This window comes from Streptomyces sp. NPDC051578, from assembly GCF_044454045.1.
Classification (GTDB): domain Bacteria; phylum Actinomycetota; class Actinomycetes; order Streptomycetales; family Streptomycetaceae; genus Streptomyces.
Genome location: NZ_JBITDH010000016.1, coordinates 1 through 55,908 on the forward strand (window position 1 = coordinate 1; position 55,908 = coordinate 55,908).

The following is a 55,908-nucleotide window of genomic DNA, read 5'->3' on the forward strand; positions in this document are numbered from 1 at the left end:
CCCGCGGAGCGGGTACCTGAGCGCTGCGCGCTCAGGAGAGACCGGCCTCGCTACGCTCGGCCAAGGCGCCTTCGGCGCTTTGCCCCTCCGCTTCGCTTCGGGGCAGTGAACCGCCTCGCTGCGCTCGACGGGGCTCGGCTTCGCCGAGCCAGAGCAGGCCCTTCGGGCCGGTGTCCTGCGCTTCGCTCCGGACTAGTTCGGGGTTCCGCTTCGCTCCACCCCGAACGGCCTGCTTCGCAGGCCTGGGTGACCCCGTTTCACGGGGCACGACCACCCGGGCCTCCGGCCCGTTGGGCAGGTCCGCTCCGCTCCCCCACCCCGGGGCCCTTCCGGCTTCGCCTCCAGAACCAGCCTGCTGCCGCCAGCAAAGGGAGCCCGGTGGTCGCCCACCATAAAGCGGACCCCGCTCCAACGGAGGAGCCAGACAGACACGACCACCGGTAAGACCTGGGCATGTCACCACCACAGGTCGCAGCAGCCTGTCATCCAGTCAGGCACGCGTCCAAAGAGATAAACCACGGCCACAACGCTACGCCTCCGGTGGAGGGCTCAGGCCCTCAGGGGAGCCGATCACGGGCCGAGCAAGCCCCGCCAGACTGTGCGTGCCTGGTCAGAGACTACCCGGTTCAGCCACCGCCAAGGAGCAGAACACAGACGCTCGTCGGCCGGCCAACGGCCGCCTTCTCGTCCTTCAGTAGCATCACAACATCCTGAAGGACATCAAGCGCGGTCTGAACGTCCCCGTGAGACTGGTTCACCCAGCACTCCCCACGCAAGACGATTGCCACACGCGTCTCCTCCAATTGATGCAGGCCCTCCCAAAGGGAATCGGAGAATCCGTCCCAGCTCCGCCCTGACGCCGGCGGATCCGTTGGCACCACACCGGTGAAGGCCTGGATGATCGCGGTCTTCTCCATCGCCTCACCGGTTTCCACCTCGAAAACCCGCACCCCGGAGTCAACCCATACGCTCAGCAACGGCCCCGCATCGGCTGCCCTCATGCCATAGATCCCTGCCACAAACTCCATACAACCCTCTCCCTCTGGTCGCCCACCATAAAGCGGACCCCGCTCCAAACGGAGGAAAGGAGCTGGCTGGGCTTGATCCAGCCCCTGGCCGCGGGACCGTCCCTATCGCCGCCGAGGCCTCGGCCAACTCCCCCCACCCGGAGCGGCCTGCTTCATTCTGAAGCAGGGATGAACTCTGGAACCAAGCCCATGATGCACTGGGTAGCATCCCGAACAACTCCCCACCACTGTCGCCGATCGGTGAAACTGTGCAGTACCCAACCAACCTGCGCCACCAGGTCCCATGCTCAAAAATCCGCAGGTCAGACAGCTGGCCGTACCCTGGAACTGCGTAGATCCAGTGAGCCAACACAGCCGCCAGCCCCGCAGTCAAACTGCACAACCCCAGGTCCCCAGCATGACGACTGTTCAGATTCACTGACCGGCGACATATCGAACTGCGCCCTCATCAGGTTGAGGCGGTCGACGCGATTACGGCAGGGCTCGATATCCCGCCGGGGAAACGTATTCCGGCGGCCGGGCTGCGTGGAACGATCGTTGCTGCGTGCGGTACCTGGAAAACGTTCATCGCCGCAGCTGCGGCGCACCGGATGGTTCCGCACGGCCCTGCTGCCCACCCTCGACCTCCTGGCACAGACGATCGCCGAGTGGAAGGCGTTGGGGCATTCCGGTCCGGTTGCTGCGGTGTGCTCTTTGGAGGATGACCCGCGCATGTACAGCCTGGGTGCGCGGACAACCACCAGCGCACCTCGGCTGGCCCTGTGGCACGGCAGGGGCTCCGTCACCGTGTACGCGACGTACGCCTCCCTTCCGGTGCTGATCGAGGCTCACGAAGGCACATACGGCCTCCCGATGGACGCGTAGGACCTGATCGTGGTCGACGAGGCGCACCGTACGAGCGGGTTGCTGGGCAAGGCGTGGGCCGTGGTTCACGACCCGTCGGCCAGGCGGACCGCGCGGGCGGTGGGGCGGTCCGACACACCCAACGCCCCCGCAGCCAGTCGCGCATGCTCCGTGGACAAGCGTCTGTTCTCCCGGAGCTCCAACAGCCGGCCCACCGCCGCAGCACGATCCATTCGCCGGATCCTGACCGCTACCAGGGCCAAGCCTCACGGCCGGGGCCCGGACATGGATAGGCACCGTTTCCGTGACAGTGGAGACCGAGGTGGTGTACCCGCATGACAGCGAAAACCACCCCGAACGCCGCTTCCACGTCAGTGCCGGATGGACCCCCTAGTCATGCGACCGGCACGAACGCACCCGACTGATGGGCCGTCACTGGCTATCGCCCGCTGACACAGGCCGGCACATCGCACGTTAGGGGTCATTGGCGGGCGCGGCGGGTGGGGTGGGGGGTTTCCGCCGGGGTTTCCAGGGGGCCTTCGGCCAGGGTGGTCAGGATGCGCAGCAGGGTTTCGCGATCGGCGGGGGCGAGGGAGGACAGGGCCTCGGTGTGGACCTCGTCGACGATCCGCCGGCTGGTGGCGGCGAGGGCGGCACCTCGTTCGGTGACCGCGATGATGCGTGCCCGCCGGTCCTTGGCGGAGGGCCGCCGCTCGGCCAGGCCCGCCTTCTCCAGGGCGTCGACCGTGACGACCATCGTCGTCTTGTCCATGTCGCCGATCTCGGCCAGTTGGATCTGGGTCCGCTCTTCCTCCAGCGCGTGCACGAGGACGCAGTGCATGCGGGCGGTGAGGCCGATCTCGCCCAGGGCCGCGGCCATGCGGGTGCGCAGGGCGTGGCTGGTGTGGTCCAGGAGAAAGGAGAGGTCGGGCTGGTCGGGGGCGGGTGCCATCGCGGTCATACGACGAGTCTAGCAATTCGATCCGTTGAATATCGTCTGCAACAAAACTATCTGCTACGGTCTTTGTGTTGCTGACGATTCGTGTCGCTGGGGAGGCACCTGTGAACCGTGTTGCTGTTGCTGCGGAAGTTCCCGCACCTGTGGGGCCGCCGCCCGTGGGGCGGGGGGTACGGTCGCGGTGGACCGCGCTCGGCGTGCTCGCCACCGGAATGTTGATGACCGTCCTCGACGGCAGCATCGTCACCGTGGCAATGCCCGCCATGCAGAACGACCTCGGCTTCACGCCCGCCGGGCTGAGCTGGGTCGTCAACGCATACCTGATCACCTTCGGCAGTCTGCTGCTGCTCGCCGGACGCCTCGGCGACCTGATCGGCCGCAAGCGGATGTTCCTGGCCGGGACGGCGGTGTTCACGGCCGCGTCGGTACTGGCCGGGCTCGCCGGCTCCCCCGCTCAGCTCATAGCCGCCCGGTTCCTCCAGGGCGTCGGAAGCGCGATGGCCTCCGCGGTCGGGCTCGGGATCCTGATCACCCTGTTCACCGAGGCCCGCGAGCGGGCCAAGGCCATCGCCGTCTTCTCCTTCACCGGCGCGGCCGGCGCCTCGCTGGGCCAGGTGCTCGGAGGGATCCTCACCGACGGCCTCGACTGGCACTGGATCTTCTTCATCAACCTGCCCATCGGGCTCGCCGCCGTGCTGCTCGCCGTGCCCACACTCCCCGCCGACCGGGGGCTGGGGGTGCGTGCCGGTGCCGACGTACTCGGGGCGCTGCTGGTCACCGCAGGGCTGATGCTCGGCATCTACGCGGTGGTCGGGGTGGCCGAACACGGGTGGGCGTCCGCGCACACCCTCGGCCTCGGGGGCGTTGCCATGGCCCTGCTCGTCCTGTTCGTCCTGCGCCAAAGCCGGGGGCGCAACCCGCTGGTCCCGATGCGGATCCTGCGCTCGCGGACCGTGGTCGGGGCCAATCTGGTCCAGATGCTGATGGTGGCCGCGTTGTTCTCCTTCCAGGTCCTGGTGGCGCTCTACCTGCAGAAGGTGCTCGGGTACGGGGCCGCCGCGACCGGCCTGGCGATGCTTCCGGCGGCCGTGGTGATCGGGGTGGTCTCCCTCGGCGCGTCGGCCCGGCTCGGTGCCCGGTTCGGCGAACAGCGCATGCTCGTGGCCGGTCTGGCCCTGCTCGTCCTCGCCCTCGGCCTGCTGACTCGGCTGCCGGTCCACGCCCGGTACGCCACCGACCTGCTGCCGGTGATGCTCCTCGCCGCGGGGTTCGGGCTCGCAACGCCGGCACTCACCGCGCTCGCGATGTCAGGGGCCGGGAAGCAGGACGCGGGGCTCGCCTCGGGGGTGTTCAACACCACCCAGCAGCTCGGGATGGCGCTCGGCGTGGCCGTCCTGTCCACCCTGGCCGCCACCCGGACCCGGAGCCTGGCCGCTGCCGGCAGCGGCCAGGCCGAAGCCCTCACCGGCGGCTACCACTTGGCCTTCGCGACGGGTACGGGGCTGCTGCTCGGCGCGATCGCCCTCACCGGACTCCTGCTGCGGCAGCCGCGCGGGCCGCGTAGCGCCTGACGGCGCGGGTCGAAAGGGCGCGGGACGGTACGACACCTCGCCATGCGGGGTCCAGGGGCCGCCTGGGCTGCCCTTGCTCGTTCGTCGCCGTCCGCGTCCTGATGGTCCTCGGCCCTGTCGGGAGAGCGCCGCCCGGAGGTCGCGGATCGGCCGGGGGTGGTGGTGCGGTGCTCAGTGGGCGGTGGCCGTCCGCGCCTTCAGCGAGGCGACGTAGCGGGAGGTGAAGAGCATCGGCAGGACGAAACCGGCGGCCTGTACGGCCGTGGCCGCCGTCGAGTGGCCCTGACCGGCGTGGGCGAGGAGCGCGAGGGCTCCCGCGGTGAGGGCGAAGGCGGCCGTCCAGACGCCGGTGATGACCGTGTTGGCCCGGACGAAGGGGCGCAGCCCCCAGACCTCGCGCGGGGTGGTGCGCTTGGCGATGCCCAGGGTGAAGGGCCGGCGGATCAGCAGCGAGACCGCGGCGACCAGGGCCAGGACGCCCGAGGAGAGGGCCGCGGAGTAGCCGTGCGCGCCCGAGTCCGGATCGGCGAAGGCGAGGGCCGCCAGGAGCGCGAAGAAGACCGCCGAGCCCGTCTCGATGATCAGCGCGTCGAACCCGGCCCCCTCGCGGCGCTGCTGGACGATGACCGCCACCGCTGCCACCAGGGCGACGAGCGCGCCCCACTGCCACTGGGCGGACGGGACGACCGCGAAGACGATCCACGGCAGGAAGGTGCGTACGTACGACATCGAAGGCCCCCGGGCTGCTGCTGACATTCCTGTTTTGACATGTCGAAAGTAGAGGTTCCAGGAGTGACATGTCAAGCTTGGAAGGTAAGGTGAGGGGTATGAGCCTTCGACACGCCCTCCTCGGACTCCTCTCCGAACGCCCGGCCAGCGGCTACGACTTGCTCAAGCGCTTCGAGACCTCACTGGCCAACGTCTGGCCCGCCACGCAGAGCCAGATGTACGGCGAGCTGGCCAAGCTCGCCGCCGCCGGCCTGATCAGCGTCTCGGCGCAGGGCCCGCGCGGCCGCAAGGAGTACACCCTCACCGACGACGGCCTGGCCGAACTGCGCCACTGGCTGACGCAGACCAGGCCGCAGCGCAACACCCGAAGCGACATCCTGCTGCGGGTCTTCTTCCTCGGCGTCCTGCCCACCGAGCAGGCGAGCGCGTACCTCACCGGCCTGATGGAACTTTCCGACCAGGAGTACGAGGACCTGCGCACCCTGGAGCAGTCGATCGACTGGGGCGAGGACCAACTGTCCGTGCACGGCCGGATCGCCCTGGAGTACGGCCTCCGTTTCAACGCGATGCGCCGCGAGTGGGCCCGCTGGGCGGCCGCACAACTCGGCTAGCCGACACCCTCCCACCCCGCCTTCCCGCGCCGCTCCCTACCGAGGCTCGCCGCGTTGGCGCAGTGCCCGATCTCATCCACAACCCGGGCCCCGTCCACCTCAAGGTGCTGTGGCAGTTCGCCAACGGCATCGACGCGAACAACCGGCGCGCACACCGTGCGTTCCTCGCGTCTGTGCGGGTCCTCAAGGAGGGTGTCGACATCACTCCGCGTTCGTATGACGAACGCCTGGTCGAGCAACTCGCCTCCCGCGCCCTCACCCACGACAAGCGCAAGATCCACCTGCGCCGCGATGAAGACGGGCGGATCTTCGGCGTCGGCGGCGCGGGTGGCAGTGAGGGTCAGGAGGGCGACACCGTCGCGGCCGCGGAGTCGGCGCTGCTGCACTTCTCCAGCCCCCGCGACCCGGCCACCATCGCCGCGTTCCTGCGCACCCGCGTCTACGGACCCGAGTCCCTGGTCTGGCTGGAGGGCTACCAGGCCCTCATCCGGTGGCGGCAGGAGAACGACATCACCGGCCTCTACGCCGTCCCGTAAGACGTCGAGGCCGGTCGGCGTCACCAAAGACTTCCCCCTCGGACGGTGGGGCCACCAGCAGCGCAAGGCCCTGCGCGCCGGGGAACTCGAGGAGCGGCGCAAGACCCTGCTGGACGCGCCAGAAACCGGGATGGTGTGGGAACCCGGCGAAGAAGCATGGACCCACCGCAGGCGGTTGTCACGTGCCATACACAAGGAGGTCTCCGGGCAACGCCTCGAAAGCGTTGGGGCGGCTTGGTGGCTCGCCGGCGAGAACGAACGCCAGTCCCTCCTCGGGCTCACCGAGGAGGGACCCGCCGTCGCCGTCTACGAGCCCGCCCCGTGACCGGGACCACTGGCTCCGTCTGCGGCTGTCGCCGCGGCTCGCAGACGGACCGGGCTCGCTCCGTCATGGGACGGCCGATCGGGTGACTTGAACCGCGGGCATCAGCTGTGCGGCGCCTGTGCAGCCCCAGCCTGTTGGCATGCACGATGCCATGATGCCTGCGGGCCTCATTGCGCAATCAAGGCCACCATCACCGAAGCCGTGAATTGCCTGGCGGAAGTGATGCGCTACACGGACTGGAGGTGCCGCGCCGGCACGTGGCGGGCAAGGCTGTCATCGACTGCACGAACCCGGTCGGCCACACGATCGGACGCACGGAGGAATGTGGCAAAGAGTCGCGGCCGCTTGTGCGGCAGCGGCTCACATGCTGGTGGCCAGGAGAGCCCAGGGCGCTGAGAACGCTGAGGTGGGCCGGCGCAAGAACGCGAACGCGTACCGCCTTCGTTGACCAGGAGAGAAACATGACCATCAAGGACATCGGGCCGGAACCTCAAAGCTTCGACCTCGAAAAGGCGACGCTCAAGAACACGAACTATCGCGCGGTCGCCTGGTCCGGGAAGTACCTCCAGTTGACCCTCATGTCGATCCCGGTGGGTGAGGACATCGGCTTGGAGGCCCACCCGGAAACTGACCAATTCCTACGACTGGACGCGGGCCGGGGCCGCGTCCAGATGGGCCGTACGAAGGATCGACTCGACTTCGACCAGGAGGTCGAGGACGGCTGGGCGATCTTCGTACCCGCCGGCACGTGGCACAACGTGACCAACATCGGTGACGAGACCCTGCAGCTCTACGCCGTATACGCACCGGTCCACCACGCCTCGGGCAAGATCCATGCGACATCCGCCGACGCTGAGCGCGACGAGGACTCGGACAACGACGAGCCGCCAAGCTGGTCGGTCCAGCCTGCCCGGCAGCCATCGGACAAACACGCCTGACCAGCGAAGGCGTATCGCGACAGTAGTTCCTGGCCCCGAGACGAGCCGGGACTACACGTCCACCGTGCAGCTCCCACACGTCCTCCGTCATGATCGCCCCCGGTACCCAACTCCGGTGTCCGCCCGCGACCGGCACGGCCGGGTGGTCGAGGCCGGGCGCCGCCGGGCGCCGCCGGAGCCCTGGCCCCCAGTCCTGACGGGGGTCAGGGGGCCGGTGACCAGGGCAGGGACCAGGACAGCCAGAAGGATTGATGGGTGCGATCGAGGTGGCACGTCCTGGTGGCCACCGAGGCTGGCGACGTCACCTGGGACATGGTCATACCGAACTGAACCGGCGCAGTGTGCCGATGGTCAGGTTCAATCCCGCCGACCTCCACGGCTCGATCCACGGCGGAAGTGGCCCGGGGCGGCGGGCGTGGCGTCGGGATTTGTGCGGGTTGTCGGGTGATGCTGGCGCAGTGCGACTTGATCACGTGTCCTATGCGGTGGCCCGCGACAGCTTCGTCTCGACTGTCCAGTGGATCGGATCAGCCCTCGGCGCCGGATTCGTCGACGGGGGCGTGCACCCGCGGTTCGGCACCCGCAATTTCATTCTCCCGCTGAGCGGCGGCACCTACGTCGAGGTCGTCACCACACTCGAGCACCCCGCCGCCGACCGCGCACCCTTCGGCCAGGCGGTCGCGCGCCGCGCCGCCGAGGGCGGCGGCTGGCTCGGTTGGGTGGTCTCCGTGGACGACATCGCTCCAGTCGAGGCACGCCTTGGCCGCACCTCGGCCGAGGGCCACCGAGTCCGCCCTGACGGGTTCGACCTGAGGTGGAAGCAGATCGGCCTGCTCGAACTGCTGGAGGACCCGCAACTCCCCTATTTCCTTCAGTGGCTGGTTCCCAGCGAGGAACGCCCGAGCGCCGACCCCCGCACCTCGACCACCATCCACGGGCTCTCCATCGCCGGCGACGCCGCCTCCATCGCCGAATTCCTCGGCGAACCGGCCGACCACCCCCTCGACCAGATCGACGTCACCTGGGTCGAGGACGAGGAGCCGGGTTTGGTCTCGGTTGAGTTCGCCACCGCCCACGGCCCGGTCACCATCTGACCAGTGCCCGACTGCCCCCGGGAGCGGCGGGCTGGGGTCTCCCGGCTTACGCGTGCCTCTTCGATGCGCTGGTCCGTTGATCGGATATCTCTGTCAGCGAAGTGACCGCCGATGCGGTGTGGGACCGGAACGAGCCGCTGATGCCGGCGGATCCGGTCCGCGGGCGGCGATGGGCCGACCACCACCGCTCTCTTGAAGCGATCGCTTGGAGATACCGCACACCAGCTCGCCCTGGCGAGACTGAGACGCTCCTGGCTGCGTCGGGGCCGTCCGTCCGCGACGCGCACGGCCAGGCGGAGCCCTACGTAGCCCTGACCAGACAAGGATCTGCGTGGCAGCTCCTACCAGGTTGCGCTGCTTGAATGGGGGGTCGTTCCTGGTCTGGGCAAGGAGAAGTGCTGTGCCTCTGGTGTCTGTCGTGATGCCCGTGTACAACTCGGCGGCGACCCTCAGTGCGGCCGTCCGATCGGTCCTCACCCAGACCCACAGCGACCTGGAGCTGCTGGTCACCGACGACCAGTCCTGCGACGGTTCGATGGACCTGCTCCTCGATTTCGCCCGGCAGGACGAGCGCGTCCTGCCGGAGCGGGCACCTGAACAGGGCGGTGCCGGCCGGGCCCGCAATCTCGCGATCGAGCGGGCTCGCGGGGACTACATTGCCTTTCTCGACAGTGATGACATGTGGCTGCCGGAGAAGACCGGGAAGCAGCTCGCCTTCGCCGCGGAAGGCGATGTGCCTTTGACGTTCACTTCGTATTTCAAGATGGACGCCGACTACCAGGGCGAAAGCACCGGCTGGGTCCCGAACGGGCGCGTGGTTGGTGCGCGGGAGCACGTGGACTACCGCGCAATGCTGGTCCAGGACCACATCGGTGCTCTCACGGCGATGTACGACCGCAAGGTCCTGGGCACGCGGCTGATGCCGGAGATGCGCAAGCGCCAGGACTACGCCCTCTGGCTGTCGATCATGCGGGAGGGCGCTGACGCCCGGGGCCTGGCTGAGCCTCTTGCGGTGTACAGGGCTCATCAGGCGGGATCGCTGTCCTCCAACAAGCTCTCGCTCGTGCAGTACAACTGGGCTCTGTACCGCGAGCACGAGCATCTGTCGGTCCCGCGGGCGACGCGGGCACTGGCCGGCGCGGTGTGGCAGTCGGTGCGCAACTCGCGCATCTAGGCCTACCTTCCCGACGCGTCCCGCCCCGCCCCGCTGCGCCGCGTGAGCGGTGATGGTGGCGGCTTCGAACGGTTGGGCGCCGGTCGTCGGGGAGCAGCAGGCCGTCTCTCCTTCTACGAGGCCCTCGCCGCGCTTGGGGTGCAGGGCCCGGCCGGCGAAGCAGGTGACGATGGCCGAGCGGCTCCGCGCAGCCGCCGGGGGGCTGGATCATGTCTCCGAAGGCCCGGGGAGTCGCCAGGGCAGTGGGCGCGGCGCTCGCGGCGTATGGCTGTGCCTTCGTGGTCGGGCTGAACGCGGTAGCGAGCGGGTTTGCGTAGGGGTCCGCGGAGAATTGTGCGGCGTGTTCGTCACCCGGTCGAGGGGTCCGGGATCCGTCGGGCTGGCGAGATCCCGGGCGACCCCCCGGTCTGTCCCCCGTACGAATGTTCCGCGACGCCCGGCAGGGATCGCGGGAAGATATCCCCGGCCGGATGCGCTGAGGAGCGTATGACACGTGGACACGACATCACCATCGAAGAGGGCACCGAGCACGTTCGCGTCGTGAAGGACGGACAAGTCCTGGCCGAAAGCCGGCGCCCCCTGGTGCTGCGTGAGACGGGTTGCCCCCCGCGGTACTACCTGCCGCCCGAGGACGTACGCACCGACCTGCTGACCCCCTCCGACACCACTACCCACTGCCCGTTCAAGGGGGAGGCCGGCTACTGGTCCGTACCCGGGGCCACCGACCTCGTCTGGGCGTACGCGGACCCCAAGCCGGACGTCGCCGCGATCAAGGACCACCTCTGTTTCTACGACAGCGAGATCCTCTGATCCCGCCTACGGCGGCCTGCGGCTCCTCCCCCCGTGCCGGTACCGCGCCCGCCAGACGAGCCGGCGAGTAGGCCTGACTCCGGCACGGCGCGGACCCGACATGCACGCAGGTGCCGGCGCCCCAACTCGGTGACTTGCCGACCCGCTCACCACTCATCGGCCCCCACCCACCGGTAACCCACCGCTTCATCCACCAACCCCACCCCTCGCCCACCGGTAACTCACCACCCACCTGCATCATCAGATGCCGACAAGGCACCCCCGTGGTCGACGGACGCGTCGCCGCTGATCTCGGCGACCAGCTCGGGGCGGACCAGGGTCACGTCCAGGACGTCGCGGCTGCCGCACGTCGTAGCGAACTGCATGCCTGCCCAGGGGTGGTCCTCGTCGGTCTCGGTGATGCTTGTGGCGACGAGGCGGCCCGCTTCCGGGCGCAGGGGGGTCATGCGTCCGATAGGGCGTAGCCGGTCGTGGGTGTCGTGGCGGCCCAGGAGGAGGATGTGGGGGCGGGTGAGGGTACCAGTGATCGCCTCGGTGGTGTCCCGCCGCCTCAATTTGTACCAGCCTCTGTAGCCTGGCCGGTAGGGCTGGTTCATGGCTTTGACGACGATGCCTTCGAGGCCGGGGGCGTCGGTCCAGGATTCCAGCCACTTCTGCGCTGTGATCAGATCCGTGGTCATCGAGCACAACGTCCACGGAGCCTTGAGCCGGTGGGACGCGAAGAGAGCTTCCAGCCGCAGGCGGCGCTGGCGGCGCTGGCGATACAGATGGGGCAGCAGCTCGACACCGTCGTTGTCCTGGAGGACGTCGAAAGCGATGAAGAACGCCGGCAGGGACGCGGCAAGCTCGCACGCGGCGCGGCCGCGGGCGGCGGTGCGGCGTTGCAACCTCTCGAACGAGAGCCGGCCCGCGGCCGTCTCCCAGACAATCAGTTCACCGTCGAGGACCAGGCCGTCCGGCAGCTGCTTGACGGCGGCGACGAGGTCAGGGAAGCGGTCCTGAATCAGCGTCCCGCGCCGGGTCGGCACCAGCAGCCGGCCGGCGGCGCAGGTCGGAGTAAAAAGCAGCGCCCCGTAGCCGTCGAACTTCTACTCAAACGCCAGCTCGCCCAGCACGCCCAGGCCCGGCACCGACTCCACAGCCTGCGCCAGCATCGGCTCCACCGGCGGCCGCAACGTCACCCCGACGGCCCTCCTTCACACAGATCCCACAGCCGGCGCCAGGCCGCGACACCGCGAAACGGCCCGGCGGACCGGGGATGCCTCACGCGGGGCGGAGCTGCCCCTCCCGCAACTGCTCTCTGCACGCCTTACACAACGGATTCCCACCCACTCCGTACTATGGGTGGTGGTCTGGCATCGTCGGCACCGACCCGCCTGAGCACGCGACCAGCTCACGGGCACAGGGCGCGGGGCGGGGGTGCTCATGGAGCAGGGCCCCTCTCGGCGACGGCACTGTAGTGAACCGTTTCGCCGCACCTGTGACTGAGCGTCGTAGTTGGCTATTGAGCGTTTCAGTTGGCTTCTTGTGTGCTCGGCGCCGTGTAAGGCTGTGGCATGCCCTATCACCTGCGGTTCTTCTTCGAGAACGGTGTCGACACCCCTTTGTGGCCGGGCCCGTCGGGCACTCCCGACCTGGACAGCCCCTACGGGTATCCCTGTGCTCCGGAGAAGCTGCCCATCACTGCGGTCATCAGCGACGAGCTCACCAGGCTCGCCGACCTGTACCAGTCTTCACTCGACTGGGACCATCCGGCGGGCCCCTCCCCTTGGACCCGTGACCAGCAGGAATCGTTCCAGCATGAGGCCGATACTGCACTGGAGGCGTTGCGTCGCGAGCTGGGGGACGGCTGGACGGTTGAGGACCGAAGGGACTGACGGCCAACGACTTTGCCCGGCTGGCCAACTGTGACGCTCAGTCACACCACGCCCACAGACGGGTCACGCGGCCGCGTCGCGCAAGTATTCGAACACATATTTTACTGAGTGGATGGCGCCACTCCCGTTTCCCGACGACCTGATCCACCTCCAGCAGCGATGGACCCGCACCTACAACGTGCTCGCCCTCCGGCCGGAGCGGGGCGGGGCGCAGTTGGCCGCCGGACACCTGATGGCTTTTACGCTCTGCGAGGCGGGTGAGGTCGACGCGGCGCAGCGCGTCCTCGGATGCTTTCCACGCCAAGTCTTTCGGCATGCCCTTGAGCCATCCTGCGTAGGCGACCTGCTCGCGTACGGTCAGCCCGGGCATGGGGGTGATCTGCTGGGGGATCCACGCCACGCTTTTGCGGTAGGCGGCCAGGCGGCGGCCCTTTGCGGTGCCTCCGTTGCAGGTGACCGACCCGGAGGAGGGGGTGGGAGGCGGCGATGGCCATCAGGGTGGACTTGCCGGCTCCGTTCGGGCCGAGGAGGACCGTTGCCCGCGCATCCATCCGGACTGACCAGCCGACCTTGACGTGGTCGATGTTGAGGTGGTTCCACGGACTCAGCGACGCGTAGGTGCAGCCGTACCGGTCGGCATCGGAGCGGCATCCCGAGAAGTAGATGCCGGTGTGGTCCGAGCTGCTGTTGTTGTCCGTCCAGCAGCGAGACTCCGTCGGAGCCGTCCACCTGGGGATGTGGGACTCGAACTCGTCTTCAGCGCTCGCCGGCGTGATGCCGCCGATCCCGAGGAGCGCAGCACCTGCCATCACGCCAGCCGCGTTCCTGCGCCGAGTACTCAACGGTTTCCCCTTCCCTTGCTCGTTGCCCTAGGTGGGGGCATGACGGAGGGAGGAGACGCTGTGCGAGGCCCCCCGAGGCGAACCGAACGCTAACCACGGAACCCCCCATTCTGTGAAAAACTGTTCGAGAATGGCTAAAACGCACACCCTCCCCTGACCGCATAGGGCAGGCCGCATAGACAGACCACATCGCATTCCGCCCCGGCCGGCCGCAGCTTCGGCCGAGACCTAGCGCCTCCTGAAGCGCGTCGAGATCGCGCCCGGAGGTGCGCCGCTACATTGCCGCGATGGACGTGAACGAATACCCGGCTGGAGCGGGTCATCGCCGAAGATCCGCGCATGGCACTGGTCGTGGATACCTGCGAGCCGGCCACGGGGGAGGTGTTCTCTGTGACGTGCCGGGGGAGCGCCGAAACAGTGGCGCTTGAGCGGGCGCGGGCGGAGCGGAAGTTGGGTAAGTACCTCGGGCCGGTGGAGCTTTGGCCGGCACGTTTTTCGGAGCCGTTGGAAGATCCGGCTACGAAGATGGTGCGGTTCGTGCCCGACCATCCTCCTAGGCTGCAGGATCGGTCTTGCTAGGTTCAGATGCCGTTTTCAAGGCTCACGAGTGCGCGGCCGCCTCAGCGGATGCCCTTGTCGCTGCGGATGCGGGCGCGTTCGCGGCGTTGGGCTGCGAGGACGTCGGGGTGGCGGGCGTTGTTGAAGCGTACGTGGCGTAGACGGTGACTTTGTCATCGGGCCCCGGCGGCCGCCCACGTCTTCCCGGGATCCGGAGCCGCCCGAGCTGTGGCTGCAGTGCGCCGGGCGGCCGCGGAGGCAGGGGCCGGCCGGGGCGACGCGCGCCCCGGTCACCAAGGCGACGTCGGGGCGCGGCCGGTGGTCTGGCTTCCGCGGCGAATCACTGCTGGCAGCGTCCGAAGTCCACGACGTAGGTGCCGGTGTTGGCCGACGATGCGCCGGCCGGGTCTGCCGCTCCGGGCAGGGCCGCCGCGCCGATGTCGCGCAGGGACGGCTTGAGGATGATGGCGCGGTGGCCGGGGCTGTTCATCCACCAGTTGACGGCGGCCTGCGGGGTTCCCGATCCGGCCCAGCCGGTGTAGGTGATCTCACTGAACTCCCACGACCGGGGGTTCGGGCAGTATGCGGCCGCCTGGATGCGGCTCTGCGGTGTCGAGCCGGTCTGGGGGTTGCTGTGGGAGTCCTTGCCCGGCCCCCACCACTTCAGCTGTACGGATGCGGCGGCATGCTGCTGGGCCGCGTTGGTCAGCGGCTGGTTGACGGTGAGGGCGGGCAGCCCGCGCTGGGTGCGTTGCGCGTTGATCAGGCAGATCACGGCAGCCCTCGCCTGGGCTTCTGTGCCGGCGGTCGGCGCCCGGTTGACAGCGGCCGGGTCACAGCCCGGGGCCGGTGCCGCAGCCGGGGCGACGGCCCGCTGCCCGTTTATATTGCCTGCCGCGACGTACCGGCACACCAGAATCCAGCCCGTACTGCCCGCCACGGGCACGCCTTCTTTCACGCCGCAACCGACTGCCGTGGTCGCTGACGCGGGGGACATCCATATCATCTGGGAGTAATGGCCCCACGCATGGTAATTGGCGCCCGCGGATGCGCTGCTGTTGATCGGGGCATTGTTGTCGGCGTCGAATTTTGGTTTCTCCGCCGTCCAGCTGAAACTCACTGAGGGGTCCAGTGCCATCAGCGGCCGCGCCGGGCCGGGGAAGGCATTGAAGAGGTTCTCACCCTCGTTGCCGTTGGTGTCACGGCTGCTGTGGTGCAGTCCGCCGCCCTGGCTGGATGCAGGGTCATCGGCCCAGGCCTGCGCGTCACAGGCGAGCTTGGGGTTCCATGCGACGGAAACCACGGAGGAGCCGGGGCTGTACTTCTGGACGGCTGCCCGGCGCGCGTCGTTGTGCATACGGACGATCTCGGCAGCGTCGGCGGCGGATATCCGTGAGCCCGTTCCGGGCGGGGCGTTGGGCGAGGGACAGGTGGGAGATTTCTCCACGGAGGAAGGGGCCGAAGCGGCGCGTGCTTGGTGGGAGGCTGCCGATACCGGGCCCATCATGGCAAGGCCGCACACGAGCGCGGCTGCGGTTGCGAAAGGCATTGGTTTCATGGAACGCCCCTTATACGGGTAAGGGTTTCCCATGCGGGCGAAAATGCCGGGGTACCGTATTCCGCACGCCCGGATCGACCGCACGTGGATGAAGTCGGCGGGGAGATCTCCGTACGCCGAACGATGAGATCATCCTCACCCATTCGGCGCAGATCCACCCGCCAGGCGATCGGCCGATTACGCCACTCGGGTGAATGTGACGACTCGGGTTGCGATTCAGCGTTCGCGCCCGACCCCCTGATACTCTGATGGGTCAGATCCAGGCCGCCCAGACCGGCACGACGCAGCCCACGGCACGGAACAGAAGCCGACGACGGCGAGGGATGCCGTGTGGGCGGAGCCAGCGGCGGAGGCGGTCGCAGTCGTAGCCCGTGTCTGCGTGGAGCTTGCCCGGCCGCCGTCTGCGAGGCGCTCTTCAGGACCGGATCGGCGGGATGCGCCGCGCGTCGTGAGCGGTGGGCTCTTCGGTACTGAACCCGCCCGCACCCGGGTCGGCCGGGCGCCACTCGTAGCAGGGTCGAGGATTCCGGCCCTCTTGAGCGCGTCGCCCTCGCCACCGATCCGAAGCCTTTGCCGGGTCCGTTGGCATGTTCTCCGCCCTGGCTGCGGCTGACAGCGAGGGGGGGGCTCGGCGACCGGCCTGGGTTCACGGCTCGCCGGCGCGGTGGCCCTGGACGCGTTCGACGTCGTCCTGCGTCTGTGGAGTGACAGCGCCGGGGCGGAGGACCTGGCTGCGCTGACCGAGCGGCCGGGCGGGGACCGGGCAAGCGGCGTCGGTGACGGGGCAGGGTCCTCGGTGGTGCTCCGCCCGCGGCGGCTCGCGTCAGGCGAAGGTGCGGCGCAGGTGGTCCGTCAGGCGTTCGGGTACGGCCGGGTGGAAGCGTCCGGAGACGTAGCCGTCGGGGCGGATCAGGAGGGCTTCGCCGTCGCGCGGCGCGTACGCGTCGCGGAACTCGCCCTCCGTGTCGCGCACGCGCGGCAGGTGCAGGGTGACCGGGCCGATGTCCTGCGGTACCTCGGCTGCGGTGATCAGGTAGGTGTCGAGCAGGCCGTGGGCGGCGCGGTGCGCCTCGGCGGCGCAGGCTTCGAGCCGTGCGGCGCTTTCGCCCGTGGAGTGCTCCGGTCCCGCGAACAGCAGCAGCACGTGCCGCGGGGTGCGCAGCAGGTCGAACAGCCGCCGCGGGTAGGTGGCGGCTTCACTCACCAGGCCGCGGCAGTCCGGTGCCCGGTCGCCGCCGGCGGGACCGGCCGCGGGCGTGCCGTCCGCCTCCTTCGGCTGGATCAACGGGCTGTCCGGGTAGGCGACCAGCAGTTGGGCCTGGCGTCGCAGCGTCGTCTCGGCGTCGTCCCCCTTGTTGCCGAGACCGGAGCGGGCATGACCTTCGGAGCGGGCATGACGGACGGTGCGGTCGACCACCTCCTTCGCGATCGGGTGGCGTTCGGCGTGATAGCTCTCCAGCACGTCGTCGGTGGCCAGGCCGCGGACGGCCAGGGCCAGCTTCCAGGCAAGGTTGTAGGCGTCCTGCACGCCGGTGTTCAGACCCTGACCGCCGATCGGCGGGTTGATGTGCGCGGCGTCCCCGGCGACGAAGAGGCGGCCGTTGCGGTAGCGGTTCACCAGGCGGTGGCTGACGCGGAAGGCGGACGACCAGCGCAGCGTGGAGGCGGTTGTCGGCTCCGGTGCCAGGCGGTCGAGCACGGCCTGGATCTGGCGGAGGTCCGGTCCGTGGCCGTCCCCCATCCCGTCCGGCGCGCCGGGGCCGTCTTCGGCTCCGGCGTGGTCGCCCGGGCGCAGCATCGACAGCCAGTACCGCCGTACGCCCGGCATCGGAATGCAGATGAGCATGTCGGACATCGAGCCGTTCGCGTCCATGTTCACGGACCGCATGCTGTAGCCGACCGGCAGTTCCCAGTCGAGCTCGACGTCGCCGATCATGTACTGCTCGGGGAAGGCGTCGCCTTCGAAGGTCAGCCCGGCCGCCTTGCGGACCACGCTGTGCGCGCCGTCGCAGCCCACGACGTAGCGGGCCGTCAGGCGCTCGGTCCGGCCGTCGGCGTGTGCGAGGACGGCTTCGACCTCGTCGGCGTGCGCCTCCACCGAGCGGAGCTCGGTCGGCCGCTCCACCTGCGTGCCGAAGCGCGCGAGATGTTCCACGAGCAGCCGCTCGGTCGCGTACTGGGGCAGTGTGGCGAAGGGGTAGGGGACCTCGGGCGGCAGAGTCAGCTCGACCTGGGGGCTCGGCTTGCCGTCGATGAAGACCAGTTGGCCCCGGTGCGGCACCGCGGCCTCCAGCGCCCCGCGGGCCAGGCCCATGTCGTCCCACACCTCCAGCGTGCGGGGCTGGATGCCGATGGCCTTGGCATAGGGTTGCGGGCCGGCCAGCCGATCGACGATGCGGCAGTCCACTCCGTGGCGCCGCAGTTCGGCTGCGGCCGTCAGGCCCACCGGGCCCGCGCCCACCACGAGTACGTCGATATCGGCCATGGTCAGCATCCCTCGTCATCCGGCTTGTTCCGCGAGCACGTGTGCTTCCACAGGTTGCACCGGTTTGTGGGGTTATGGCTCACCCGCCGCGCGGTAGCCGCTGAACAGCTGGTCAGGAGGGCTTGACGGGGCTCTGGTTCACTGATTCGGCCGTTGCCGGGTTGGCGTAGTGCCGGGGCCCGCGGACGGGTGCGGCTTGTCTTGCCGCTCCTGATCAGGGCCGCGATCGTTTAGCGCACGGGTGTGGGGTAGGCGGGGCGCATGTTCAGGCATCGGCGTGTGCGTACGGCAGTGGTACTTGTGGTCAGTTGGATGGCCCTGACGGGAGTCGAGCGTTGGGGTGAGCACGCTTCGTGGCGGATGGCTCTGCTCAGCGGGTTGGTGTGGGGGGCCGTGATCACCGGCGCCTGGTGGTTCGCCGAATGGACGCAGATGGGCCACTTGAGGGCGACGCGGTCCGCAGGCGGCGCGGGTGCCGGGAATCGCACGACGGGTGGGGCGGGCAGGGCCGGTAGCGACCGGGCATCCGCGGGACGGCACCTGGAGACCTGACGCGGGAATCCGTGAGACGACGTCGAAACCACGGCGCTTTCGGCGCCGGCTGACCGGCCGGCGCGCCAGGAAACAGCCATGCGGTAGTGCGGGCCGCGACCTGACGGGGTCGCGGCCCGCACGCGTGCCGGCCCGATCCTGTTCCTCCTGGCGGGGAACGCCGCTTGGCGTGCGCACGCCGATGCGGCCGGGGCCGCGGCTCTGGCGGGCGGCGTCGTGGTCTGGGAAAGTGCCCGGTCAGGATCGGTACGTGGCAGAGCGCGGACCGCGCTTATGGTCTTGGTCTCGCCGAACAGTCCCCAAGGCCTCGTCCGGACGTCGCTCGTGTCGGACGGCTCACCGCCGTCCGCCCGTGCCGGTAGTCCGCCCAGTCCGCCGTTGTAGAAAGCAGCACTCGATGACAGCGCTCCCTTCGTGCTCCGCCCGCGTGGTCGTCCTCGGTGGCGGTCTGGCCGGCACGCTCGCGGCCGCGGCCCTCGCGCCCCACGTGGGCGAAGTGCTCGTCCTGGAACACGACACGGTGCTTCCCGAGGCACCCGCGCCGCGGCCGAGGCTGCCTCAGGCCGCCCACGCCCACATACTGTGGGCCGGCGGGGCCGACGCCATGGAGGAACTGCTTCCGGGGGTCACGGACGAGTGGCTCGCCGCCGGCGCCCACCGGATTCCGATCCCCAACGGCATGGTGTCCTTCTCGCCGGCGGGCTGGTACCGCCGCTCGTGGCCCGACACCCACTACCTGATCGGGGCCAGCCGGAACCTCATCGACTGGGCCGTGCGCAGGCGCGTCCTGGAACTTGCGAACGTGCGGGTGCGGACCGGCGCGAAGGTCTGCGGTCTGGAAGGGGACGCGGCCCGGGTGCGGGGCGTGGTCGTCCGGGACCCGCAGGGGGAGCATGAGGTGCTCGCGGCGGACCTCGTCGTGGATGCGACGGGGCGCGGTTCCAGGAGCATCCAGTGGCTGCGGGAGATCGGCGGGCCCGAGGTGCGGGAGACCGTCGTCGACGCGGGGGTCCGCTACGCGAGCCGCAGGTACCGGGCGCCGGAGGGGGCCGAGACCGACTGGCCGGTGATCCACATCCCCGCCGATCCGCGCCAGGACCGGCCCGGGCTCTTCGCCACGATCATCTCCATCGAGAACGGCCAGTGGCACGTCAGTCTCTCGGGTACCCGCGGGGGCGAGCCCTCGGCCGGTGAGGACCTGTTCGAGGAGTTCGCCCGTCGCGTCCGCCATCCGCTGGTGGCCGAGCTGCTTTCGCGGGCCGAGCCGGTGAGCGAGGTTTCCGCGTTCACCCGTACCGCGAACAGGAGGCGCCATTTCGAGCAGGCGGCCCTGCCCGAGGGTTTCATCGTCCTGGGGGACGCGGCCACCAGCCTCAACCCCGTCTACGGGCACGGCATGTCCGCGGCGGCTCGCGGCGCGGTCGCCCTGCGGGAGCTGACGCGGCGTACGCCGGTGCTCGCGCCGCACTTCGCGTCGAAGGCCCAGCGCGCGATCGCCCGGCCGGCCGCGGCGGCCTGGATGCTGGCGGTCGGGCAGGACCGGTTCTTTCCCGGCGCCGTGGGCAGGAAGCCGTCGCTGGCGGACCGTCTGGGAGCCCGGTACATCCACCGCCTCAACCAGACGGCCATCGGCAACGCCCTGGTCGTCAGGAGACTCACCGACGTCATGACGATGCGCAGACCGGCCCACGTCCTGGGGCTCCCCGATGTCCTCCTGGCCGCCGCGCTGGGGGCTCGTATGCCGCTGCTCGACGGGCCCCAGCTGAGGCCGAGGGAACAGGAGGTACTGGACCGGCCGCCGCTGCGGGCGGCCGGGGCGGCCGCTGCCGAACCGGGTACGTAGGCGGGCCCGGGGCTCCGCGGCTTGGGGCCGTCGCTGCCCGACGCCCGATGCCCGGGAAACGATCGTTTCGTTGCCTCGGCTACCGTTTCCGTGGTCTAGTGATCGGCAGGTCAGAGGCCCGCTCCGGCCCATGTCCTTGTCCTCCCTTCGTGTCCTGATTGGAGGGTCAATGAGCGACGGTTACCAGGACCTCGCCACGACCATCGACACCCTTCTGCGCAGAACGGGACTCGACCGGGAGAGCCTGTTCGACCTGAGGAGACTGTCCTTCCACACCTCGCTGCCGGAGGCCGACATCCGCAGGCTCCTGGACGGCGAGGAGCTGGAGGCCGCGGAGGTCGACCACCGGGAAGTGGCGCGGCGCATCCAGTTCCTGATGGACACGCGGTTGTGCCGGGAAGAAGGACCCGGGGGCGTCGTCCGGGAGCGCCCGTACACGGCGCCGGAGATCGCCGCCGGGATCGGCATGACCCCGCAGTGGCTCAACACCCTGCTCAGCCAGCGCAAGCAGAGCTCGCCGAACCTCAAGCACGCCGGGCGGATCGCGCGGTTCTTCGACGTGCCGGTCAACTTCTTCACCGACGAGCCGGCGGAGGCGCTGAACCGGGTCCTGCAGAGCGAGGTCCTCCCGCAGCTGGGCGCCCTCGTCGGCAACCCCCGCCTGGCCGTCAGGAACCGCTACGCCCTGGAGATCCAGCACCGGCTGGGCGACGTGGTACTGGAACCACCCGTGGAGCGGGCGTTGATGCTCTTCGTCGACGGGATCGCGCGGGAGGAGAGCCCCGGCGGCCGAGCTTCCCACAGCGGAGGGACCCGCTCCTGCGCAGAGGACGCGGCGCGGGTTTCCGCGGGCGCGAACCACTCCTAGGCCACAACCGCAAAAATGGGGACGTACCACATGGGCAAGAGAAAGATGATCAGGCTGCGGAACGAGATTCTCGCGAACCTCGGCCGCCCGATCCCGTCGGATCCCGACGAACTCTTCGAGTCACTCAGGCAATTCCTGGAGCGACGCTACAACGAGGACCGCGGGAACGGGACGTACCGTCCGGTGCAGCTTCTCTTCCGTGAATTCCCCGAGGACACCGCCAGCGGCCTGACGCTCACCTTCGACGACCGGATGGTCATCGTCGTCGAGCGCCACACGACCACGCTCCACCAGCTGGTGATCCTCGCGCACGAGATGTGGCACGCCCTGATGGGGGAGTGTCTGACGCACGGCGCACAGCCCGACGCGGTCTCCGCGGCCGCCCGGTCCCTCGGAGGCGAGCTGGGACACGCCGACATCCTCGCCCTCGCCGCGCGCACCCACTTCAACACCCGGGAGGAGAACGACGCCGAGGCATTCGGTCTGCTCCTGGGGAGCAGCTGCCGGGAGATCCTCGAACCGGGCGCCGCCGCCCTCCCCAACACCGGACTGGCCGGGCGCATCCAGTCCAGCATGGGCCGGGGCTTCTGAACATGCAGGGGTCGGACTACTACATACCCGCGCTCGCGCTGGCCGTCGCGCTCGTGGTGAAGCTTCCCTCGCTGTGGCACAGCAGACGTTCGCCGATGTCCCAGGCGATCTTCGTCATCATCGCCGCGTCGGCCGGGGGCTTCGCCTTCGCCGCGCCGCCGAGCGTCGAACGCGTCAACCGGCTGACGGGCGTCTCGAACGTCTCGGCCCTGATCGTCTACTGCTTCCTGTCGTGCCTGTCGTGCGCTTCGATGGTCCTGCTCCTGCACTGGCGGGGCGGACCGGAAGCGAGCGTCCGCCGGCAGACCAGGATGTGGATCGCGGCCACCGCGGGCGTCATCTCGACTTTCTGCGTGCTGTTCGCGCTCAGCGACGTACCTGCGGAACGGCCCCGGGACCTCGACACCTTCTACGCGACCACGCCGTTCATCGGCGAGATGATCGTGCTGTACCTGTCCGCCCACGCGGCCACCGCCACGGTCGTGATGACGAAGTGCTGGCGCTGGTCGGCCGAACTCCGGGCGGCGAAGGCGGGCTGGACCCGGTGGGGCCTGCTCACCCTGGTGACCGCCTTCGGCCTGGGCCTGGCCTTCGCCCTCCTCAAGTTCGCCGCCGTGGGGGCGCGCTGGGCCGGAACCGACGCCTTGGACGTGCTCAGCACCGAAGTCGCCCCTCCGCTGGCCGGTCTGGGCGCCCTCATGACCACCGTCGGATTCCTCATTCCGGTCGTCGGGCCGCGACTGGAATCGATGTGGGACGCGTGGCGCGCCTACCGCCTCATGGAGCCGCTGTGGAGCGCTCTGGAACCCTGGGTCGGCGATGGCGCTCCCATGAGGATCGCCAGGACCTCGTCGCTGGAGATGAGGGCCACCCTCAGGGCCACGGAGATCGCGGATCGCCTGCTGAACCTGGCGCCCCACCTCGATGCCAGGCATCGTGCGGTTGCCGAGCGCTATGCGACGGGGCGGGGGCTGGAACTGGAGGCTGCCCTGATCGTGGCGGAGGCTGCCACGATCAGGGCAGCGCTGGCGTGCCCGCCGGTCGCCGGTGCGCCTGCACGTACGCCGGTCGCTGCCACTCCTGGCCGTACGCCGGTCGCCGGTACGGCTGCCCGCACGGCACCCGTGGCCGATGCTGCTGCCCGTTCGGCGCCGGTGGCCGGTACGGCTGCCCGTACGGCGCCCGTGGCCGGTACGGCGGAGCCTGGGCGTCTCGCGGCCGACGAGAGCGCGACCGGCGCTGGTGCCGGGCCGCTGCCCATACGGATCTCCGGAACGAGCGGGCTCGCGGAACTCAGCCGTCATTTCTCGCGGATCCACCCGACGGACCTCATGGCCGACGCCGCCCACTCGGAGAGCAACTGATCATGCACACTCCTCCCCACGGTGCTCAGGTCAGGCAGATCGCCCCGGCGCCGCCCGTCCCGGCGCCCGGCGTCCCCGCTGTCCGTCCCCGCGTGCGCGGTGGCCGCCGGTGAGCGCGGGCACCGCGTTCCTCGGCTCGGCCGGCGTGCTCGTGATCGCCACGATCATCAAGCTCTGGGCCTTGCGGAAGAACCCCAAGGACCCGATACTCCGCGCGGTCTGCGGAACGCTCTTCATCGGGGCGCTGCTCTTCGTGACCGCGGCTCCGCCGCATCTGGCGAAGATCAACAGCTGGTTCGCCACACCCAACATCGCGGCGCCGATCGTGTACTGCATCCTCACGGCGTTCGACGCCATCAACATCGTCCTGCTGATCCACTGGCGGGGGAACGAGGACGAGGCGCGCACCCGGCGGCAGACCCGTCTGTGCCTCTCCGCGTACCTGGCGGTGATGGTGGCGATCGTGCTCCTCTTCGCGCTGGGCGAGGCACCCGTGGAGCGGCTGCGCGATCTGGACACGTACTACGCCAACACGCCGTTCATCCGCGAGATGATCGTGCTCTACCTGGCCGCTCACACGGTCGCGGCGGTCACCATGACGGTGCTGTGCTGGCGGTGGTCGCGCCAGGTGCCGGGCAGCCTGCGTCTGGGGCTGCTCACCATCGCCGCCGGTTCGTCCTCCGCGTTCCTCTACGACCTGCTGAAGTACACGGCCATCATGGCCCGCTGGGCGGGCGGGAACCTCGACTGGCTGAGCACCCACGCCGCGTTCTCCCTGGCCGGTGTCTCCGCCCTCCTGGTCGCCGCCGGTTTCCTCATTCCTCCGATCGGACAGGGCGCCAGTTCGCGCTGGGGGATGTTCCAGCAGTTCCAGCGGCTCAAGCCGCTCTGGCTGGAGATCCAGTCGGAGATCCCCCGTACGTGTCCGAAGCCGATGAGCTGGTGGCGGTCGCTGGACCTGCGCCTGATGCAGCGGGAGCGGGACATCCACGACGCCGTCCTGCGGCTCGGCCCGTACTTCGACGCGTCGACCGGCAAGAGGGTCTATGAGGAGGCGCTGGCCGAACACGCCGAACGCCGCCGGGCGCGCGGCGAGGCGGATGCCTCGGTGATCGCCGGGGCCGTCATCGCCAAGGCCACCGCGCGGCCGGCGGTCAGTCCGGAGGACCGGTGGATGCTGACCTCCACCGAGGATCCCGAAGACCTCGTCCGGATGTCCGACGCACTGGCCCGCTCCCCCCGGGTCCAGGCGATCCGGCGCTGGGCCGCGCTCGTGGAGAGCCGCATGTGACGGCCGCGGGGAGGGCCTGCGGGTAGGGCCCGTGGGTACAGCTCGTGGGTGGGGCGCGCGGTTAGGGCCCGTGTAACCGTGGGTTGGGCCCGTGGGTGCGGCCGGCCGGAGCACCACCTGGCAGAAACCTTTCCCCTCGGCCGGCTCCCGGGAGGCGCCGGACCCGGTCAGGACGTTCGGCCTCTGACGAACCGTTTCCACCCCCTCGCGTTCCCCCGCTCACCTCACCACCGCTCACTCTCCTCTGCACACCTCACCACCGATGACATCGCCCCCGCACAGGCGACAGGACCACCGAAACCGACCGCGAGTCGTCAGGGAAGAGATCCAGGAGGAACTCCCATGCACCTTTTCGCGCCTCTTGAACTGCCCAACGGATCCTGGCTGCCGAACCGGGTGGCGAAGGCCGCCATGGAGGAGAGCCTGGCCCGCCAGCCCGGACAGCTGCCGGGGCCGGAGATCGAGGAGCTCTACCGCCGCTGGGCCCGGGGCGGGAGCGGTCTGGTCATCACCGGCAACGTCATGGTGGACAGACGTGCCCTGACCTCACCGAGAACCATCGTGCTCGACGCCGGGACACCTCTTGAGCCGTTCCGCCGCTGGGCGTCGGCCGCCGGATCGGCCGGCGGGCACGTCTGGATGCAGATCAACCACCCCGGCCGGCAGGTCCGCTCCGACCTTCCGGGCGTCGCCTGGGCGCCCTCCGAGATAGGCATCAGCCTGGGCAAGCACACATCGGCTTTCGCCCGCCCCACGGCGATGGACGAGACCGACATCGCGGCCACGATCGCCCGCTTCGCCACGACCGCCGCTCTCGCCGAGGAGGCCGGCTTCCACGGCGTCCAGATACACGCCGCCCACGGCTACCTGCTGAGCCAGTTCCTGTCCCCGCTGGTCAACCGCCGGAGCGACCGTTGGGGCGGCAGTCTGGAAAACCGGTCCAGACTCCTCATGGAGATCGTGAAGGCCGTCCGCGCTCAGGTCTCCGAGAGCTTCGCCGTGGGCGTCAAGATCAATACGGCGGACTTCCAGCGGGGCGGCTTCGACACGGACGAGGTGGCGCGGGTCCTGGGGTTCCTGGACGGGCTCGGCGTGGACCTCGTGGAACTCTCCGGCGGCAGCGTCGAGAGCGCGGCGACCATGGGCCGTACCGCCGACGAGACCCTGCTCGACCGCGAGGCGTACTTCCTCTCCCTGGCCGAACGGCTCGTCGAAGCGGCCTCCGTGCCGCTCATGCTGACGGGAGGGATCTGCCGCCGTACGACTGCCGAGCGGGTCCTGGAGCGGGGGTTCGCCATGGCCGGTGTGGCCACGGCCCTGGCCCTCTGCCCCGACCTGCCGGCCCGGTGGCGGGCGGGCGAGGACGCACACGTACCGCCGCCGCGGCTCGGCTGGAAGGACCAGGACCTCGCCAGCGCCGCCGTCCTGGCCATCGTCCGGGCCCACATGAGCCGCGCCGTCAGGGGCGGTGGCCTTCGGCCGAGGCTCCCCTCGTCGTTCGTCCTGGCCCTGGACACGCTGCGCAACCGGGGCAGTGTGCGGGCCTACGGAGCGTGGCTGGCCGAGAATCCGGCGCCGGACGCGGCGTCGGCGGTGCAGGGCTGAGGAGTCGGAGCCGACGGCAGCCGGGAGTCGGCAACCGGCGCCCGGCAGCCGGGAGTCGGCGACCTGCACCCGGCAGCCGGGAGTCGGCGGCGGCTTCCCGGCTGGGCATCCGGGGTGCCGGGCAGCCGGCTGCCATCAGGTGAGGGGCCGGGCTACTCAGGCGGAGGTGAGTACCTGCGCTCTGCTCCGATGCCGGGGCGGCCCGGCACGCTTGCGGCATGCGCCGGAAACCACTGAGTCCCGCTCCCTTCCTGATGCTGTTCCTCGTCGCGGCCGCGGCATGGGCCGCCTGGCTGGGGTGGGACCAGCACCGTGACGTGCATCCCGACGGTTCGGTCACGGGCCCGTACGAGGCGTGGCAGGTGATCGGACTGGTGCTGACCCTCCCGGCACCGGTGTACTGGGCTGCTTCCCGGCAACACGCCCTGAGCGCCGTGTTGGGCACGACGGCCGGCGTGACGGCAGCCGCCTGGTACGACTGGTCGGACGACTCCAGCGGACTCTTCGTGATCGGCGTGGGCCTGGTCATGACCGTGTGCCTCCTGGCCACCTCCGCACTCTCCGCCGTGGTCGTCCAGAGGGGTTCGGGAGGCTTCCGCGGCGACCGGCCTGAGCCTCCTCGCCCATGACGTTCTCGGCCTGCGGCTGTTCACCGGCCCACCACCGGGTGCGCCCGAATCCCGTGATGACGACAAGATCGATTGTCAGTGGTGGGTGAGAAGGTAGGAGCATCCAGTCGGGAAAAGGGGGAGCGGTCATGTCCGGAAGCCAGAATTACATCAACCACGTTGCTCTTGTGTTGGATGCGAGTTCGTCGATGTCGCACCTGAGCCGCAAGGTCATCGATGTCGCGGATCAGCAGATCGCTTACCTGGCCCGCCGGTCGAAGGAACTGGACCAGGAAACCCGTGTCACGGTGTACGTCTTCGCGGACAAGGTGGAGTGCGTCATCTACGACAAGGACGTGCTGCGCATGCCGTCCCTGAAGCAGTTGTACCGGGTCGGGGGAATGACCGCTCTGCTCGCGGCCACGCTGAAGTCGCAGCGGGAGCTGGCGCAGACGGCTCAGATATACGGCGACCACAGCTTCCTCACGTTCGTGCTGACGGACGGCCAGGAGAACGCCAGTCATCACGGGCCGGACGCCCCTTCCCGCGATCCGCGTGAGCTCACGCGGTCGGTGGCGGAGTTGGTCGAGACGCAGCAGGACAACTGGACCCTGGCCGTCCTCGTGCCGGACCAGATGGGCAAGCGCGAGGCCATGCAGTGCGGTTTCCCCAAGAACAACATCGCCATTTGGGACGCCACCAGCACACAGGGCCTGGAAGAAGCCGGACAGGTGATCCAGCAGGCGACCGAGAAGTTCATGGTCGGCCGCACGAGGGGAATCCGCGGATCTCGGGCGGTTTTCTCCACGGGCGCGGAAACCGTCAACAAGGACACCATCAAGGCAGCCGGTCTCACCCCGGTGGACCCGGCCGGATACCAGCTCGTTCCGGTGGCCCGCGAAGCGGTGATACGGGAGTGGATCGTGGAAAGCGGCCACACTTACCGGACCGGTTGTGCTTTCTATCAGCTCAGCAAGTCGGAGAAAGTGCAGGCACGAAAGCAGATCGCGGTGCTGGAGAAGAAGACGGACCGGGTGTACACGGGCCCCCAGGCCCGTGCCCTGCTCGGCCTGCCGGACGCGGAAGTGCGGGTCAAGCCCGACCAGAACGACGACTTCACCATCTTCGTGCAGAGCACCAGCGTGAACCGCAAGCTCGTCCCGAACACGCGGCTGCTGCTGATGAAGTGACGCGTGCGAAACGCGCCCCTTGAGCTTCTTGCCGACGATCCGCTCCGACTCGCCGGCCGACGCCTGCGACCACCCGGCACCTTTCCCGCCCGTCGCGCGGGAGTGTGACCAGGGCCCCGGTCTCCTTGCGGAGGCCGGGGCCCCGTCGTGTGCGGGCTCGCCGGTCAGCGGATGAGGGTGAAGACCGGCGCGGCGGTCGCCGCGCCGAGGGCGGTGCCGACCAGCACCTGTGCCGGGGTGTGGTCGCGCAGGGCGACGCGGGACCACCCGACGAGGGCGACCAGGGGGTAGGCGGCGAGGGCCCAGGGGCCGTAGGCGAGGGCGAGCATCGCGATGGCGCCGGAGGAGACCGCGGTGTGGACGGAGACCTTCCAGACGGTGGTGACGGCCAGGATGGCGATCAGGGTGACCAGCATCGCGGCGATGAGGGCGATCATCTCGCCGGGTGCGCCGAGGGTGGCCATGAGGGTGATGCAGACGGCGACGGAGGCCATGATGCCGGGGATGACCAGGAGGCGGTCCTGGCGGCGGCGGACGTGGCGGTCGCCCCAGTGGCCGCGGCGTTCGCCCCACTTGATGAAGAGGATCGGGATGACGCCGCAGAACAGGGCGGCGAGCAGGCCCCAGCCGACCCCGGCGAACCGGTCGGCGTGCCAGCCCGTCAGCAGGGTGACGGCGATGATCCAGTTCTTGGGTTCGAGGCCGTCGGTGATCAGGCGGGCGGCGCGGGACTCGGCGGCCGTCTCCTCGGGCGGGGCGGGTGCGGTGTGGGTCATCGGGACTCCGGGGCGGGCGCGGTGAGGAAGGCCGTCGCGACGGGTGAGTGGTAGGCGGCACTGATCAGCAGGAGGCGGTGGACCTCGGCGGGGAAGTCGACGTCCTCCAGTGCGGAGCCGTGGCCCCGGGCGGGGTCGGCGACCGGGGCGGTGCCGCGCAGCTTCGCGGCGTGGGCGGCGCGCAGCCACAGTGCCTCGGCCATGGCATCGCGTTCCTCGCCGTGCAGTCCGGCCTCCTCGGCGGCGCGCTCGGCGCGGTCCCGGACGGTGGCGGAGACGTACGGCATCAGGCTGAGGCTGGCGTCGCGTATCTCGATGACGGTGCGGTGCAAGTGGACGCGGATGCCGTGGCGGTGGGGCGTGGGGAGGGTGATGTCGGGGACGGCCTCGGTCAGGGAGGTCCACAGGGGGCGCAGGCGCCGGCCGGCCCGCCAGTCCGCGGCCGTGCGCGCGAGGACGCCCGCGGCGGGAAGGGAGTTCCCGATGATGATCAGCCCGATGGCGAGGTATTCGACGAGGTCGGCGGTGTGCTGGATCGTTTCCTCGTCGGCGGGGGGCCCGTCGCCGAACTGCTGGGCCAGCAGGGCGGCGATGCGGATGGCGGCGTAGACGACGCCGACGGCGGTGCCGATGCCGAGGAGCCGCAGGCCGTTGCGCAGGGAGCGGGCGCCGGCGTGGCGGGCGTAGGAGAGGAAGAGCCAGGTGGACAGGCCCATCGCCAGGCCCAGGTAGGCGGTGAAGGTGAGGAGGTAGGCGGTGGCCGCGGGGATGCCGGCGTAGGCCTCGTAGAAGTTCTCGACGCGGGTGGGCTGGTCGACGTGGGCGAAGAGGACGCCCATGAGGAGCATGACGGCCAGCGCGAGGACCAGGTGCGGCAGACGGGTGCGCGGGACGAGCTGGGGGCGGCCCATGGAGAAGACGAAGTCGAGGATGGCGCCGCAGGCGACGATGCCGACCGCGTGTTTGGCGGGTACGGAGATGTTGTTGACGCCGGTCCAGGTGTCGAGGGAGCTGCTGACGGGCGGCATCGCGAGGGTGGTGGCCAGGGCCAGGCCGGTGAAGGCGAGCCACAGTGAGCGCTGGCGCGGGACGCGGACGGCGGAGGGCAGGCGCCACAGCGCCACCGCCCACAGCATGACCATGATGGTGATCTTGAGGATGCTCATCGGTTCCGGTGGGTACGGCGGGCGGGGTGGGCGAAGGCGTCGTGGAGGCGGTGGATGACGTCGGCGGCGCCGTCGGAGGTGGAGCGGTCCTCGTCGCGGCTGATGCGTTCCAGGAGGAGGGTGGCCAGGGTCTCGGCGTCCTTCTCCTGGTCGGAGTCGAACTTGGTGCGGCCGAGGAGGCTCAGGATGCGGCTGCCGGACAGTTCGAGTTCGTCGTCGCCGGGCCGGGGGGCGGCCGCGGTGGTCCTGAGCCGTTCGGCCTCGGCCCGCATGAGGCGGGCCACCACGGTGTGGTCGTCCAGGCCTTCGACGGCTGGCGCGGTCATGTCCAGGAGGCGTTCGAAATGGGCCGCCGCGGCGGCGAGTTCGTCGGCGGTGGCGTCCTGGGGGACGTCGAACTGCGGGGCGACGTGGCCGAGGAGCATGTGGGAGATCTCGTGCAGGATGATCTGAACGCGCAGCAGGTCCGAGGCGCTCTGGTCGTAGAAGACCAGGTCGGCGGAGTCGAGACCGATCCATATGCCGCAGGGGAGGTCCGGCTGGGGCGGCCCTTCGAGGGGCAGCAGGAGCAGGGGGCGGCCGCGCTGCGAGGCGATGTGGGCGCAGAAGGCCGAGAGGTCGAAGGGCTGCGGTATGTGCAGTCGGTCCGCTATCGCGACACAGGGATCGGCCGGTCGCCTGCGCCATCTCATATCGCGTTCCATTCCGGCCCGGGTGCCCTTGGCGTCCGGGCTGACTTCGTGCGGGGTGCGCCACGCGAGTGGCATCCGGTCACAGCGGTCGTATGCATGGTCGAACTCCGCGTTGCCCACGGTACGGCCGGCGGCTACGGGTGGGAGGGGTGGTCGGGGAGTGCGGCCGGGCCGGTCGCCGGACCGGCCGCGGGGGCCGGGGCGGGGGCCCGGTCGACGCGGGGCAGGCCTTCGGCCTGGCGGGCACCGTCGACGATGGACGTGATGCCGCGCAGGGCGGCGGCCGACAGCCCTCTCAGCCGGAACGCGACGGCCTTGACCTGCTTGTCCTCCAGGGCGTCGGCGAGTTCGCGACCGGCCTCGGCGCGGTCGGCGCCTTCGCGGAGCTCCCGGATGCGGGCGTCGGTGCGGGCGGCGACCTCGTCGTCGAGGAAGTACTTGGCGCCCACGCCGAAGAACTTGCCGAGCGCGCGCAGGGTGTCGACGCTCGGGTTGGTGACCTTGCCCTTGTGGAGGCTGTGGATGGTGCCGTGGGAGACGGTCGGGTCGTCGGGGCCGGCCTGCTCGCGGATGGAGTCGGCGATCTCCTGGTAGGTGTAGGGGCCGCGGTCCCTGGGGTGCAGGGTGCGGATCAGGTGATCGAGCCGGTGGGCGATGGGGCCCTGGCCCTGCTCGCCCGCGCTGTTGTACTCACCCATCGCGGCACTCCTCGGTCCTCACCGATTCAGCGGTCACTGTTGCGGTGTCGTGTGGCATCTCTACTCGACTGGATGTCGGCTGGGGCCGGCCCGCCCGCCAACAATCTAACCGACTTGACAGGGGCGGTCGGCCGACGCGTATGTTTCAAGGCGGCCGTCATCTAGTCAACTGGAGAAGGGCCGTCCAGAACGGTCATCTACTTGACTGGAGAGCGCCGTCGGGCGGACGGTCGCAATGGGGCACGGGGGTGTCCGTTGCGACCGGCTCCCGTTCCGGGCGCCTCGGCCCGTCCGGGGCCCCTGCGGGCCGGCGTTCAGCTCGGGCGGTCTCGCATTCGCCTCGGGTGGTCTCCCGTTCGGCTCCGGTGGTCTCCCGTTCGGTTCGGGCGCGCTGCCCCCGCCGGACGGCGCGGGGCGAGGTGGTGGGTGAGGGCCGCTGATGCCAGGAGCGCGATCAGGGCGCAGACCGCGGGCCAGCCGAAGGCGGTGTAGGCGCGGACGCCGAGCCAGGATCCGGCGGTGCCGCCCAGGTAGGCGCAGGTCATGTAGGCGGTGTTGAGCCTGCTGCGGGCGTCGGGGCGCAGGGCGTACACCCGCGAGAGGTTGGCCAGCGTGCCGGACTGCATGGCGATGTCCAGCAGCAGGGTGCCCGCGGTGAGGGCGGTCAGGCCGGCCGGGCCGCCGAGGGGGCCCGCCGCGAGGACGCCGGCCGCGACGAGGACCCCGAGCAGGGAGAACAGGTTGACGCGGCCGGGCCCGTGACGGTCCACCAGGCGCCCCGCGTACGGCGTGCACAGCATGGTGGCGGCGCCGACCAGCGCGAGCAGACCGACGGCCTCGGCCCCGTAGCCGTAGACCGGGCCGGTCAGCAGCAGCGCCAGGCAGGTCCAGGCGGCGGAGAACCCGCCGAACACGGTGGCCTGGTAGAAGCAGGAGCGGCGCAGTTCCGGCTCGGCCCGCAGCAGGCGCGGCGCTTCGGCCAGGAGCGCGAGGTAGGAGCCCCGGGTGGCGGACGCGGCGGGGGTGGTGGAGGGGACGGCGTACGCCATGACGGCCGCGAGGACCAGCGCCGCGGCGGCGGCCGCCAGGTAGGGGGCCCGCCAGCCCAGCCACTCGCCGAGGGTGCCGCTGAACGTACGGGCCAGCAGCATGCCGCCGGTCGAGCCGCTGAGCAGGGTTCCGAGCACCGCCCCCCGGTGGTCGGGCGCGACCAGGCCCGCCGCCAGCGGGCTGATGATCTGCGCGGCGACGGTGGTGAGCCCGACCAGGGCGCTCGCGGCGGCCAGCGGCGGCAGGCCGGGCGCGCTGCCGGCGGCCAGCAGGGCGAGCCCGCTGAGGGACAGCATGACGACCAGGAGCGTTCGGTGGCGGATCCGGTCGCCGAGCGGTACCAGGAACACCATTCCTGCGGTGTAGCCGAGTTGGGTGGCGGTGACGACCAGAGCGGCCCGGTCGGCCGGGACGTGCAGGGAGGTGGCGATGAGCGGGCCGATGGCCTGCGGGAAGTAGAGGTTGCCCACCGCCACGGCGCAGGTGAGGGCCAGGAGGAGGACCAGTCGTCGGCTCAGGCCGGCGGCGCCGGCCGGCCCCGTGCGCGGAGCGAGGGCGGGGGAGGTCATGGGAGAAGTCCACGGCATGGCGGGCGGGCCGCCAATCGATGTAGCGTACGGCTTAATGATCAGCTTCGAGCTCGGCGTCGAGGACCTCGCCGACACCCGGTTCGCCGTGTCGCCGCTCAGCGAGACGGTGCTCAGCCTGCGGGTGCTGCACGATCCGGGGCTGTCCGCCGTCCACCTGCCGTGGCGCAGGTCCGTACTGGGCGCGCTCGGCGGCCTGGACATGGGGCTGTTGATGTCCCTGGTCGCGGTGCGGCTCACGCTGCCCGACTTCGTGACCCCGCGGCCGACGGTCTTCGACCCGTCCTTCGAGGACGAACTCGCCGTCGCGCGCCGGACGCCGCCGGCGCTGGTCCGCCGCGATCTGCTGGCCGCGCACGCGCCGGGCCGGGTGCCGCGGCCGCTGGACGCCGCGCAGGACGGCGACGACGCGGCCGTGGCCGCCCTGCGCGACCGGATCTGCGCTCTCCTGCGGCGGTACTGGGAGCTGGCCGTCGAGCCGTTGTGGCCGCGGATGCAGCTCGTGGTGGAGGCGGACATGACCTACCGCGCCCGGCGGCTGGCGGTGGGTGGGGCGCGGCAGTTGTTCGCCGACATGCATCCGAGCCTGCGCTGGCACGAGGGCGTCCTGCACATCGACGAGATGAACGACCGGCACCGGGTCAAGGCGTCCGGGCGGGGGCTGCTCCTGGTGCCCTCGGTCTTCGCGCACAAGCCGGCGCCTCCGGTCAGTGCGCTGGAGGCGCCGTCGCTGATCTACCCGAGCCGCGGGGTGGCGACGCTGTGGGGGCCGGGGCCGGGGCCGGACACGGGCGGCGCCGGGGCGGCCCTGGTACCGCTGCTCGGCGCCCCGAGGGCGCGGCTGCTCGGCCTGCTGGCGGAGCCGCTGGCCACGGTGGAACTGGCCCGCCGGCTACGGGTCACCCCGAGCGCCGTGTCCCAGCACCTGCGGGTGCTGCACGCGGCCGGGCTGGTCACCCGGGCGCGGCAGGGCCGGCAGGTGCTGTACCGGCGCAGCCCGCTGGGGGACGGGCTCGCGGCGGCGGGCTGAGCGCGGGACCGGGCGGCAGGCTGAGCCCGGGACCGGGCGGCGGGCTGAGCCCGGGACCGGGCGGCGGCCGGATCAGACGGCGGGGTCCCGGGCGGGCGGCGGGGTTGAGCCGGGATCAGCCGGCGGGGTGCCCGGCGGGCGGCGGGGTGAGCCGGGTCTGCCGGCGCGGTCAGCCCGGACCGGGCGGCGGGGTGAGCCGGGTCTGCCGGCGCGGTCAGCCCGGACCGGGCGGCGGGGTGAGGCGGGATCAGGTCGTGGCCGACGTACGGCTGAAGAGCCGGCCCGCGAGGTCGACGCCCGTGACCCGGCCGTCCGCGTCCCGGGTGAAGTAGCCGCGCTGCCCCTTCAAGCCGCCCTCGGTGACGATGTACTCGTCGCCGTCGCCGGGCAGGAACCCCATCTCGGCCGGGGCGTAGCCCGGGGGCATCTCGGCGTCCGAGGCCTCGCGGATCTCCGGCTTGATCTCCGCCGCGAGGGTGAGCCGGGCGCCGTCGACGGCGATGTCGAGGTTCATGGCGTCGATCTCGTACCGGCCGGCGACCTGCCGTGCCCGCGCCTGGTCGAAGGGGACCGGCTCCGGGTCCTTGTCGACCACGCCGAGGTAGTGCTCCAACGCCCACCGGACGAAGGACTGGTTGAAGGGGTAGCCCTCGGGGCCGGCGTTGGCCAGGGAGACGACGGCGAAGTTCCGTTCGGGGACCAGGAGCAGGTCGGCGAACTGGCCGTTGCCCGACCCGCCGTGGCCGACGGTGCCCACGCCGTCCACCTCGCGCAGGAACCAGCAGATCCCGAAGGCGTCCCCGAGGGTGCTGGCGCGCAGCGCGACCGTCGGCTCCCGCATGCTGCGCAGGGCCTGGGCGGGCAGGACGCCGTCCCCCGTGCCGAGGTGGACGCGGGCCCAGCGCAGTAGGTCGCTCACCGAGGAGGCGATGCCGCCGCCGGGGTTGTTGGCGAGGGCGCCGCTCGGGTTGGCCCGCCACGGCCGCGCGGGGCGCAGGGTGCCGTCCTCGTCGCGGTTGTGCCCGACGGCGAACCGCCGGATCATGATCTCGTCGATGTCGAAGAAGGTGTTGGTCAGCCCTGCCGGTTCGAGGACCAGTGACGCCACGGCCTTTTCGAAGGGCAGGCCGGTGACCTTCTCGATGACCCGTCCCGCCAGGTTGTAGCCGGCCTGGCTGTAGGAGGCGCGGGCGCCGGGCGGTGCGATCAGCGGCAGTTCGGACATCTTCGCCACGAACTCGGGCAGCGAGCCGGTCCCCTCGCCCGTGTCGATCAGGTTCCAGTCGAGGCCCCCGGTGTGGTTGAGCAGGTTCAGTACGGTGACGGCCGCCGCGCTGCGCTCGTCGGCGAGCCGGAGCTCGGGGACGTAGCGGCGCACCGGCGCGTCCAGCTCCACCTTCCCCTCGGCGACCAGGCGCATCAGTGCGGTCGAGGTGAAGGTCTTGGTCACCGAGCCGAGGTGGAAGAGCGTCTTCTCGTCGACCGGCAGCGGGTTGCCGACGTGCGTCACGCCGTGGGAGGCGTGGAACTCCTGACCGTCCATCAGCACGCCCACCGCGACGCCGGGGACGCCGAACCGCTCGGCCTGCGCGGTGACGAACTCGGCGAGGTTTTCCTGCGACATGTTTCCCCCGTGTCTCGAACGCTTGACTTGAACTAAGTACAGGAAAAGCCTATGGCGGCCCGCGGGGCGGCGCAAGGGTCTGAATGAACTTAGTTCAAGTCAGCCGGGTCACCGGTGCCCGGCAGGGGGGATCCGGTCCTCCAGCCCGTCCAGCAGGGCCTGGAGGCCGAAGTCGAAGGTGTCGTGCGGAGCGGCATTGTGCGAGGCGCTCGGCGTCCCGAGGCGGGCGCGCAGGCGCGGGTAACCCATCACGGACTCGGCCGCCTTGGCCATCGTCTCGCCGAACACCTCTTCCGGATCTCCCCCGTCGCGGCTGATCTTGCGGGTGAGGGTGGCGGTGGCGGAGGCGCCGAGGACGCTGCCGAGGACGTAGGTGAAGACGCCGGCCGCCGCCCGGTCGGCGGCGGCGCCGATGAATCCGGCCGCCTCGTACACGGCGAGGTTGTGGTCGTCGTGGCGCGCTTTTCCGGGGCCGTAGAAGAGGTACGAGCCGAAGGCCTGGACCAGCCAGAGGTGCCGGGTGAGCATGGCGTGCAGGCTGGTGGCCATCCGGGTGGCGGCGGTGCGCCAGTCGACCGCGTCGAGGTCGGGCAGTTCGATCTCGCCCCACACGTGGTCGCCGACCAGCAGGACGAGGTCGTCCTTGTTCTTGACGTGCCAGTAGACGGCGGTGGCGACGGTGCCGAGCCGCTTGCCGAGGCTTCGCATGTTCAGGCCTTCGAGGCCTTCCTCGTCGAGCAGCTCGATCGCCGTGCGGACGATCTGTTCCTTGGTCAGTGACTCGCGCGCCATGGCGTTCACCCTAGGCCTTCCCGGTGAGCCCGCTGCACAAAGTGCAGGGGCCCTGCCGGACCCGCTCGCCGCGCACGTGCGGCCCCGCTGCCCGGCAGCGGGGCCGCCGGGGCCCGGGCGTTACGCTGCGGGCGGGGCCTCGGCGGTGTCCGGGCAGTACTGACGAACGATCAGCTCCGCCGTCGCGAGCGCCATCCTGGTCGGACCGTCCGCCCCGAGGACCTCGCCGTTTGCGAGCAGGCCGCCCACGACGAGCATGAGCGCGTCCGCCATGCCGTCCGGGTCCGCCGCACCGGCCAGCGCCCCCTTGTCGCGCAACCAGTCGCGCAACGCCTGGAGGTGCGACTTCGCCTCGCGGCGGCCCGGGTGCTCCGGGTCGCGGAACTCGCTGGAGGTGGTGTAGAAGATGCAGCCGTGGAAGTCCGGCTCCCGGACGCTGGTGTGGAGGAACTCCATCAGCGCGAGGACCTGGCGGACCGGGTCGCCCGAGTGCGGCGCCGTGACCCGCTCGGCCTGCTCCCACCACCGGGCGTCGCTCTCGCGCAGCCAGGCCGCGACCAGTTCGTCCTTGCCGGCGAACTCGCGGTAGAGCAGGCTCTTGCCGACTCCGGTCGCGTCGATCACCTGCTGCATGCCGACGGCCCTGACCCCCTGCTCACCGAAGAGTCTGGCCGAGGTCTCCAGGATGCGTCGCCTCGTTCCTGGTGCCGGCGTGCGCGCCATGTCCGGGCTCCTTTCCCCTCTCGCTGGCGGTCACCAGCATACGGTTGACAAGGGGTTTCGCGCCGGACGAAAATGGACCGATCAGTCCAGGACCGATCGGTCCATTTTTGGATGTGAACAGCATCGAGGGGGAACAGCCTTGACGGGAGCACCGATGCCGGACGAGCGGACGCGCGAGGTCATCGAGCGGTTCAACCGGGCGTTCCGGCAGCACGACCCCGGCCTCCTCAGGAACATCCTCGCGCCGGACTGCCTCCTGGAGAACTCGGGGCCGGCCCCGGGGGGGACGAGGCACGTCGGGTACGACGAGTGCCTGCGGTTCTGGAGTTCGATCGCCGCCGACGAGGGGACCACCTTCGTCGTGGAGGAGCTCTGGACGGCCGGCGAGCGGGCCGTGTGCCGGTGGCTGCTCCAGTGGGGCCCCGGCGCGGACGACTTCGTCCGGGGCGTCAACGTGACCCGGCTGGAGAACGGTCTCATCGCCGAGAGCTTCGGCTACGTCAAGGGCTGACCGGGCCCCCGGGGCGCGGCAGGCCCCGGGGTCAGTGCGGCGGCCAGGGGCGGACCCGGAACGGCGGGCGGTCGTGGGAGACGAATGCGGTCATGGCCGAGGGGGCGGTGGGGTGGGTGGGGTGGAGGGAGGTGTGGCCGTGCCAGGGGTGGGTGCCGTGGCCGGTGATGCCGCGCAGGGTGACCGCGCCGTCGGGGGCGAAGTCGAGGTCGACCTCCTTCGCACCCCGGGCCAGGCCCCGGCCCGTGGCCTTGACCGCCGCTTCGAGCAGGGTCCAGGCGTGGAAGAAGGTGCGGGGCGTGGCCGTGGCGGGGGCCGCGGGGTAGACGAAGGACAGGACCTCCATGCTGGTGCCGGCCGGGCGGACGAGTTCCACGTCCACCCCGACCGGCCCGGTCTCGGTGGCGCCCAGCAGCAGCATGCCGTCGGAGCGGGACCAGCTGATGTGGGTGCCGGGCTGGTCGGGCAGGTACGGCTTGCCCGCCGGGTCGTAGTGGATGCGCAGGTCGCGCGGGTCGAGTCCCAGGCGCTCGGCCAGCAGCCTGCGGACGGTGAGCCGGGCGCGGAAGAAGCGGTGGGCGGCCCGGGCGTGGACGAACTCGGCTCCGCGCCGCAGCTCCTCCTCGGTGAGGGCGGCCTGTTCGTGGAAAGTGGGGACGACCTGGTCGAGGTCGACCAGCCATGCGTCCATCCTCCACATCCTTTCCGTCAGAGGGTTCTGCGCGTCAGAGGGAGCTGTGCGCCGGAGGGTTCTGCGCGTCAGAGCGAGAAGGCCCGGGTCGCGCTCTGCGAGGGGTCGCCCGGGCGCAGGTGCAGTTCACCCGCGTCCGGGAAGAGCACCACCGCCGCGACGGTGCGTTCGGCGCGGATGTCCCCGCGGTCGGGGACGCAGACCGGCGGGCGGGCGAGCAGGGCGAAGTGGTCTTCCGCCGGGGCGCCCGGGGCGATGAGTGCCAGGCCGTCGGCGGCCGCGCGCAGGCGGCGCAGCGAGGAGTTGCGGGCGAAGACGTTGAGTTCGTCCGCCGGGGCGAAGTCGGGGTGCAGGAAGTGGTTGGTGTGCACCGGGTCGGGCCCCTGCCCCACCCGTAGCTCCCCGTCCAGGTGTTCCACGTACACCGCGCGCTCGCGGTCGCACAGCATCAGCGAGCGGGAGCTGGCCAGCGGCAGGTCCGCGAGGAGCTTGAGGGCTTCCCCGACGCTTCCCGCGTGGTCCAGGAGGTGACGGATCGCCAGGTACGGCGGCACTCCCGGGCCCCACGCGCCGCCGAGCACCAGGTTCAGCCCGACGGCGAGGCCGGCGCGGTTGAGCCCGAGGTAGCCGAGCAGTCCCGCGAAGCTGAGGACCAGCGAGCGCGGGGTGCGCAGGACGGTGAGGTGGGTGTCGAGGTTGCCGCTGAGGTCCACCGTCTGGGCAAGGACCGGGGCGGGCCCGGTCCGGGCGTACGTGGTGCAGTCCCCGCCCGTCCGGATCTTGGAGTAGCCCATGATCTCGCGGCGGAGCTGGAGCAGCCAGGCTTCGTCCTCGGTGATGCGGGCGCCTTCCGCGAGCCCGGCGACCTCCTCGGCGAGGTCCGGCAGGGCGGCCGTGACCGCCGCCCGGTGGGCGGCGATCGCCGGCCGGAGCCCGTCGAGTGACAGGGGGGCGTCCGTGAGGTGGTCCAGGCGGGCGAGGCCGTCGTCGAGGAAGGCCCGCAGCGGCGCGGCGAGGGCCGCGCCGTGCGTACGGCCGACTTCGCGGGCGGTGCCCTCGGCGGCGACGAAGGTGACGCTCATGCGGTGACGGCCGTCTTCGGGCCCCAGGCGAGGGCGGCCCCCACCTCGGGCCATTCGGCGCGCAGGACGCTGTAGAAGACGGCGTCGCGGCGCCGGCCTCCGGGCATGTAGTTGAAGCTGCGCAGGGTTCCTTCCTCGGTGGCGCCGATGTTGCGCAGTCCGCGCCGGGCCTGGACGTTGAGGACGTCGGTCTTGAACTCGACGCGCTCGGCCTCCAGGACGTCGAAGGCGTGCGCGAGGAGCAGCGCCTTCGCCCAGTGGTTGATGCCCTTGCCGCGGAAGTCGCGGCCGAGCCAGGACCAGCCGATCTCCAGGCGGCGGTCGGCTTCGGCCATGTTGCCGAAGCTCATGCTGCCGGCGATCCGGCCGGTCGCCTTGTCGGTGAGGACGTAGACGGCGCGGCGGCCTGCGGCCTGGTCGGCGAGCATGGCGTCGAAGAAGGTCTCGAAGTCGGTGTCGTTCTCGACGGCGGAGACGAAGTAGCGCCAGATGTCGGGGTCCATGGCGACGGCGCGGACGCCCTCGCGGTCCGCTTCGGTGACCGGGGTCAGCCGTACGCGGTCGTTCTCCAGGATGGCGGCGGCGTCCGCGGCCCAGTCGGTCGTCATGGTTCAGGCTCCGGGGGTCGCGTCGTGGTGGCGGGTGAGGGCGGTGGTGACGTCGCGCAGGGTACGCATGACGGCGAGGTCGTGTTCGGTGAAGTGGGCGAGGTCGACGCCCGTGTCCTCGCACAGCTCGGTGAGGAAGAGGACCTTGTTGAGGGAGGTCAGGCCGTAGGCGGCGGCCAGGTCGGCGTCGGGGTCGAGCGACTCGGCGGCGACCTCGGGGATCAGGACGAGGGAGAGCTGTTCGCGGGCCGCGGACTCGATCGCGGTGAGGGTGTCAGGCATGGATTCCGGCCTCCTGGCTGTGCAGCTGGTGCGCGTAGGCGCTTCGGATTGCGGGGCGTTTGGGTTTGTACTGGGAGGTCAGCAGGCCGTTGGCGATGCTGAACGGCTCGTCGGCGACGATGACCCGGCTGATCCGCTCGTCGGGGGTGCCGGCGGCGTTCGCGGCGGCGAGGGCGGCGGTGACGGCGTCGGTGTCGGCGGGCAGGGCCGCCGGGGAGACGACGGCGACCAGGTCGGTCTGGGTGGGGCTGAACAGCACGCATTCGGCGATCGCCGGATCGGCCTTCATCAGCTCTTCGACGGGCCGCACCACGATCTTCTTGCCGTTGTCGAGGACGATGACGTCGTCGGCGCGGCCGTGGACGAAGAGGAAACCGTCCTCGTCGAGGTGGCCGATGTCGCCGGTGCGGACGGTGCCGTCCGGCATGAAGACCTTCTCCGAGTCGCCGGGGGCGGCGTACTCGTAGTGGTCGCCGACGGGGTGGGCGCTGCGGACGCTGATCACCCCGTCCTCGCCGATCAGCACCTGCTTGCCGCGCACCACCCGGCCGACGCTGCCCTCGCGGTGGGCCCCGGGGTGGTTCTTGGTGACGATGCAGGTCTCGTTGAGGCCGTAGCCCTCGAAGAGCGGCAGCCCGGCCTCTTCGGTGAAGAAGCGGACCGTCGCGGGCGCGGCGGGGGCGGAGCCGGTCCACAGGTAGCGGATGCGGTCGCCGAACAGGGCCTCGGCGACCTGCCGGGTACCGCCCGCGCCGGGTCGTCTGCACCGGGCCTCGATCTGGCGGCGGGCCGTCTCGTAGAAGGCGGGGACGCCCATGACCACGGTGGGGCGGACCCGGCGCAGGGTGGCGAAGGCCGCCTCGTAGGTGGTGAGGGTGACGTCGTGGCCGTGCAGCAGGGCCGAGTAGACCCAGTAGCGCTGCTGGAGCAGGGAGAGGGGGAGGAAGACGAAGAGGTGGTCGTCGGGGCCGTGTCCGAAGATTTCCTGGACGGCTTCCAGGGAGCTTTCGATGCTGCCGGCGGTGGCGCCGAGGCCCTTGGGGACGCCGGTGCTGCCGGAGGTGAACTTGACGGTGGTGACGTCCCGCTCCGTCCAGGTGACCGGGGGCAGGGGTTCCTCGGGTGCGTCGCCCGGTTCGGTCAGGGCCCAGACGTCGGCCGTGCGGAGGGTGCCGGGGAGGCCGGTGGGCTGGTCGGTGCACAGGAGCGTGAGCCCGTAGCGGTCCATGAGCTCCCGGGACGGGGTGAACTTGCCGGGTTCCAGCCCGGCGGTCTGCGCCCCCAGGCGCAGCGCCGCCAGGTCGAGCAGTACCCACTCCAGGCTGTTGGCGGCGAGGACGCCGATCCGCGTGCCCGCTCCGATGCCGAGGGCGCGCAGGTGGTGGGCGAGGCGGCCGGAGCGCTCGTACAGCTCGCTCAGCGCGAGGGAGCGGGTGCCGTCCAGGCGGGCCGCGTGGATGCGGCCGCCGGCCGTGGGGGCGGTAGTGACGAGGCGGTTGAGCGGTGACAGGGCCGCGGGGGCGACGGGGACCGCCGTCGGGGCGCTCACCGGGTCTCACCCCGCTCGGCGAGTACGGCGGCCATGGCGCGGACGGTGTCGATCTCGGCGAACTGGTCGAGGGTGAGGGTGACCCCGAAGCGTTTGCGGGCCGCGGTGAGGATGCGGGCGGCGGCGATGGAGTCACCGCCGAGGGAGGCGAGGGTGTCCAGGGCGCCGATGTCGCCGCGGCGCAGGACGGTGGACCAGATGTCGGCCACCAGCTTCTCCGTGGCGCCGGCGGGGGCCGTGTCGCCGGGGGCGGCGGCCGGTGCGCGGGAGGCGGCCGGCTCCTCGGCGCCGAGCGCCGCCAGCTTCGTACGGTCGACCTTGGCGTTCTTGGTCAGGGGCAGGCTCTCGTGCCAGACCAGCGCCGCGGGCAGCATGTAGTCGGGCAGGTCGGCGCGCAGCGCCCGGCGTACCTCGGCGAGTTCGGGGCGGTGGTCGCCCTCGGCGACGAGGTGGGCGACGAGGGAGCCGCCGCGGGCGGCGACGACGGCCTGGGCGACGGCGCCCAGGGCGGCGAGGCGGGTCTCGACCTCGCCGGCTTCGATCCGGTAGCCGTTGACCTTGATCTGGAAGTCGCAGCGGCCGAGGATCTGGATGTCGCCGTCGGGCAGGTACCGGCCGAGGTCGCCGGTGCGGTAAAGGCGTTCGCCGCGTACCGGGTCCGTGTAGAACCGCTCGGCGGTGCGTTCCTCGTCGCCCCAGTAGCCGCGGGCCAGACCGGTGCCGGCGGCGACGATCTCGCCGGTGACCCAGTCGGGTGCGTCGAGGCCGTCGCGGTCCAGGACGTAGGCGCGGTTGTTGGCGTTGGGGCGGCCGTACGGGATGGACTCGGTGCCGTCCTCGTCCTCGCGGACGGGGTGCAGGATGTTCCAGATGGTGGTCTCGGTGGGGCCGCCGAGGGAGAGCACCTCCAGGCCGGGCATCAGGGTGCGCAGGGCTGCGGGCAGGGCGGGCGGGAGCCGGTCGCCGCTCATCATGACCAGGCGCAGGGCGGGCGGTACGTCGCCGTCGGCGGCGGCCTGGTCGTGCATCAGGCCGACGATGGCGGGGACGGAGTTCCACACGCTGATCCGGTGCGTGCGGCACAGGTCGAGCCAGTGGGCGGGGTCGACGGCCTTGTCCCGGTCGGGCATGACCAGGGCCGCGCCGGCGGAGAGGGCGCCGAAGACGTCCCAGACGGAGAGGTCGAAGTTGAAGGCGCTGATGGCGAAGAAGCGGTCCCGGGGCCCGATCCGGAAACGGGTGTGGCAGTCGGCGACGACGTTGGCGACGTTGCGGTGGGTCACCATGACGCCCTTGGGGGCGCCGGTGGTGCCGGAGGTGTAGAGGACGTACGCGAGGTCATCGGGGTGTGAGCCGGGCAGCCGGGCGGGGACCTCGGCGGGCCCGTCGGGCAGGGCGCCGGGGTCGGTGAGGTCGAGGACGGCGAACTCCCCGGGCGTACACGCCTCCACGGGGCCGCCGTCGCTCAGCACGCACCGCACCCGGCCGTCCCGCAGCATGTACCGCTGGCGGGCGGTGGGCAGGGCGGCGTCGACGGGCAGGTAGGCGGCGCCGGCCAGCACGGCGGCGAGGATGCCGATGATCTGCTCGGGGCCGCGCCGCATGACGAGGGCGACGAGTTCGCCCCGGCCCACGCCGTGGCCGCGCAGCCAGGTCGCGGCGGCGGCGGCCCGGCGCAGCAGTTCGCCGTAGCCGATCTCCCGGTCGGCGGTGAGGATCGCGGGGGCGTCGGGGGTGCGGGCGGCCTGGGCGGCGATGGCGTCGCCGAGCATCTCCTCGGGCAGCGGGGCGGCGGTGTCGTTGGCGGCGCGGCGGCGTTCGCGCTGGGCCGGCGGCAGCAGGTCGAAGCTGTGGCGCTGCCAGGCCGCCTCGTCGGCGAGTTCGCCCAGCAGCGTCCCGTATCCGTGCGCGAGGTCGTCCAGCAGCCCTTCGGGGAAGAGTTCGTCCAGTCCGTCGAGCTGGATGACGGCGGCCCCGTGCTGCTCCATCGCGAACGCGTTCAGCCACACCTGGGGGGTCTGGCTGACCGAGTACACCTCGGGTCCGAACAGTTCCAGCGCGGAGCCGTCGACCTCGCTGCTGACGTGTCCGATGGCGCTGTTGAAGGTGAACGGCATCCGCGCGCCGGCCACTCCGCCGCGGCGGCGGGCCAGTTCCTGCATGACCTCGATGCCGGAGAAGTGGCGGTGGTCGATGTCGGCGTGCAGCCGGCTCTGCAGGGCCCGCGCCCGCTCGGCGAAGGGCAGGGAGCGGTCGACCTCCGCCTCGACCAGGAGGGTGTCGGAGAACTGGCCGACGGCTTCGAAGACCCGGGGGTGGACGGGCGGCCGGTTGGCGACGGTGGTGGTGAGGGTGAACCGCTCCCCCGCGCCCCAGGTGGCCAGGGCCTCCGCGTACGCGGCGAGCAGCAGCGCGGAGGGGGTCAGTCCGGCGGCGGCGGCCCGCTCCTTGACGGCCGTCCACCGCTCGCGTTCGACGCGGACCCGGCGCTGGGTGAAGCGGGAGCGGGCCAGCGCGGCCGGGCTGGTGCGCAGCGGCAGGTCGGGGTGGGGGGCGAGGTCGTCCACCCGCCGCATCCAGTACTCGCGGGAGCGGCGGGCGGGGGCCTTGCCTCGGGCGGCTTCGAGGGCGGCGAGGTAGTCGTCGTAGGCGAACTCGACGGGGGCGCCGCTGCTGTCGGCGGAGTTGCTCTGGTAGGCGCGCCACCAGGCGCGGAAGAACAGGAACATGCTGATCCCGTCCATGACGAGCCCGTCGTGGCCGACGTGGAGGACCATCTTGTCGTCGGCGAGGAGGGTGACGTCGACGCTGAGCAGCGGAGCCCGGTCGGCGGGCAGCACCTGGTGGGAGCGCTGCTCGCGCAGTTCGGCGCGGAGCGCCTCCTGCTGCTGCGGGGTGCGGTCGCGCAGGTCGAGGCGGCCGATGGGCAGGTGGCCGTGGTGTCCGTACTCGGTGACCTGGCGGTCGTCGGCGAGGAAGCGGGAGCGCAGGGCGCTGTGCGCGCCGATGACGGTGTCGAGGGCGGTTTGCAACCGGTCGATGTCCCAGACGCCCTCGATCTCGTGGAAGACGTGGCTGGCCACGTCGCCGATCTCGAAGACGCCGCTCCGGCCGATGTAGTAGCTGCGCTGGAGGGGGGTGAGGGGGAAGCCGGGGCCGTGCTCGGCTTCCCGGGCGAGGTGGGCGACGAGTTCGGGTTTGGCGGCCTTGACGCGGGTGATGAAGTCGGCGTCCATCCGGTCGCGGTTGCCTTGCAGGCGCAGATCGCCGTCGGCGAGGGCGACGGACAGGCCGCGTTCGGCTATCTCGCGCAGGATCAGTCGGTGGTTCATCGGGGCTCTCCCTCGGTGAGGGCGGCGACGGCGCTGTCGTCGGCGCGCTCGGCGATGACGGCGGCGAGTTCGTCGAGGGTGCCGCCGTGCAGCAGTTCGTCCATGGACAGGTCCACGTCGAGGGCGTCGAGGATCTGGTACTGGACGGTGACGGCCTGGAGGGAGCCGGCGGCCAGCTGGGTCAGGGTGCGGCCGGCGATCTGTTCGTCCTCCTCCAGGCGCAGGGCGGTGCGGACGATGCCGGTCAGCCACGGGGTGAGGGCGCTTTGGCCGGAGTGGGCGCCGGCGGGCCGGAAGAACACGGCGTCGGCGAGGGCGACGGCGGTGCCGGGCGCAAGGAGTTCGACGGTACGGGGCCACGTGCGCGGGGCTTCGAGGCCGAGAGCGGCGGCCAGCTTGTCGGCGAACCGGGGCATGACGGGGGCGGCGGCGTGCGCGAGGAGGCGGGCGGCGGCCAGTTCGAGGGCGATGGCGGTGCGGTTCTCGTCCGCCCAGGCTTCGGTGTCGGCGAGGAGGCCTTCGCCGCGGGTGAAGCGGACGGTGTCGCGGACGATGCCGTCGAGTTCGGCGGCGGCCTGGTTGAGGGAGAACGCGTCGTTGCCCAGCGCGCCGGTGACGGCGGCGAGGCGGGTGCCGAGCCGGGCGAGGAACGCGGAGTGTTCGGGTGTCCAGTTACCGGCGTCGGGGGCGCGGCCGCCGTGGTGCTTGGCGACGCGGGCGCCGAGGTCGTTCAGCCACTGCTGCCAGGTGCCGATGAGGGTCTCGTCGAGGGTGGCCTCGTAGGCGGCGCGCCGGAAGTCGGTGCGCAGGCCTTCGGGGCGGGTGGAGGCGAGGAAGTAGCGGACCGAGTCGACCGTGTCGGGGCTCAGGATCTCCTTGCCCCAGATGGCGTGCCGCCGGCTGGTGGAGAACTTGCTGCCCTCCAGAAGGTAGAACTCGTTGACGTGGTAGTCGATGTCCGGGGTCCAGCCGGGGAAGGCCAGCCGGTACAGCACGGGGTAGAGGACCGCGTGGTAGAAGCTGTTGTCGTAGCCGAAGAAGTGGACGATCTTCCAGTCCTGGGCGGGGTCGGCGGCCCGCCAGTCGCGGCCGAGGCGGGCGCCGAGCGACTGGATGCCGTGCAGGAAGCCGTAGCTCATCTCCGGCCACACCCAGATGACCTGGCCTTCGGTGGCGTTCTCCTGCGGTTCGACGCCCCAGCCGGAGGGGTGGGTGACGGGGATGTCGAGGGCGGGGCGCCGGAAGAGCCGGTCGGCGAGTTCGCGCAGCCGGGCGGGGACCCGGCCGAGCCGGTGGTGTGCGCGCACCTCGTCGGCGAAGGCGTGCAGCGGGAGGGTCCAGCGGGCGGCGGAGGCGCGGCGGGGGGCCTCGGTGGAGGCGGCGGAGACGGGGTCGGTGAGGTCGGCGACGGTGTTGGGTTCGCCGCACTCCTCGCAGATGTTGCCGGAGGTGGTGGTGCCGCAGCCGGGGCAGCCGCCCTTGACGTCGACTTCGTAGAGGTACTGGCCGCTTTCGGCGTCGTAGAGGGCGTCGTGGGAGGTGACGGCGATCTGGCCGGAGTCCACGACGCGGCTGAAGAAGTCCTGGAGGCCTTCGCGGTAGGCGGGGTCCTGGTCGGTGACCGTGTACTGGTCGAGCGGGATGTCCATCAGCCGCAGCGTCTCGGCGATCTCGGCGCTGTAGTGCGCGGCGGTCTCAGCGGGGGTGCGGCCGTCCTTGCGGGCGGCCCCGACGACGTAGCTCTGGTAGTCGTCGCTGCCGGTGAGGTGGTAGGCCTCGGCGCCGGTCATGCGCTGGAAGCGGGTGAAGGCGTCGGCGCCCAGGTAGGGGCCGGAGAGGTGGCCCAGGTGCAGGTCCCCGTTGGGGGTGGGCGGGGTGGAGAAGACGAAGACCGGGCGGTCGCCGAAGCTCTTGCGGGCCGGGTTCGCGGCGGAGGCCAGGGCCCGCTCGCCGTCGCGCCAGTACTGGGTGAAGAAGACCAGGTCGCCTTCCCCGGTGTTGGCCAGGACGTGCGTTTCGAAGGGTTCGAAGAGGACGACGGTACCCGGTTCGGCGGGGTGGCGCTCGCCGCTGTCGAGGACGAACTCGCCGCTGCCGCGGACGATGACGAACAGCTCGGTCTCGTCGTGCTGGTGGCGGTCGGCGGCGCGGCCCGGCGCCACCCGGCCCCAGCCCGCGCCGGTGCCGAGGCCGTCGACGCCGCTCATGTCGATGCCGAAGGCCCGTTCCAGGGCGTCGGCGTCATAGCTGGCGATGATCATGTCGTGGCCTTCCGGGGTGAGACGGGCAGGGAGAGCAGGTCGGCGGTGCGGGCGGCGAGCGCGGGGGCGAGGCGGTAGCCGGAGCCGCCGGCGGCACCCGCGAAGACGGTCCGGCCGTCTTCGGTGAGCGGGGTGACCAGCGGGTGGCCGTCCGGGCCGTACGCGTCGCAGAAGACGCGGCCCGAGTGGCAGCGGTCGGCGAGCCGCGGGGCGTAGCGGGTGAGCAGGGCGCGGGCTTCGTCGAGGTGGCCGGCGGTGGGGGCCGGGTCGATGTGGGCGGGGTCGACGTCCCATTCGCGGCAGGTGTAGCTGAACAGCCAGTGGCCGCGGTGGTGGAAGGGCAGCAGGAACGCGTCCTCGTCCTGGAAGACGATCGCCCCGTCGCCGGGCTCCGGGGGGACGTCGACGTGCAGGGCGACGATCTTCTTGACGCGGGCGCCGAGCGGGGCGACGAGCTCGCGCCAGGCGGGTTCGGCGAGCCAGGGTCCGGGGGCGAGGACGACGCGGCCGGCGGTGAGGCTCGCGCCGCCGGTCAGGGTGAGGCGGACGCCGTCCGGGCCGGCGTCGAGGGCGGTGACGGCGACGCCTTCGCGGAAGAGGAGGCGGGGGCGCAGTTCGGCGGCGAGCTGCTCGGTGAGGGCGTGGACGTCCGCGTACTGGCAGCCGTCCCCCTGCCAGGCACCGGATCCGGCGGGCAGCTCCGGGACGGAGGGCGGCAGTTCGGTGGTCCGGCGGAGCTTCGCCCCGGGGAGGTAGACCTCGCGCAGCCGCTCCTCGGCGGACTCGGGGGCGAGGACGGTCATGGGCAGCGGGTGGACGGGCAGGTCGGGGCGCTGGGTGTGGAGGTCGGCGTAGAAGCTTTCGCTCTCCGCGGCCAGGCTGCGTACGGTCTCGGTGGCGCCGCGGGGGAAGTGCAGTCCGGCGGAGCGGCGGGTGGCGCCGGAGCCGATCATGTCGCGGTCGAGGGCGGTGACGGTGGCGGCCGGGTCGCGGGCGAGGACCTCGCGGGCGACGAGGACGCCGAGTATCCCCGCGCCGACGACCGCGACGTCGCTGCGGGCCCCGGCGGGGGCGGCGGTGCCCATCAGGCGCTCCACCGTTCCTGCGGCGCGGGCTTGGTGGACCACTCGATGAAGGAGGCGAGCTGTTCGTCGCCGCGCACGCCGCTGATCCGGTCGGCGATGCGCCGGCTGCGCCAGGCGTTGAGGCTGAGGTTGGGGTCGGCGAGGCCGCGCTGGCCGCGCACGCCGTTCTGGACGAAGATCCGGCGGTCCTCGGGGCCGTCCCAGCGCACGGCGTAGTCCTCGTCGACGCGCAGTTCGTTGCCCTCGCGCTCCAGGCGGTCGGCCACGGGGGCGAGGAAGTCCATGGCGGCGGGCCGGTAGCCGGTGGCCCACACGACGACGTCGGCGTCGAACTTCTCCACCGGTTCGGGTTCTCCGGTGTGGCGGGCGCTGACCTCCCAGCCCGTGACGGGGGCGGGGCTGACGTCGAACACCTCCCGGCCGGGGTGGAGGGCGACGAGGTCCTCGTTCCCCTCCACGAAGCGGTGGACGTAGATGCCCTGGTAGATCTCGCGCAGGGTGGATTCCGAAATGCCGTCGCTGGTCAGGATGTTGCGGGCGTTCAGCGACTGGCGGCGCTCGCGGGGCAGTGCGTAGAAGTAGTCGGCGTGGCTCGGCATGTAGTAGTCGTTGGTGAACGGCGAGTCGTCGATCGGGAAGTAGTTCTGCCGGCGGGAGATCCAGGAGACCCGGCGGGGCAGTTGCCGGCCGGAGCGGGAGATCAGGTCGAGGAACGCCTCGGCGCCGGACTGGCCGCCGCCGATGACGACGACGCGCTTGCCTCCGAGGTCGTGGGCGGCGTTCAGGTAGTCGGCGACGTGGAACTGGGTGGGGCCGAGCCGGCCGGCGCCCTGCGGCGGGACCCAGGGGCGGCTGCCGACGCCGACCACGACGTTGTCGGCGGTGACGGTGCGGCGGTCGGTGTGGACGGTGTAAGTGCCGCGCCGGTCGTCGAAGCCGACTTCCCGGACGTCCTCGCCGAAGGTGATGTTCTCGTTGCGGCGGCTGGCCCAGGCCAGGTAGTTGCGGAACTCCAGCCGGGGCACGTCGTCGAACTGGGCGTTGAGGAAGTGGTAGACCCGGCCCTTCTCGTGCAGGTAGGAGAGGAAGGAGAAGGGACTGGAGGGGTCGGCGAGGCTCACCAGGTCCTTGAACTGGGACACCTGGAGGGTGGTGCCGGGTATCTGCTGGCCGTCGTGCCAGCTGAAGGATTCCTTGCGGTCGAGGAAGAGATTGGGTATGTCCGGCCTGCAGTGCAGCAGTGACGCCAGACTGAGGTTGGCCGGGCCCACGCCCACTCCCACGCAGCGGAAGTGCGTGGTACCGGGCGGGAAGCTCTCGTGCGCCATGGTCGAAACCTCTCGTTCGAAAGCGTTCGGAAGCGTTCGGAAGCGTCGGGAAGCGGTAAGGGCCCGGGAAGCCGGGGGAGGCCTTGGGGCTCCTCCGGACGCCTTGGGACATCGGAGACGGTCAGGCGGTCCGGCTCCGGCGGTCGCGTACGGCGACGAGGCCGCAGGCGGTGGCGAGCAGGGAGCAGGCGCCGACCAGCGGCCACACGAGGGAGCCGAACCGGAGGAACAGCCAGGTGCCGGCCATCGGCCCGAGGGCGGAGCCCAGGCCGAACATGAACTGGAAGCTGCCGATGTAGCGCGAGCGCAGGGGCTCGGGGCCCGCGCTCGCCGGGTAGGCGAAGACGGCGGGGCCGCCGAGGATCTCGCCCAGCGACCAGACGAGCGTGCCGATGACGACGGCGGCCGGGCCGATGGGCAGTCCGTAGCAGGCGACTCCGGCGCCGACGAGGGCGAAGCCGAGACCGATCGTGATCTTGAGCGGCCAGCGCTGGGAGACCTTGGTGACGAGCAGCTCGAAGGCGATGACGATGAGGCCGTTGAGCGCGACGGCGAAGGTGTACCAGAAGAGCGCCATCCGGGCGTCCTTCATGTACAGCGGCAGGGTGGACAGGTACTGCGTGTAGACGGCGGCGTGGCAGAAGGCGGCGGTCAGGTAGAGCAGGTAGCGGCGGTCGCGCAGGACGGCCGCGTAGCCGCCGCGGGCGCCGGTGGTGGCGGGGGGAGCGGCCGCCGGGTGCTGGGCGGCCCTGGCGGGGAGGGTGGCGCGGGCGACGAGGGCGTAGGCGAGCGCGATGACGGCCTCGCCCCAGAAGAGGAGGGTGTACGAGTGTCCGCCCGCGTTGTAGAGCGCGTAGCCGAGCAGCGGGGCGGCGGTCGCGCCGACGTTGAGGCCGAAGCGGTACATCGCGAAGATCATGATCTGGCGGTCGCCGTCGGTCTGGTCGGCCAGCAGGGTGGCCGAGGCCGGCCGGAACAGCTGGGCGCCCAGGCTGACCAGGGCGATCGCGCACAGCAGCAGGGTGAAGTCGGGCAGGTAGAGCAGGGCGGCGGTCAGCACGGCCGTACTGCTCATGGACACGACGGTGGCGTGGCGGATGCCGAGCCGGTCGGCGAGGGTGCCGCCGACGAGGGAGCCGGCGACGGCGCCCGCCCCGTAGACGCCGAGGGCGATGACGGTGCGGGCCTCGGAGTGGCCGGTGTCGGTGAGGAAGAGGACGAGGAAGAGCTGTAGGAAGCCGCTGAGCCGGTTGACGAGCACCCCGGCCAGTACGGTTTTCACGGCGGGGGTGGACTCCTTGAAGGTGGCCCACACGGCGGCCCGTTCGGCGGGCTCCGCGGCGGCCGGTCGTGCCTGCGGTTCCGCCGCCGCGGCCGTCTCGGCGGCCGCCTCGTCGGCCGTCTCGTCGGCCGTCTCGGCGGCTCTGATGTCAGTGCTCACCGTCGGCCTCCGGGTCGGTGGTGACCGTGACGGCGCCGCGGACGCGCCGCTCCAGCTCGTCCAGGTCCTGCGGGGTGGGTGCGTCGATCAGGAAGGTCACCGCCCGGTCGTCGGAGCTGGCGAGCGGCCCCAGCCGCGCCCCGGCCTCCTTGAGGACGAACAGGGCGCGCAGGGTGGCCGGGTCGTCCTCCGCGCCGGGTGCCAGTTCGGGCCACATGCCGGACTCGCCCACCCACAGGGGCCGCACCTGCGGCCAGTCGAGGGTGACGTCGGCGAGCGGGCCCGTGCCGTGCTCCAGGTACACCTGGCGGGCGAAACGGGCCGGGGCCGGGTAGGAAGCGGGTTCACCGAGCGCGATCCGGATGATCTGCGGCTCCATCGGCTGCCCGGTGGCGAGGTGGTAGAGGGCGAGCAGGCCGTCGCCGGGGGTGCGGGCGGCGACCTCCATCAGGTAGGGGCGGCCGTCGTCGCCGGTGCGCCACTCGGCGTGGGCGATGCCGTCGCGGAAGCCCAGCGTTTCGAGCATCCGGCGGTTGGCGTCGAGCAGGGCCGCGTCCGCCTCGGCACGGGCGTTGGGCACGGAATGGGCGAGTTCCACGAAGGTCTGCGCCCCGGACTCGGTGGTCTCCTTGCGGGTCACCGAGGTGAAGACGGGCAGGCCGTGCTGGACCAGGGACTCCACGGAGTACTCCTGGCCGGCGACCTTCTGCTCGATCAGCACCGTCTCGTGGGCCGGGTAGGACGTCAGCAGCTCGCGCAGCGCCGCCTCGTCCCCGACGGCCACCACCCCGGAACTGGAGTGGCGGGTGGCCGGTTTGACGACGACCGGGTACCCGAGGGCCGCCAGGTCGGCGTCCTCCCGGCCGCCGGGCGGGACCACCAGGGAGGCCGGGCTGTACTCCTCCAGGTACCAGCGCTGGAGGTACTTGCTGCGGCAGACCCGGGTGGCGCGCAGCCCGGGGCCCGGCAGGCCGAGCGCGTCGCACAGCAGCCCGGTCTGCTCGACCAGGGTCTCGCCGACCGCGTAGGCGCCGCGCACGGTGTAGCGGCCGCGCCAGCGGCGGGCCTGGGCGACGAACCCGGGGGTGTACGAGCCCTCCTGGTCGAGGGAGCCGTCGACGTACGCGATGTCGTCGATGAGGTGCGCCGGGTGCTCGGGGTCCTTGCGTGCCTTCTCGGCGGCGTCCCGGTTGCGCTCGTCGGTGATGAGCAGGATCCGCAGGTTCCGGGCGGCGAGTTCCTCCAGGTAGCGGGGGTTGCGGCAGACGACGCGGAAGGCGCCGGTGAGGACGAAGGCTTCGGGCGGGCAGGCGTGGGTCATGCCGTGGCTCCTGACGGGGTGGTGGAGGGCGAGGCGGCCGGGGCGGGGCTCTCCTCGTAGGTGCCGGCCAGGCCCCGGGCGGCGAGGAAGGAGAGCCAGCGGCCGGTCTCCCCGGGCGTTTCGGCGGCCCGGCCCAGGCCGGCGGGCAGGGCGCCGGCCAGGATGCGGGTCACTCCGTAGGCGACGGGCAGGGAGACGCAGCGGGCCATCGCGGACTCGGCCGCGTCCCCGGTGACGTCGAGGAGGTGGGAGCCGCGCCAGTGGGCGCCGTCGGCGGTGCGCAGTTCCAGGGCGACGGAGAGGACGACGCGGTCGCGGTCGTCGGCCGTGGTGGGGTGGCGGGCGGCGAGTTCGGCGGCCAGGGCGCGCACGGCGGCGGGGTCCCCGCCGGCGACGGTGTCGAAGACCTCCTTCCAGGCGGTGCGCCAGCCCGCGTTGCGCAGGGTGCCGCGGACGAAGGTGTCGAGCGTCCAGTGGGCGGGGATGCCGTACTGGGCGACGAAGGGGAGGCTGTCGCGGTTGGGGTAGACCTCGAAGTCCTCCCCGGCGAGCGTCCGGGTGCGGGTGGCCTCCCAGGGGCGGGGGACGGTCACCTCGGCGCCGGCCTCGATGTGCCGGGCCGGGGAGCCGAGGGCGGCGAGCACCCCGTACGGGGCCCAGCTGAAGCGGTAGCGGAAGGCGTTGGGGACCGCCGGGACACCGCCGCAGTAGGAGGTGAACCGGGCGGTCGCGGGTATCTCCCCGAGGGCCCGGCGGGCCCGGGCGACCAGGTCGTGGGCCATCAGGTGGTCGATGCCGGGGTCGAGTCCGGCCTCGGTGAGGACGACCGTACGGGCCTCCTCGCCGGCTTCGGCGGCCAGTTCGGCGAGCTCCGGCGAGACGTAGCTGGTGCAGGCGAAGTGGGCGCCGCGTTCGGTGGCCAGGCGCAGCAGCGGGGCGTGTTCGGCGGCCGGGAGCATGGAGACGATGACGTCGCCCGGGCCCGCCTCGGCCGCGAGGGCGGCCGGGGCGGAGGGGGTGAGGGCGCGCACTTCGGCGCGGCCGGTGAGACCGAGCGCGGCCAGCCGGGCGGCGGCGCGCTCGGCGGTGCGGTCCCACAGGACGACGCGGGGGGCGCTCTCGCAGACGAGGGAGAGTCCGGAGCGTCCGGTGGACAGGCCGGTGCCTATCCAGTGGACGGTGCCGGAGGCGGGTATGGCGGGCCGGTCAGCGGACATGGCGGGTCTCCTGGGCCTGGACGGCCGTCTCGAAGGTGTGCAGGGCGCGGGGCCAGACGCCGTCCCACTGGGCCAGGCGCAGCAGGTGCGGGGCGAGTTCGGCGGAGAAGGCGGTGCTGGCCTCGACGGGCAGGAGGGAGGGCAGGTTGTCGATCGCGATGAGGTCGAGGCGGGGGGTGTCGGGGCACAGGGTGCGGACGGGCTCGTCCCAGGTGGTGGTCTCGTCGTAGACGGGCAGCACGTTGCACTCGGAGGTGACGTCGCAGGTGACGTCGCAGACGAGGGTCAGGCGCCGGGCGGTGTCGTCGAGGTCGGCCTTGGTGAGGAACGGCGGAACGGGGTCGGTGGTGAGGACGGTGTTGACGAGGAGGTCGTGGCCGAGGAGCGCGGCGCGGTCGAGGTCGCGGGTCTCGGCCACGTCCCAGCGGGTGGGGGTGAGGCCGGCCGTGGTCAGGGCGTCGCAGGCGCCGCGGCCGCTGCGGCCGAGGGCGCCGATGACCAGGGCGGTGCTCGCGTCCTCGGCCTCGGTGGCTTCGAGGAGGGCGTCCAGGGCGGGCCGGTCCGTGGGGCGCAGCGGGGTGGTCAGCTGGCCCCGGCGGTGCAGGACGGCGAGGGCCGCGCCGACGTAGCCGGCCCAGTAGCCGAAGGCGGCGACGCGGCGGCCGCGGTCGTCGGTGAGGTACTCCATGTCGAGGAGGGCGCCGCCGCCGGCGGTGAAGCGGGAGAGCAGGGCGGCCGCGCCGGCCTGGCCCTTGTAGGCGTGGCCGAAGTAGACGTGCCGGTGGCGCAGGGGGGTGCGGTCGTCGGGGAGTTCCTTGAGGCCGAGGACGTAGGCGTCGTCGGGGGCCAGTTCGTGCCAGGAGTCGGTGGGGGCGCTCTCGCAGCCGGCGGCGATGTAGTCGGCGAGGGAGAAGACGCGCTGGTCGCAGGCTTCGACGGTGATGTGCAGGCCTTGGGCGACGAGGTGCGCGGCGTCGTCGGGGGTGAGGGGCGCGCGGCGTTCGGTGGGGCGGGACTCGTGCCGCATCCAGAGGTGAATGCTGTCCGACATCTTACGATTTGTCCTATCGGGAGGCATGGGGGTGGGCGGCCCCCGGCCATCGCTCTGTGCCGGGGGTGCGCCGTGAGGGGGGTGCGACGGGCTCACACCTGGTGGTGGCCCGGGTTCAGATCAGCGGGATGCGGGCGTTCGCCAGGGGGCGGTAGGCCGGGTTCGAAGGGAAGGTGGACGGGGAAAAGCCTGCCGCGAGGAGTTCGGTGACGACGGCGGTGGCGATAGCCACGGCGAGCGTTTCGCCCGGGCAGCGGTGGGCCGATGCGCCGAAGGTGAAGACCGCCGGATTCACCCGGCCGGGGTGCAGCACGTGGGGGTCCGGGTTGACGGCGGGGTCCCGGTTGGCGGCGGCGAGGACGACCAGCACCTGCTGGCCGGGCTCGAGCTCGGACTCGGCGTGGACGAAGGGACCGGCCGCGAAGCGACGGGTGTTCTGGATCGGGGCGTCGTGGCGGACCACTTCGCGGACCAGCGCCTCGACGCCGGCGGGGGCCGCGGGGGCGACCGGGGCCGCTCCCCGGGCGAGGGCGACCAGCGTGTTGCCGATCAGGCCGGCGGTGGCGTCGTAGGTCTGCGACAGGAACCCGACGGCGTTGGACAGCAGCGGCGCCACGTGCGGCCAGGACGCCCGGTCGGCGGCGCGGACCAGCTCGGCGAGGAGGCCCTCGCCCCGGGCCGTCAGGCCGGGTCCCAGCAGCTCGCGCAGCCGGACCGCCGCGGTGGCCGCCGCCTGCTGCTGCGCGGGGGTCGCGGTGGCGGGGATGCACTGGACGAAGTCGCCGATGGCCCGGGCCGCCTCCCGCCCGGCGCCGTCCGTCAGGCCGCTGAGCGAGGCCACGACGCGGGCGGGGACGGCGAACATCAGCTCCTCGTAGGGGACGGCGCCGCCCGCCGCGAGGGCCTCCCGGCTGAACTCCCCGGCCAGGCGGGCCGCGCGGGTGGTGTCCGCGCGGGCCAGGGCGTCGGCCACCACCGTCTTGAGCCGGGCCTGCGTGCCGCCGTCGGTCATGCGCACCAGGTCGCCGAAGACCTCGCCCGCCGCCGTCCCGCCGATCCCGGCCGGGACCGGCTCGGCCGGCGGCCGCACCCGCAGCGCGTCGCTGCCCAGCACCGCGCGTACGGCGGCCGCGTCGGCGGCGACCCAGGCCCCGAGCGCCTC

General features: G+C 71.5%; 47 protein-coding genes and 5 pseudogenes (1 of these 52 only partly in view). 21 read left to right on the forward strand and 31 right to left on the reverse strand.

Annotated features, from left to right (window positions below; genetic code table 11):
- Positions 1-626 precede the first annotated feature (626 nt).
- Positions 627-1,028 carry a hypothetical protein gene (locus ACIA6C_RS32275; RefSeq protein ID WP_399281246.1) on the reverse strand — a complete coding sequence of 134 codons (402 nt, stop codon included), beginning with the start codon at positions 1,026-1,028 and terminating at the stop codon, positions 627-629.
- A 488-nt stretch (positions 1,029-1,516) separates the two neighbouring features.
- Between ACIA6C_RS32275 and ACIA6C_RS32280 the strand changes: the two are divergent.
- Together ACIA6C_RS32280 and ACIA6C_RS32285 are read left to right on the forward strand one after the other, a co-directional pair.
- Positions 1,517-1,567 (forward strand): annotated as a pseudogene (locus ACIA6C_RS32280) (hypothetical protein); the annotation flags it as partial.
- Positions 1,566-1,892 carry a hypothetical protein gene (locus ACIA6C_RS32285; protein ID WP_399281247.1) on the forward strand — a complete coding sequence of 109 codons (327 nt, stop codon included), beginning with the start codon at positions 1,566-1,568 and terminating at the stop codon, positions 1,890-1,892. The pseudogene ACIA6C_RS32280 and the gene ACIA6C_RS32285, both read left to right, overlap by 2 nt.
- A 460-nt stretch (positions 1,893-2,352) precedes the next feature.
- On the opposite strand, the gene ACIA6C_RS32290 is transcribed toward ACIA6C_RS32285, so the two are convergent.
- Positions 2,353-2,832 carry a MarR family winged helix-turn-helix transcriptional regulator gene (locus ACIA6C_RS32290; protein WP_399281248.1) on the reverse strand — a complete coding sequence of 160 codons (480 nt, stop codon included), beginning with the start codon at positions 2,830-2,832 and terminating at the stop codon, positions 2,353-2,355.
- Between the two features lie 155 nt (positions 2,833-2,987).
- Here ACIA6C_RS32290 and ACIA6C_RS32295 point away from each other — a divergent pair, with 155 nt between their 5' ends.
- Positions 2,988-4,400 (forward strand): MFS transporter, encoded by a 1,413-nt coding sequence (locus ACIA6C_RS32295; RefSeq protein WP_399281250.1) that lies wholly within the window; start codon positions 2,988-2,990, stop codon positions 4,398-4,400.
- Between the two features lie 171 nt (positions 4,401-4,571).
- Here the strand turns inward: ACIA6C_RS32295 and ACIA6C_RS32300 are convergent, their stop codons facing one another.
- Complete coding sequence (locus ACIA6C_RS32300; RefSeq protein ID WP_399281251.1) at positions 4,572-5,129, reverse strand: hypothetical protein; 558 nt, start codon at positions 5,127-5,129, stop codon at positions 4,572-4,574.
- A gap of 98 nt (positions 5,130-5,227) precedes the next feature.
- Here ACIA6C_RS32300 and ACIA6C_RS32305 point away from each other — a divergent pair, with 98 nt between their 5' ends.
- From ACIA6C_RS32305 to ACIA6C_RS32335, 7 genes and pseudogenes are all read left to right on the forward strand, one after another.
- The gene (locus ACIA6C_RS32305; protein WP_399281252.1) at positions 5,228-5,740 is read left to right on the forward strand and encodes a PadR family transcriptional regulator; all 513 of its coding nucleotides are present in this window, start codon (positions 5,228-5,230) and stop codon (positions 5,738-5,740) included.
- A gap of 101 nt (positions 5,741-5,841) precedes the next feature.
- Positions 5,842-6,553, forward strand: a pseudogene (locus tag ACIA6C_RS32310) (helicase associated domain-containing protein); the annotation flags it as partial.
- A 509-nt stretch (positions 6,554-7,062) separates the two neighbouring features.
- Positions 7,063-7,539 carry a cupin domain-containing protein gene (locus tag ACIA6C_RS32315; RefSeq protein WP_399281253.1) on the forward strand — a complete coding sequence of 159 codons (477 nt, stop codon included), beginning with the start codon at positions 7,063-7,065 and terminating at the stop codon, positions 7,537-7,539.
- 458 nt (positions 7,540-7,997) lie between these two features.
- Positions 7,998-8,633 (forward strand): VOC family protein, encoded by a 636-nt coding sequence (locus ACIA6C_RS32320; RefSeq protein WP_399281254.1) that lies wholly within the window; start codon positions 7,998-8,000, stop codon positions 8,631-8,633.
- Positions 8,634-8,719: 86 nt separating this feature from the next.
- A pseudogene (locus ACIA6C_RS32325) lies at positions 8,720-8,874 on the forward strand (transposase); the annotation flags it as partial.
- 159 nt (positions 8,875-9,033) lie between these two features.
- The gene (locus ACIA6C_RS32330; protein ID WP_399281255.1) at positions 9,034-9,807 is read left to right on the forward strand and encodes a glycosyltransferase family 2 protein; all 774 of its coding nucleotides are present in this window, start codon (positions 9,034-9,036) and stop codon (positions 9,805-9,807) included.
- A gap of 486 nt (positions 9,808-10,293) precedes the next feature.
- Positions 10,294-10,617, forward strand: a complete 324-nt coding sequence (locus tag ACIA6C_RS32335; protein ID WP_399281256.1) for a DUF427 domain-containing protein — start codon at positions 10,294-10,296, stop codon at positions 10,615-10,617.
- Positions 10,618-10,838: 221 nt separating this feature from the next.
- Here ACIA6C_RS32335 and ACIA6C_RS32340 read toward each other — a convergent pair whose 3' ends face one another.
- A complete protein-coding gene (locus tag ACIA6C_RS32340; protein ID WP_399281257.1) occupies positions 10,839-11,645 on the reverse strand; it encodes an ATP-dependent DNA ligase in 807 nt (268 codons plus the stop codon).
- Between the two features lie 528 nt (positions 11,646-12,173).
- Here ACIA6C_RS32340 and ACIA6C_RS32345 point away from each other — a divergent pair.
- A complete protein-coding gene (locus ACIA6C_RS32345; protein ID WP_399281258.1) occupies positions 12,174-12,494 on the forward strand; it encodes a hypothetical protein in 321 nt (106 codons plus the stop codon).
- Between the two features lie 37 nt (positions 12,495-12,531).
- Here the strand turns inward: ACIA6C_RS32345 and ACIA6C_RS32350 are convergent, their stop codons facing one another.
- The 5 genes and pseudogenes from ACIA6C_RS32350 to ACIA6C_RS32370 form a co-directional block, all read right to left on the reverse strand.
- Positions 12,532-12,915 (reverse strand): hypothetical protein, encoded by a 384-nt coding sequence (locus tag ACIA6C_RS32350; RefSeq protein ID WP_399281302.1) that lies wholly within the window; start codon positions 12,913-12,915, stop codon positions 12,532-12,534.
- 1,041 nt (positions 12,916-13,956) lie between these two features.
- Positions 13,957-14,043: pseudogene (locus ACIA6C_RS32355) on the reverse strand (IS630 family transposase); the annotation flags it as partial.
- 191 nt (positions 14,044-14,234) lie between these two features.
- Complete coding sequence (locus ACIA6C_RS32360; RefSeq protein ID WP_399281259.1) at positions 14,235-15,341, reverse strand: CAP domain-containing protein; 1,107 nt, start codon at positions 15,339-15,341, stop codon at positions 14,235-14,237.
- Positions 15,342-15,765: 424 nt separating this feature from the next.
- Positions 15,766-15,894: pseudogene (locus tag ACIA6C_RS32365) on the reverse strand (IS5/IS1182 family transposase); the annotation flags it as partial.
- A 381-nt stretch (positions 15,895-16,275) separates the two neighbouring features.
- Complete coding sequence (locus ACIA6C_RS32370) at positions 16,276-17,937, reverse strand: FAD-dependent monooxygenase (protein WP_399281260.1); 1,662 nt, start codon at positions 17,935-17,937, stop codon at positions 16,276-16,278.
- A gap of 949 nt (positions 17,938-18,886) precedes the next feature.
- Between ACIA6C_RS32370 and ACIA6C_RS32375 the strand changes: the two genes are divergently transcribed.
- The 8 genes from ACIA6C_RS32375 to ACIA6C_RS32410 all read left to right on the forward strand — a co-directional run bounded on the left by ACIA6C_RS32375 (position 18,887) and on the right by ACIA6C_RS32410 (position 27,849).
- Positions 18,887-20,332 carry an FAD-dependent monooxygenase gene (locus tag ACIA6C_RS32375; RefSeq protein ID WP_399281261.1) on the forward strand — a complete coding sequence of 482 codons (1,446 nt, stop codon included), beginning with the start codon at positions 18,887-18,889 and terminating at the stop codon, positions 20,330-20,332.
- A 169-nt stretch (positions 20,333-20,501) separates the two neighbouring features.
- Entirely contained in the window at positions 20,502-21,200 is a 699-nt protein-coding gene (locus ACIA6C_RS32380; RefSeq protein ID WP_361138066.1) for a hypothetical protein, read from the forward strand.
- 30 nt (positions 21,201-21,230) lie between these two features.
- Positions 21,231-21,791 carry a toxin-antitoxin system, toxin component gene (locus ACIA6C_RS32385; protein WP_361138068.1) on the forward strand — a complete coding sequence of 187 codons (561 nt, stop codon included), beginning with the start codon at positions 21,231-21,233 and terminating at the stop codon, positions 21,789-21,791.
- Positions 21,792-21,793: 2 nt separating this feature from the next.
- A complete protein-coding gene (locus tag ACIA6C_RS32390) occupies positions 21,794-23,155 on the forward strand; it encodes an MAB_1171c family putative transporter (protein ID WP_399281262.1) in 1,362 nt (453 codons plus the stop codon).
- A 109-nt stretch (positions 23,156-23,264) separates the two neighbouring features.
- Positions 23,265-24,446, forward strand: coding sequence for an MAB_1171c family putative transporter (locus tag ACIA6C_RS32395; protein WP_361138072.1), 1,182 nt, complete (start codon positions 23,265-23,267; stop codon positions 24,444-24,446).
- A gap of 342 nt (positions 24,447-24,788) precedes the next feature.
- The gene (locus ACIA6C_RS32400) at positions 24,789-26,051 is read left to right on the forward strand and encodes an NADH:flavin oxidoreductase/NADH oxidase family protein (RefSeq protein WP_399281263.1); all 1,263 of its coding nucleotides are present in this window, start codon (positions 24,789-24,791) and stop codon (positions 26,049-26,051) included.
- A gap of 218 nt (positions 26,052-26,269) precedes the next feature.
- On the forward strand, positions 26,270-26,680 hold the full coding sequence (locus tag ACIA6C_RS32405; protein ID WP_399281264.1) for a hypothetical protein: 411 nt from the start codon (positions 26,270-26,272) through the stop codon (positions 26,678-26,680).
- Between the two features lie 128 nt (positions 26,681-26,808).
- Positions 26,809-27,849, forward strand: a complete 1,041-nt coding sequence (locus ACIA6C_RS32410) for a vWA domain-containing protein (RefSeq protein ID WP_399281265.1) — start codon at positions 26,809-26,811, stop codon at positions 27,847-27,849.
- A 164-nt stretch (positions 27,850-28,013) separates the two neighbouring features.
- Here ACIA6C_RS32410 and ACIA6C_RS32415 read toward each other — a convergent pair whose 3' ends face one another.
- The 5 genes from ACIA6C_RS32415 to ACIA6C_RS32435 all read right to left on the reverse strand — a co-directional run bounded on the left by ACIA6C_RS32415 (position 28,014) and on the right by ACIA6C_RS32435 (position 32,800).
- Positions 28,014-28,625, reverse strand: a complete 612-nt coding sequence (locus ACIA6C_RS32415) for a hypothetical protein (RefSeq protein WP_399281266.1) — start codon at positions 28,623-28,625, stop codon at positions 28,014-28,016.
- Positions 28,622-29,791, reverse strand: a complete 1,170-nt coding sequence (locus ACIA6C_RS32420; protein ID WP_399281267.1) for an MAB_1171c family putative transporter — start codon at positions 29,789-29,791, stop codon at positions 28,622-28,624. Before ACIA6C_RS32420 ends, ACIA6C_RS32415 begins: the two co-directional genes overlap by 4 nt.
- Positions 29,788-30,483, reverse strand: a complete 696-nt coding sequence (locus tag ACIA6C_RS32425) for a hypothetical protein (protein ID WP_399281268.1) — start codon at positions 30,481-30,483, stop codon at positions 29,788-29,790. Before ACIA6C_RS32425 ends, ACIA6C_RS32420 begins: the two co-directional genes overlap by 4 nt.
- 134 nt (positions 30,484-30,617) lie before the next feature.
- Complete coding sequence (locus ACIA6C_RS32430; protein ID WP_361138114.1) at positions 30,618-31,181, reverse strand: helix-turn-helix domain-containing protein; 564 nt, start codon at positions 31,179-31,181, stop codon at positions 30,618-30,620.
- 314 nt (positions 31,182-31,495) lie between these two features.
- Positions 31,496-32,800, reverse strand: coding sequence for an MFS transporter (locus ACIA6C_RS32435; protein WP_399281269.1), 1,305 nt, complete (start codon positions 32,798-32,800; stop codon positions 31,496-31,498).
- Between the two features lie 55 nt (positions 32,801-32,855).
- Between ACIA6C_RS32435 and ACIA6C_RS32440 the strand changes: the two genes are divergently transcribed.
- Entirely contained in the window at positions 32,856-33,848 is a 993-nt protein-coding gene (locus ACIA6C_RS32440; protein WP_399281270.1) for an ArsR/SmtB family transcription factor, read from the forward strand.
- 247 nt (positions 33,849-34,095) lie between these two features.
- On the opposite strand, the gene ACIA6C_RS32445 is transcribed toward ACIA6C_RS32440, so the two are convergent.
- From ACIA6C_RS32445 to ACIA6C_RS32455, 3 genes are all read right to left on the reverse strand, one after another.
- Positions 34,096-35,472: a serine hydrolase domain-containing protein gene (locus ACIA6C_RS32445; RefSeq protein ID WP_399281271.1), complete on the reverse strand. Its 1,377-nt coding sequence runs from the start codon at positions 35,470-35,472 to the stop codon at positions 34,096-34,098.
- A 108-nt stretch (positions 35,473-35,580) separates the two neighbouring features.
- On the reverse strand, positions 35,581-36,264 hold the full coding sequence (locus ACIA6C_RS32450) for a TetR/AcrR family transcriptional regulator (RefSeq protein WP_399281272.1): 684 nt from the start codon (positions 36,262-36,264) through the stop codon (positions 35,581-35,583).
- Positions 36,265-36,384: 120 nt separating this feature from the next.
- On the reverse strand, positions 36,385-36,987 hold the full coding sequence (locus ACIA6C_RS32455; protein ID WP_399281273.1) for a TetR/AcrR family transcriptional regulator: 603 nt from the start codon (positions 36,985-36,987) through the stop codon (positions 36,385-36,387).
- Positions 36,988-37,126: 139 nt separating this feature from the next.
- Here ACIA6C_RS32455 and ACIA6C_RS32460 point away from each other — a divergent pair, with 139 nt between their 5' ends.
- Complete coding sequence (locus tag ACIA6C_RS32460) at positions 37,127-37,498, forward strand: nuclear transport factor 2 family protein (RefSeq protein WP_399281274.1); 372 nt, start codon at positions 37,127-37,129, stop codon at positions 37,496-37,498.
- A gap of 31 nt (positions 37,499-37,529) precedes the next feature.
- Here the strand turns inward: ACIA6C_RS32460 and ACIA6C_RS32465 are convergent, their stop codons facing one another.
- The 14 genes from ACIA6C_RS32465 to ACIA6C_RS32530 all read right to left on the reverse strand — a co-directional run.
- The gene (locus ACIA6C_RS32465; protein WP_399281275.1) at positions 37,530-38,189 is read right to left on the reverse strand and encodes a 4'-phosphopantetheinyl transferase family protein; all 660 of its coding nucleotides are present in this window, start codon (positions 38,187-38,189) and stop codon (positions 37,530-37,532) included.
- Positions 38,190-38,257: 68 nt separating this feature from the next.
- The gene (locus ACIA6C_RS32470; protein ID WP_399281276.1) at positions 38,258-39,271 is read right to left on the reverse strand and encodes a C45 family autoproteolytic acyltransferase/hydolase; all 1,014 of its coding nucleotides are present in this window, start codon (positions 39,269-39,271) and stop codon (positions 38,258-38,260) included.
- Complete coding sequence (locus ACIA6C_RS32475) at positions 39,268-39,879, reverse strand: GNAT family N-acetyltransferase (protein WP_399281277.1); 612 nt, start codon at positions 39,877-39,879, stop codon at positions 39,268-39,270. Before ACIA6C_RS32475 ends, ACIA6C_RS32470 begins: the two co-directional genes overlap by 4 nt.
- Before the next feature lie 3 nt (positions 39,880-39,882).
- Positions 39,883-40,161: a phosphopantetheine-binding protein gene (locus ACIA6C_RS32480; RefSeq protein ID WP_399281278.1), complete on the reverse strand. Its 279-nt coding sequence runs from the start codon at positions 40,159-40,161 to the stop codon at positions 39,883-39,885.
- A complete protein-coding gene (locus tag ACIA6C_RS32485; protein WP_399281279.1) occupies positions 40,154-41,710 on the reverse strand; it encodes an AMP-binding protein in 1,557 nt (518 codons plus the stop codon). The genes ACIA6C_RS32480 and ACIA6C_RS32485 overlap by 8 nt, the downstream gene beginning before the upstream one ends.
- Complete coding sequence (locus ACIA6C_RS32490) at positions 41,707-45,042, reverse strand: amino acid adenylation domain-containing protein (protein WP_399281280.1); 3,336 nt, start codon at positions 45,040-45,042, stop codon at positions 41,707-41,709. The genes ACIA6C_RS32485 and ACIA6C_RS32490 overlap by 4 nt, the downstream gene beginning before the upstream one ends.
- Positions 45,039-47,303, reverse strand: coding sequence for a class I tRNA ligase family protein (locus ACIA6C_RS32495; RefSeq protein WP_399281281.1), 2,265 nt, complete (start codon positions 47,301-47,303; stop codon positions 45,039-45,041). Before ACIA6C_RS32495 ends, ACIA6C_RS32490 begins: the two co-directional genes overlap by 4 nt.
- A complete protein-coding gene (locus ACIA6C_RS32500) occupies positions 47,300-48,388 on the reverse strand; it encodes an NAD(P)/FAD-dependent oxidoreductase (protein WP_399281282.1) in 1,089 nt (362 codons plus the stop codon). Before ACIA6C_RS32500 ends, ACIA6C_RS32495 begins: the two co-directional genes overlap by 4 nt.
- A complete protein-coding gene (locus tag ACIA6C_RS32505; protein WP_399281283.1) occupies positions 48,388-49,716 on the reverse strand; it encodes a lysine N(6)-hydroxylase/L-ornithine N(5)-oxygenase family protein in 1,329 nt (442 codons plus the stop codon). Before ACIA6C_RS32505 ends, ACIA6C_RS32500 begins: the two co-directional genes overlap by 1 nt.
- 121 nt (positions 49,717-49,837) lie before the next feature.
- Positions 49,838-51,157, reverse strand: a complete 1,320-nt coding sequence (locus tag ACIA6C_RS32510; protein ID WP_399281284.1) for an MFS transporter — start codon at positions 51,155-51,157, stop codon at positions 49,838-49,840.
- On the reverse strand, positions 51,147-52,478 hold the full coding sequence (locus ACIA6C_RS32515) for an acetyl-CoA carboxylase biotin carboxylase subunit family protein (RefSeq protein WP_399281285.1): 1,332 nt from the start codon (positions 52,476-52,478) through the stop codon (positions 51,147-51,149). The genes ACIA6C_RS32510 and ACIA6C_RS32515 overlap by 11 nt, the downstream gene beginning before the upstream one ends.
- Positions 52,475-53,695, reverse strand: coding sequence for a saccharopine dehydrogenase C-terminal domain-containing protein (locus tag ACIA6C_RS32520; protein ID WP_399281286.1), 1,221 nt, complete (start codon positions 53,693-53,695; stop codon positions 52,475-52,477). The genes ACIA6C_RS32515 and ACIA6C_RS32520 overlap by 4 nt, the downstream gene beginning before the upstream one ends.
- The gene (locus tag ACIA6C_RS32525) at positions 53,685-54,746 is read right to left on the reverse strand and encodes a saccharopine dehydrogenase (RefSeq protein ID WP_399281287.1); all 1,062 of its coding nucleotides are present in this window, start codon (positions 54,744-54,746) and stop codon (positions 53,685-53,687) included. Before ACIA6C_RS32525 ends, ACIA6C_RS32520 begins: the two co-directional genes overlap by 11 nt.
- A 115-nt stretch (positions 54,747-54,861) precedes the next feature.
- A protein-coding gene (locus ACIA6C_RS32530) for a cytochrome P450 (protein WP_399281288.1) crosses the window boundary here: on the reverse strand, positions 54,862-55,908 show its 3' portion. It continues 99 nt past the right edge of the window; 1,047 of the gene's 1,146 nt are visible here — the last part of the coding sequence; the start codon falls outside the window, past its right edge; its stop codon occupies positions 54,862-54,864.

What these genes read in the sequence shown, in the direction of transcription:
- ACIA6C_RS32520 (WP_399281286.1), bottom strand. Translation starts at nt 53,695, where the DNA reads ATGTCCGCTGACCGGCCCGCCATACCCGCCTCCGGCACCGTCCACTGG.
- ACIA6C_RS32490 (WP_399281280.1), bottom strand. Translation starts at nt 45,042, where the DNA reads ATGAACCACCGACTGATCCTGCGCGAGATAGCCGAACGCGGCCTGTCC.
- ACIA6C_RS32430 (WP_361138114.1), bottom strand. Translation starts at nt 31,181, where the DNA reads ATGGGTGAGTACAACAGCGCGGGCGAGCAGGGCCAGGGCCCCATCGCC.
- ACIA6C_RS32345 (WP_399281258.1), top strand. Translation starts at nt 12,174, where the DNA reads ATGCCCTATCACCTGCGGTTCTTCTTCGAGAACGGTGTCGACACCCCT.
- ACIA6C_RS32290 (WP_399281248.1), bottom strand. Translation starts at nt 2,832, where the DNA reads ATGACCGCGATGGCACCCGCCCCCGACCAGCCCGACCTCTCCTTTCTC.
- ACIA6C_RS32375 (WP_399281261.1), top strand. Translation starts at nt 18,887, where the DNA reads ATGACAGCGCTCCCTTCGTGCTCCGCCCGCGTGGTCGTCCTCGGTGGC.
- ACIA6C_RS32405 (WP_399281264.1), top strand. Translation starts at nt 26,270, where the DNA reads ATGCGCCGGAAACCACTGAGTCCCGCTCCCTTCCTGATGCTGTTCCTC.
- ACIA6C_RS32275 (WP_399281246.1), bottom strand. Translation starts at nt 1,028, where the DNA reads ATGGAGTTTGTGGCAGGGATCTATGGCATGAGGGCAGCCGATGCGGGG.
- ACIA6C_RS32440 (WP_399281270.1), top strand. Translation starts at nt 32,856, where the DNA reads ATGATCAGCTTCGAGCTCGGCGTCGAGGACCTCGCCGACACCCGGTTC.
- ACIA6C_RS32470 (WP_399281276.1), bottom strand. Translation starts at nt 39,271, where the DNA reads ATGAGCGTCACCTTCGTCGCCGCCGAGGGCACCGCCCGCGAAGTCGGC.
- ACIA6C_RS32305 (WP_399281252.1), top strand. Translation starts at nt 5,228, where the DNA reads ATGAGCCTTCGACACGCCCTCCTCGGACTCCTCTCCGAACGCCCGGCC.
- ACIA6C_RS32480 (WP_399281278.1), bottom strand. Translation starts at nt 40,161, where the DNA reads ATGCCTGACACCCTCACCGCGATCGAGTCCGCGGCCCGCGAACAGCTC.
- ACIA6C_RS32465 (WP_399281275.1), bottom strand. Translation starts at nt 38,189, where the DNA reads ATGGACGCATGGCTGGTCGACCTCGACCAGGTCGTCCCCACTTTCCAC.
- ACIA6C_RS32455 (WP_399281273.1), bottom strand. Translation starts at nt 36,987, where the DNA reads ATGGCGCGCACGCCGGCACCAGGAACGAGGCGACGCATCCTGGAGACC.
- ACIA6C_RS32425 (WP_399281268.1), bottom strand. Translation starts at nt 30,483, where the DNA reads ATGAGATGGCGCAGGCGACCGGCCGATCCCTGTGTCGCGATAGCGGAC.
- ACIA6C_RS32390 (WP_399281262.1), top strand. Translation starts at nt 21,794, where the DNA reads ATGCAGGGGTCGGACTACTACATACCCGCGCTCGCGCTGGCCGTCGCG.
- ACIA6C_RS32495 (WP_399281281.1), bottom strand. Translation starts at nt 47,303, where the DNA reads ATGATCATCGCCAGCTATGACGCCGACGCCCTGGAACGGGCCTTCGGC.
- ACIA6C_RS32505 (WP_399281283.1), bottom strand. Translation starts at nt 49,716, where the DNA reads ATGGCGCACGAGAGCTTCCCGCCCGGTACCACGCACTTCCGCTGCGTG.
- ACIA6C_RS32435 (WP_399281269.1), bottom strand. Translation starts at nt 32,800, where the DNA reads ATGACCTCCCCCGCCCTCGCTCCGCGCACGGGGCCGGCCGGCGCCGCC.
- ACIA6C_RS32415 (WP_399281266.1), bottom strand. Translation starts at nt 28,625, where the DNA reads ATGACCCACACCGCACCCGCCCCGCCCGAGGAGACGGCCGCCGAGTCC.
- ACIA6C_RS32300 (WP_399281251.1), bottom strand. Translation starts at nt 5,129, where the DNA reads ATGTCGTACGTACGCACCTTCCTGCCGTGGATCGTCTTCGCGGTCGTC.
- ACIA6C_RS32515 (WP_399281285.1), bottom strand. Translation starts at nt 52,478, where the DNA reads ATGACCCACGCCTGCCCGCCCGAAGCCTTCGTCCTCACCGGCGCCTTC.
- ACIA6C_RS32445 (WP_399281271.1), bottom strand. Translation starts at nt 35,472, where the DNA reads ATGTCGCAGGAAAACCTCGCCGAGTTCGTCACCGCGCAGGCCGAGCGG.
- ACIA6C_RS32410 (WP_399281265.1), top strand. Translation starts at nt 26,809, where the DNA reads ATGTCCGGAAGCCAGAATTACATCAACCACGTTGCTCTTGTGTTGGAT.
- ACIA6C_RS32385 (WP_361138068.1), top strand. Translation starts at nt 21,231, where the DNA reads ATGGGCAAGAGAAAGATGATCAGGCTGCGGAACGAGATTCTCGCGAAC.
- ACIA6C_RS32450 (WP_399281272.1), bottom strand. Translation starts at nt 36,264, where the DNA reads ATGGCGCGCGAGTCACTGACCAAGGAACAGATCGTCCGCACGGCGATC.
- ACIA6C_RS32420 (WP_399281267.1), bottom strand. Translation starts at nt 29,791, where the DNA reads ATGAGCATCCTCAAGATCACCATCATGGTCATGCTGTGGGCGGTGGCG.
- ACIA6C_RS32315 (WP_399281253.1), top strand. Translation starts at nt 7,063, where the DNA reads ATGACCATCAAGGACATCGGGCCGGAACCTCAAAGCTTCGACCTCGAA.
- ACIA6C_RS32500 (WP_399281282.1), bottom strand. Translation starts at nt 48,388, where the DNA reads ATGGGCACCGCCGCCCCCGCCGGGGCCCGCAGCGACGTCGCGGTCGTC.
- ACIA6C_RS32335 (WP_399281256.1), top strand. Translation starts at nt 10,294, where the DNA reads ATGACACGTGGACACGACATCACCATCGAAGAGGGCACCGAGCACGTT.
- ACIA6C_RS32380 (WP_361138066.1), top strand. Translation starts at nt 20,502, where the DNA reads ATGAGCGACGGTTACCAGGACCTCGCCACGACCATCGACACCCTTCTG.
- ACIA6C_RS32400 (WP_399281263.1), top strand. Translation starts at nt 24,789, where the DNA reads ATGCACCTTTTCGCGCCTCTTGAACTGCCCAACGGATCCTGGCTGCCG.
- ACIA6C_RS32525 (WP_399281287.1), bottom strand. Translation starts at nt 54,746, where the DNA reads ATGTCGGACAGCATTCACCTCTGGATGCGGCACGAGTCCCGCCCCACC.
- ACIA6C_RS32475 (WP_399281277.1), bottom strand. Translation starts at nt 39,879, where the DNA reads ATGACGACCGACTGGGCCGCGGACGCCGCCGCCATCCTGGAGAACGAC.
- ACIA6C_RS32370 (WP_399281260.1), bottom strand. Translation starts at nt 17,937, where the DNA reads ATGGCCGATATCGACGTACTCGTGGTGGGCGCGGGCCCGGTGGGCCTG.